This window comes from Acinetobacter sp. TG2027 (assembly GCF_000302435.1).
In the GTDB taxonomy this organism is placed as follows: Bacteria; Pseudomonadota; Gammaproteobacteria; order Pseudomonadales; family Moraxellaceae; genus Acinetobacter; species Acinetobacter pittii.
Genome location: NZ_AMJN01000003.1, coordinates 1 through 57671, shown reverse-complemented (window position 1 = coordinate 57671; position 57671 = coordinate 1). Strand labels below are relative to the sequence as shown.

The following is a 57671-nucleotide window of genomic DNA, read 5'->3' as shown; positions in this document are numbered from 1 at the left end:
AAGAAAACTTTACGGTCAGTTGTTATACTTTCCAAATAGATTCTGAGTTAAGTAACATAACTATTTTTATTTTAAGTCTATTTTTCCATCAAAAGTCTTTATAATAAAAAATATATAGCAATGGTAAGTTTAAATTTTAAGCTTTTAATAAGTTTCAATTCATATATTGTTTCTGATTTTTTATATAGAGCATCGCGCTTTACTACCCTTAATGATTATGGCAAAGCATTTTTTTCAATCTTGGCTTCCCTCCCCCGAGAAAGTTTCAAATATGAAATTTCTAAGGATTTTTGGTAAAAAGACCCTTAATCCTGTGCTTTGGTATGTCAATCGAAAATCAATTACCCGAGCTGTTTTTGTCGGAACTTTTTTTGGTTTACTGCCTATTCCTTTTCACAGCGTATTTATTGTGATGGCTGTATTGCTATTTGAAGTAAATTTACCAATTAGCTTGATGCTCGCGTGGTTAAGTAACCCGCTTACATTAGTTCCTATTCTATATATTGGATTTTGGTTCGGTGCTCATATTTTTCATGTGCATATGATTAACAAAGAAATGTTGCTAGGTGTATTGCATCAGATTTCTCGTTGGATTACTCATTTCGGCCATGGCCACATTGATTTTAGTCTTGCGAAAATCTTGATGACTGGACTTGTTGTAGAAGCTTTTGTATTTGCTGTTATTTTATATATATGCACAGAAATTTTCTGGCGCTGGATGGTTGTTAAAAACTGGAAAAGTAGACATCGTCAAAAGAAGCAAGAAGAGGTTTTATAAAAGCTTCACTCTTCTTGCATAAGTTTAAATCATTATTTTGGCAGTTTTGATTTCATATATTCTTCGGCCACATTAAGCACATATTCTTGGCAAGCCTCTCCTGTACCAGGGTCATAAGCTCCATTATTGGTAATATTATTAGATAAGATTCGAATGCCTAAGAAAGGAACGTTAAATTGACTTGCGATTTGCGCAACAGATGCCGCTTCCATTTCTTCAACAGAAGTACCATAACGCTGGTGGAAAAATTGAATACGATCTAGCTCATTATTCCAGAAATCTGCTGAACCAATCGTTCCTTCAACCACATCACCTTTATCATAACGGACTTTATGTGCCGCCATTAACAACTCTTGGTCACCTTCAAATTTGCGTATTGCAATCGGCTCTGGGTCAGATTCATCTGTTGGTAACACATCAAAAGCCTCAACCCATGTGAGTGAGTTTGAACCACCACCCACTGGCTGTTTAGGTGTTCTAAATGCACCAATATTGGTTGTATATTTTCCTAAAACAATATCGTAAACGTGCAAATCAGGATCATGTCCACCTGAGGTTCCCTGATTAATGATCGCAATTGGTTTATAGCGTTCAATCGCTAGAGCAGTTGCTGCAGCAGAGTTACTCATACCCATACGAGTTTTAGAAATAATCATTGGGTAACCGTTATAGGTACCCTTCCAGAATTTCCACCCGCCAATTTCTTCAATAGTCTTATTCTCTAATTTTGAAGCCATTTTTTCCGATTCTACTGGCAAAGCACCCTGAATAATGATCGGCTGTAACTTCTGTTTTTGTTCCTGAACTGTTGGGGTTTGTGAAGCAGATGAGTTGTCATCGTTACATCCAACAAAAAATAAAGCGCTACATAAACTGATTACGCCCAAACTATACTTAAATTGCATTTTTTAACCTTTCTTTTTAAAAAGTGTAAGGTAGCAATCTACATGCCAATTTCAAGTTCAGCTTTGTTATTAGGATTCAGTAATTTAATTTTTTATTTTAATCAGATGATAAAAAAACCCGACTTAAAGCCGGGTTTTAATAAATTAGAAAATACGCTTATCATCACGTGTGCGTTGAGGGATTTTTTCAATCTGCTGCCAGACTGCTTTAGCAATCTCAATATAACTATCAGCCGCATCATCCATTGCCACAACGCTCGGTTTACCCTGATCAGCATGTTCACGTATTTGAGCATTTAGAGGCAAACGGCCTAACAATGGAATATGGTATTGCTCGGAAAGCTTATCACCACCACCGATACCAAAAATTTGCTCTTCATGACCACAGTTTGAACAAATATGAGTCGACATGTTTTCGACAACACCTAATACTGGAATACCCACTTTATTAAATAATTCAATTCCTTTGGTGGCATCAAGCAAGGCAACATTTTGCGGAGTAGTCACAATGATGGAGCCTGTAACCGGAATACGCTGTGAAAGCGTAAGCTGAATATCACCAGTACCTGGTGGCATATCAATCATGAGTACATCTAAATCAGGCCAAAGTGTTTGATTAAACAATTGCATTAGAGCGCCTGTTGCCTTTGGTCCACGCCATGCAACAGGTGTGTTGTTATCACCAGTTAAATGTCCAATAGAAAGCACAGCCATACCATAAGCATCTAAAGGTACAAAATTTTCACTTTCAATAAGTGGAGTTTTGCCAGCGTTTCCTAGCATTGTGGGAATACTTGGGCCATAGATGTCAGCATCTAATACCCCAACCTTAAGACCCATTTTTTGCAAGGCAAGCGCCAAATTGACCGTAGTTGTCGATTTACCAACGCCGCCCTTTCCAGATGAAACTAAAATAACATTCTTAATGCGAGGGTGAAGTGGAACATCTCTTTGTTGCGGAGCGGCTTTTTGAATCGGTGGATTATTTGGATCTGCTTCTGATTTAGGTGAGGCATCAAGCACAGGAGGTAAATTTGAACTTTCTTGTGTAGGGCGCTTTTGTTGAACCACATGTAAATTAAGTTCTTCAATACCGCACTTTTCTAATGCACCAGCTAGATCATCATGGATTTGCTGCAAATGCTCTTTTTCATCAGGAAATGTATGAATCGTAAGTTGTAATACACGACCTTGAACTTGAAGCTGACTAATGCGCTCCTTTAAAGCATCTTTTGAATGGGGTAGTAAATAGTTTTGGAGTACGGTTTGGATTTCATCTTCTTTCACCTCTTGTGCGGGTGAAAAAACGGACTTTAATGAAGAAAGCCAAGACATATTGTTTACTCCAAAAACAGATCATTACAGCTTAATGGAGATAGTGTAACAGTATTGCTCCGCACTCGCTCACCTTGGGATGAATAATTACTAACTTCAGATCTCATCTTTTAGGTAAGGAGTGCAGATTTTAGTTTAAATCAGCTTATTCAGCAGAATCATGGTTCTTTAATTTATTGAGTTTATCGGTCGCAGTTTTCTTCAACTCATCAAGTTTTGCGGTTGCTTGCGTTTTCAACTCATCCAATTTTGTAGCAGCCTCTTCCTTTAATTCCGCAGCTTTGGCTTTAGCATCGTCAAGTTTATGAGCTGCTTCTGTACGCAAGTGATCAAACTTATCTTGTAGACTATGCTGAGCATCCTCAAGTTTACCTTTTAAATCAGTTGCTTTTTCTTCAAGAGCCTCTTTACCAGAAGCTTGTTTCTCTTTTACATTTTCCTTTAAATCGTCCAAAGCTTTTTCGCCTTGTACTTTCGCATCAGCTGCTTTTGCCTTTAATTGGTCTACCTTATCTTCAACTGCTTCTTTACCAGCAGCTTGCTTCTCTTTTACATTTTCCTTTAAATCGTCCAAAGCTTTTTCACCTTGTACTTTTGCATCAGCCGCTTTTGCCTTTAATTCATCTAATTTATTTTCTGTAGTCATCGTTGTTATCCTCATAGTTAATTAAAAAATTACCTGAATAAGTTATTAGTTATACATCGTTATGGCTTATTTTCTGACCGTAACTGCAATTTGAAACAAAGACAATACAGGAAGATTCAAATATTTTTTGATTTGTTTATCTGTTCTAAAGAGAAACCATGTCTGACCAAAATCCATTTTAATAGAAATCGCTTATGCCAAGCTGGAGATTATTAATCTTTGCTTATCTCCCTGCATCAGTTAAAATCTTCCACCTTATAAATACGAATGAGAGAATGAAATCCGTGCGTAAAATTTTAGTCACTAATGCCCTCCCTTACGCTAATGGTCCGATTCATATGGGTCATTTACTCGGTTACATCCAGGCAGATATCTGGGTTCGTGCCATGCGAGCAATGGGTCATGATGTGACTTATGTATGTGCGGATGATGCTCACGGTACAGCAATTATGCTACGTGCCGAAGCAAATGGTATTAGCCCAGAAGAGCAAATTGCGAATGTTCAAAAAGAACACATCCGTGATTTTGACGGTTTTGGTGTACATTTCGATCATTACGATTCAACGCATAGCGATGCAAACAAAGCACGTTCAACAGATATCTATATTAAAAACCGTGAAGCTGGAAATATTGCAGTTCGTCCTGTAACTCAATTATTTGACCCAGAAAAAGGGATGTTCTTGTCTGACCGTTTCATTAAGGGTACATGCCCAAAATGTAAATCAGAAGATCAATACGGCGACTCATGTGAGGTGTGCGGTACAACTTACAATGCGACTGAGTTACTTAATCCACGTTCAACATTAAGTGGCGCAACACCAGTTGAAAAATCATCAGATCACTATTTCTTCAAGCTTCCAAACTTCTCTGAATATTTACAAAAATGGACGCGTGATGAAGGACGTTTACCTCTTTCAATTGCGAACAAGTTAGATGAATGGTTTGAAGCTGGTTTAGCAGACTGGGATATTTCTCGTGATGCACCATATTTTGGCTTTGAAATTCCAGACGCACCAAATAAATATTTCTACGTATGGGTAGATGCCCCAATTGGTTATATGTCTAGTTTTGAAAACTACATCAAAACTAAACGCCCAGATTTAAACTTTGATGATTTCTGGAAAAAAGACAGCCAAAACGATGTTTATCATTTTATTGGGAAAGACATTGTTTATTTCCATGCTTTATTCTGGCCTGCAATGCTTGAAGGTGCGAACTATCGCACTCCAACTGGTCTTTTTGTAAATGGTTTCTTGACTGTAAATGGACAAAAAATGTCTAAGTCACGTGGTACTTTCATTAAGGCCGAGACGTATTTACAGCATTTAAACCCAGAATATTTACGTTATTACTTTGCATCTAAGCTTTCAGATAAAGTTGAAGACTCTGACTTAAATCTTGATGACTTTGTTCAAAAAGTAAATTCAGACTTAGTCGGTAAAGTCGTTAATATTGCTAGCCGTTGTGCGAAATTCATTAACAGCAGTTTTAACAATACGTTATCTGCTCAATGTGCAGAAACTGATTTAGTACAAAGTTTTATTGATGCTGGCGATTCAATCGCTGCTGCATATGAAGCACGTGAATTCTCTACGGCGATCCGTGAAATTATGGCGCTAGCTGACCGTGCAAACCAATATATTGATGAGAAAAAGCCTTGGGCACTTGCTAAACAAGAAGGTCAAGAGCAACAAGTTCGTGACGTCTGCTCTGTGGGTATCAACTTATTCCGTCAACTCGCAGTTTACTTAGCTCCAGTTCTTCCAACTTTGGCGAAGCAAGTTCAAGATTTCTTAAAACTTGAAAGCTTCGATTTCGAGTCACGCACACAAATTCTTGTAAGCCATGAGATTGCGCAGTTCCAACCGCTTATGCAGCGTGTTGATCCAAAAGCTGTTGCAGCTATGGTTGATGCTTCTAAAGAGTCTTTAGGTGCTCCTGCTCCAGAAGCAACAAAAGCGGCAGTGAAAAAAGACAAAGCAGCTGAGAAAAAAGCAGCGCCTACTCCAGCAGTTGGTGAAGCTGAAATTATCGGTATTGAAGATTTCTTAAAAGTTGACTTACGTGTTGCTCAGGTCATTGAAGCAGGTACAGTTGAAGGTTCAGATAAACTACTACAACTTACTTTAGACGTTGGTGAAGCTGAACCACGCAATGTATTTAGTGGTATTCGTAGCCAATACACACCAGAAGACCTAAAAGGTAAATTGGTTGTTATGGTGGCTAACCTTGCACCACGAAAAATGCGTTTTGGTATTTCAAACGGTATGGTACTTGCTGCCGGAAATGGTGAAGGTATTTTCATTATTTCTCCAGACAGCGGTGCGAAACCTGGCGATAAAGTTTCTTAATCTGCTTTCAAAAAAAGCTCCCTAAATTGGGAGCTTTTTTGTTTTTAAGGACTTTGAATAGGTTTAAACGAGGCTTACTAAATTAGGACCACGGCCACCCTTCGCAAGGGTTATTAAATAAAACGTGTATATTTCCCAACTCTTCATTTGTTAAATAGCCATTCTTATTTTCATCTAAATAATGAAATAGCTCTGTCTGCTTATTTGCACCTTGAAAACGCTTATCACTCGGCCAGTTATAGGGATAAAAGTCTTCAACACGTTGAAACTCTTTTAGACTATACATGCCATCATGATTTAAATCATATTTTTCCTGAAAAAGCTCCCAATCTAAAGAAGCAGGCTCACATGCACTTACCATATTCAAAACACAGTAAGTTGCACATCCAGCAAGTAACTTAATAGTTAGATTGCTCATGATTATTCACTTGTATATCGGAAATTTTATAATCCTTTTCATGAACCGGAGTACCCACAATACTCATGGTCCGCTCATTTGCTGGCTGTTGCTTGCTCATTGTTCTCATCTCACATCCTGTAGTTAAGATGAGAAAAACTACAGAAATGCTCACCATTAGTTTTTTCATAATGTGATCCTCATTTCTTTTTGTTTTATTTATTAAGTTACCACTTTTAAAGTATTTAAGTGCTAAAAAAGATATTTCAATTTGTATATATTTTACGCCAAAATAAAGCCAGACTATAAATAGCTGGCTTTGGATTTTGTAGATATTTTAATTAAAGAGTAATCATTTGAAGAAAATTAATTTTAAACCCAATAAAGTCACAATACTTCCAGCAACTCGATCCACCCCTGTTTTTGCTTTCAGATACATTTTTCGAGGCTTCTCTGAAGAGAGCAGCATTGCCACACATGAGTACCAACCCGCATCAATCATAAAACAAATCACTGGTAATGCGACGTAGTAATAATTTGGGATTTCTTTGGGCAACAAAGCAGTAAATACACTCGCTAGCACGACTGCAATTTTTGGATTACTTAACTGGGTAATTAAGCCATAACGATATGCCTGTTTATAGGTCATTTTTGATTTGCCATCATTTTCCATGGCAATTGGTTCTTTAGCATGTTTAATAATTTTAAAAGCCAGCCAAAGCAAATACAGCCCACCACCAATTTTTAAAATCAAATAAGCAGAAGGCACCGCCAATAAAACTGCTTGCAATCCCATAACTGCTAATAGACCAAAAAGCGCTGCACCTGTCCCCGTCCCTAAAGCGGTAAACAACCCATGTTTACGTGATTTAGAAATTGAATTTTGTGCCACATAAATAAAGCTTGGCCCAGGACTTATTGCTCCAAGCATCAATGCCATCGCAATTGAAAAAAGAGGAATAAGGGACTCAAACATTGTATTGACCTAGCATCATGCAATTGCGCGGTATTCTAACAGCTTTTTATGACACATATAAAAATGGCGAAGATATAAATGATGAAAATTGAATTTTCATGTTTTTACAATTTAAATCTTCACAACGGACAAAAATGTCCGTTAAATATATAACCTTTAGAACTCCTCAAACCGATGACATGAGTAAACGTCAAAAAATTGCAGCCCATAATCGGGATGAATTACTCAATGCAGCCGAAGAATGTTTTCGTATTCATGGCATTAATGTTCCCTTACAAGTTGTGATTGACCACGCTGGTGTAGGCAGAGCGACGTTCTACCGTAACTTTTGTGATCGAAAAGCTTTAATTAGTGCACTTTTAGAACGTGCGATTACACAGCTAGAGCAAAAAGCAGCTCATTTTCAACAATTCGAAGATGGTTTATTTCGTTTAATTGAAGGACATATTGGGCAACTTCCCAAGCTCGCAATTTTGCAAGATTTTTGGAGAGTGATTGATCGACAAGATCCAATTATGTTAAAAATTTATGAACGGCGAAATAATGCACTTAACCCACTGATTGAAAATGCGATAGAACAAAAATTGTGCCGAGCTGATCTGACCGCCGATGACTATGCAATGGTCACAGCAATGTTGGGTTCTTCATTTCAAGGACATGAGCCAGAAGAACAGACTCGCTTAGCAAAACGAGCAATTGAATTACTATTTCATGGTATTCAAATACAAAAAATTCGAGGGATAGAATGAGTAAAACGCCTCGTTACTTAGAAACACCACCCGACTGGACCCCAGAAGAGCAACCGACTTTACCTGGTTCACCAGCAGCTATTGCACACTCTGTACCTAAGCGGTTTATTTACTTTTTTATTGGTTTATTTATCGCCCTTTCGGCAAGCTTAAGTAATGGTTTTATTACGGCAAATTTACCTTTAATCCAAGGTGAGTATGGACTAACTCCTTCCGAAGCGGCTTGGTTGCCTGCTGCTTATGTCATGGCAAATGTCAGTTCAAACCTGATTTTATTTAAAGCCCGGCAACAGTATGGCCTAAGAGTATTTTCGGAAATAGGACTCGTGATTTTTATTGCCGTGCTGGTTTTACATATTTTTGTACATACTTATGAAATGGCCCTATTCGCAAGGGTTGTAGCTGGTTTAGCTGGTGCGCCATTAAGCTCACTAGGTATGTATTACACCATGCAAGCTTTTAAAAAAGCAGACATGGCAAAAGGTATATATATTGCCTTTGGTTTTCAGCAACTTGGCGTGCCGTTAGCTTGGATTATTTCTCCATTTCTCGTAAATACAGATAGTTGGTCTGTTCTATATACGTTTGAGCTCGGCTTAGCACTTTGTTGTTTAGCCATGGTCGTTTCATTGAAATTACCGCGAAGCTTAAGAATTTATGTTTTTGAGAAGCAGGATTTTTTCACCTTTGCTTTACTAGCGCCTGGCTTTGCCTGCTTATGTATTGTACTCACACAAGGTCCAATTTTATGGTGGTTTAACAGTGAATGGCTTGCTTACGTCTTAATTGCAGGTTTTAGTTTAGTTGTTTTGGGGTTGCTCTATGAGCACTATCGCGCCAATCCATTAATTATGACACGCTGGTTAGGTGCCGCTTCGACCCTACGCTTCATTTTTGGTGCTTTTGCTATTCGACTTTTAATGTCAGAACAAAGCTACGCAGCGGTTAATTTCTTAAAAACTATGGGAATGGGTCCAGACCAATTTGTTCCACTCTATGTGGTCATATTAGTGGGGATTTTAAGTGGAACTCTTTTTAGTGCCCTGACTTTTTCACGCGAACGGATTATCTTCCACTTACTTTTTGCAGAGTTTTTAATTTTAGTGGCCTGTGGACTAGATTATCACCTAACTAGTGATGTTCGACCTGTGAATTTCTTTGCAAGTCAGTTTTTAGTCGGCTTTGCAGGTGGTTTATTTATTGGGCCATTGCTCCTGATTGGCTTTGCGCAAACTTTGGCTAAAGGCCCTTCCTATGTAGTGACTTTTATTGTGCTGTTCTCTGCAACTCAAACCTTTGGTGGTCTTGTTGGATCTTCGTTCTTCTCGACCTATCAACAACACCGCACGCAGAACTATCAAGTCGAGATTATTAAAGATTTAGAACAAGCAGACCCTCTAGTTGCTCAAAGGCTCTCTACATATCAACGCAGCGCATCAGTTACGACTACTGATCCAGCATTACAAACAGCTCAATCCATGCGTTCACTTAATCAAGTGGTCACTCGTGAAGCGCAAGTGCGTGCCTACAATGATGTTATTGCTTTAAACGGTATTTTTGCTATCGCCCTACTCTTGTGGGGTGGATTTAATATTGCACGTAGTAAATATCTACAACGCAGAGGAATTAGCCGTCCTTAATGGCTTTCGTATTTGATGAAATAGAAATTGAGATTGATATATGTCAGATGATCAAAACAAACCGGAACCAACACCAGCTCAGGCACCCGCCAACGAGCCAACACCTGCACCTACACCTGCAAGTAAACTGATTCCAACAAAACGCTCCACTTTATTATGGATGTTAGTTGTGCTCATTGTCGGTATTTTAGTGATTTTGTGGGCATGGAGAATCGGACCTTTCGCAACGAGTGTTCAACAAACTGACAATAGTTATGTTAAAGGTAAAACAACGATTTTATCGTCGCAAATTAATGGCTATGTTAAAGATGTATTAGTTAAGGACTTTGACCACGTTAAAAAGGGTCAAGTATTAATGCATATTGATGCAACCACTTACGACCAAAAAGTAACGCAAGCGGCTTCTGGAGTTGAACAAGCTAAAAATACTTTAGCCAATCAGACACAGTCTATTGCTCAAAAACAAGCTGATATTGTGGCTGCACAAGCAAAAGTAGATCAAGTTAAAGCTCAATATGAACTTTCTTTAGCACAGCTTAGACGATATCAACAGTTAGGTAATAGTGGAGCAGCTTCTAAATCTGAGCAAGATAAAGCCGCAGCAGATGCTGAAAATAACCTTGCAGCACTGAAGCAGGCAGAAGCCAATGTTTTAGTTGCCAAAGAAGCACTTAAAACGGCGCAGGTCGCGGAAGCTGGCTTAGAAGCACAAGTTTCAAGTGCTAAGGCACAACTAGATCAGGCACAAACTACCAAAGACTATAGTGTCATTGTTGCTCCAATGGATGGACAACTTGGTGAGGTGAACCCTCGTGTTGGGCAATATGTAGCAGCAGGCTCACAGTTGCTCTACTTAATTCCACAACAAACTTGGGTGATTGCTAACTTTAAAGAAACCCAAATTGCCAATATGCGAATTGGACAAAAAGCATGGTTCACAGTCGATGCCATGAAACACAAAAAATTTACAGGACATGTTGAGCAGATCTCACCTGCTGCGGGTTCTGAGTTCAGTGTGTTAAAGCCTGACAATGCAACAGGAAACTTTACCAAAGTAGTTCAAAGAATTGCCGTACGTATTACCATTGATCCAAATCAAGAAGGAATGGAACACTTACGCCCTGGCATGTCAGTAATTACTTCTGTCGATACAAGTTCGTAAACAGCTTTTTAAAGCTCTATTTAAAAAGCTACAATGTGATCAATCATTATTTTTCTCAATTTCTAATGTTTGATCACATTGCCCAACCTGTTTCCTATCAGCATATTGAACTCCCCTCTTTAGTTCATCTCGACATTAAGCGATTAGATTTAGTTCATCCTCAAATTTCGGGCAATAAGTTTTATAAATTAAAATACAATTTGCTTGTCGCAAAACAACAAGGTTTATCGAGCATTTTGACTTTTGGTGGCGCTTATTCTAACCATATTGCCGCGACTGCCTATGCAGCTCATCTTTTTGGCTTAAAAAGTATTGGAATTATTCGTGGTGAAGAGTTAGCTGACAAACCTCTGAATCCAACCTTAGCAAAAGCTCAAAGTTTAGGAATGCATCTACATTTTGTCTCACGCAATGAATATCGCTTACGAGATGATGCAAACTATCTTCAAAAATTACGTCATCAATTTCCTGAAATTTTCATTATTCCTGAAGGCGGCACCAATGAATTGGCTGTTCAAGGTTGTCAGGAAATTCTCAGCCAAAGTGATTTAAATCAATATGACGTGATTTGCTGTGCAGTAGGAACTGGCGGAACGGTTTCGGGTCTTATTGAAAGAAGTTCAGCCGATCAAAAAGTCTTAGGATTTTCGGCTTTAAAAGGTGACTTTTTACAACAAGAAATTCAGCAGTGGACCCAAAAACAAAATTGGTCGCTGACAGATGCATACTGCTGTGGCGGGTATGCAAAAACTTCACCCGAGTTATTGGCATTTATAGAAAGTTTCGAAGAACAACATGCTGTACCACTTGAACCGATCTATACAGGAAAGATGATGTTTGGTCTGTTTGATCTTATAAAGAATAATTACTTTTCTGAAGGTACTCGCATTCTGGCAATTCATTCTGGTGGTTTACAGGCAGATATAAGAAATAAATCACATCAATAACTTATTAGCTTTTAGTGCACATTACTCCGCATAGCAGTAAATGTCTTTAGCATGACTAAGGCTCGGCATGATAGTATATGCCCCTTTTAAATTTTCACGATTAATCGAGAATCTCTTATGTCTAACAGTCATGTCGATGTCATTGTCTTAGGTGCAGGTGCTTCTGGACTCATGTTGGCTGCCCATGCTGCTAAACGAGGGCGCTCGGTTTTAATTTTAGAAAAAGCCAATAAAATTGGTAAAAAGATTTTAATGTCAGGCGGTGGTAAGTGTAACTTTACCAACCTTTATGTAGAGCCTGACAACTATATTTCTCATAATCCACACTTCGTTATTTCTGCCCTATCACGCTATAGCAACTGGGACTTTATCGGTTTGGTATGTGATTATGGAATTGCTTATGAAGAACGAAAACACGGGCAATTATTCACGCTAAACGGTGCTAAAGAAATTTTAGAGATGCTGGTGAGTGAATGTAATAAAACCAATAATGTTGATATCCAAACTCAATGTGAAGCTGTACAGATTGACCCATTAGAAAAAGGCGGTTTTACTGTACACACAAACCAAGGCCGATTTAGCTGTGAGTCATTAGTGGTTGCTACAGGTGGTTTATCCATTCCAACTTTGGGTGGTTCTGGATTTGGCTATGAACTGGCACAAAAATTTGGACATACGGTTTTCCCAACTCGCGCAGGTTTAGTCCCATTTACTTTTTCAGATCATATTAAAGAAGTCACTACACGCCTAAGTGGTAATGCTTTAGATGTGACTCTAAGTAACTCGAAGAATAGCTTTACTGAAGCATTATTGTTTACGCATCGTGGTTTGAGTGGTCCAAGTTCTTTACAGCTTTCAAACTATTGGAATACTGGTGAAAGTTTTAAAATTGACTTTTTCCCGAGCCAAGATTTAGCAAATTATTTAAAAGACAAAAAGAAAGCCCAACCTAAAGTTTTATTGCGTACTCTTCTGAATGAATTTACGGCAAAAAGTATTGTACAAGAGTTACAACAACTTATATGGGCAGAGCAGAGCGAGACAGCGATTGGTAATATCAGTGATGCACAGCTAGATCATATTGCCGAGCAACTACATGGTTTTACCGTCAAACCATCAGGCACAGAAGGCTATCGTACTGCCGAAGTTACTTTAGGTGGAGTTGATACAAGTGAAGTATCTTCCAAAACCATGGAAAGTAAAAAGCAGAAAGGACTGTTTTTTATTGGGGAAGTACTTGATGTGACTGGCCATTTAGGAGGTTATAACTTCCAATGGGCTTGGTCTTCTGCTTATGCAGCAGCACAATACGTTTAAATGATCAATAAGCTAATTTGAGGCTTTCGAATCATTTGATGATTTTTCAGAATTACGTGTATGAGTTGTTGCCTGTTTTGATGAATTAGATTTATTAAACACAAATTTATAAGCACTTGCTAAAAAACCTACCGTAATTCCCGCAATGACAATCGGTGCTAAAAAACGACCTGGTTTCTTCATCGTATTTTCCTCACTTATTTGTTTTTATAACGTCTAAAAAGAACGACCACTCAATATAGAGTGGTCGAACTTATCACAAAAATCAAAGATTTTTTGTACGGTTTATCTGAAAATTAGTTTTACTTACTAAATTTCGTCATTTTCTCCAGTAGATCCAAACGGTTTATTTACTGGTGGTTCTGCTGGATTTACTTGTGCAGAATCAGCAGGTTTTGCATCAGATGAAACCGTTGATGGTGAGGTTGTAGTCGTTGGTGCAACTGTAGATGTTGACGAACTCGTAGTTGCAGATGAGCTACCAGTAGATGGACTGCTTGTGGTCGTAGTAGAAGGCGGTTGATACAGAGGATTTGGTTCATTCGCTTCTTTTTTAGCTTTATCTAACAAATCACTCAACAGTCTTTCTGCTGGTTGGCGACCACCCAAACCAAATGCAAGAGCGAAAGCAACTGCAACTGCACCTAGAGTCAAACCAAATGCAAGGTTAACGATCGAATCTGCAATACCCATCGCTCTTAAACCAAGCGCAAGTACAAGACCAATAATTAACACACGAACTAAACTACCTAACCAACGCGAGCTATTATATTCGCCGCGTTGAACCACGTTCGCCACAACATTGGCAAGCCAGAAACCAATAACCAAGATTACAGCGCCCAATAGAATGTTTGCACCGAAATGGATAAACATTGCAATTAGACCACTAATTTGATCGAAACCAAGACGATCCGCAGCTTCAGAAACTGCAAATAGCATAGTAAAGAATACAATTAACCAGCCAACTGCATTAGAAACTTTAGTTTGACCTAAAAAGCGTTGTACATCTAACTTTGCAGGAATTTCATCAACACCAGTACCTGCAATTAATTCGGCTACTAAGCGGCCAACAAAACGAGAAACAATATAAGCAACTAGTAGAATTAAACCAGCAGCAATAATGTTTGGAATCGCCTGCAAGATTTCATTAAGCATTGCTGTTGCTGGCTGAGAAATTGTCTCAATGCCTAAAGCTTCAAACGCTACAATCAATGTTGTAATAATGATGATTGCGAAAACAAATGACCCTAAGAATTTGCCTACGTTAGAGCTTTTGAAAAGACCAATTTTTTCAGCTTGAGCCTGAACACCTAAGCTATTTACTAAACCTTCAACAATACCACGTACAATTTTTGCCAAGATATAACCAACAAAAACGATAACACCAGCAATAAAGATATTTGGCAAGAACGCTACGGCGTCATTTACCATATTTTGAACTGGAATCAGTAAGCCTGTTAATCCTAATATTGAAAGAACAATCGGAAGGAAAAGTAACAATACAAGCCAGTAAAGAATTTCACCAATATTCTGGCTAATTCCACCTACACCCACTTCACTGCTTAACTTATCGTCAAGTTGAGTTCGGGATAAAACATTGGTCACCCCTGCTCGCACCAGTCGAGCAACGATCCAACCAATAAAACCCACCACAACAGCAGCAATAATATTTGGAATATAGACGAGTACCTGATTCACCATATTGCTGAACGGGCCACTCACTCCACTAATATTAAGTACATTGAGAGCTGCGACAACAGCTAAGATTAGAATAAACCAGAATACGACTTTTGAAATAAGGCCTTCTATGTTTGGAGCACGCCCAGTTGCTGAAGATAATTTTGCATTGGTATTTACTTTTTGCAGAAGTTTTTTTACACCTGCCGCAACTAATAAAGCGATTATCCAGCCAACCAGTAAGATGACGATTGCAGCTAAAATAGGATGAAACTGATCCCAGTAATACATCGCATCAAACTGAGCGCCGCGAGGCCCATTAAAAAATTCATTCATATTGTTATGTCCTCAATTGTTATGTTCTTTTCAGTGCCATCAATTATGAAAAACACCATTCGTTGTTAAAAATGACGATAAATGCGGTCTATCTCACCTTATGTTTTGAGTATTTTCTAATCAACACACTTCTGCATAAATACAACAAATTGATGCAAAAGGTTGCAAAAAAAGCCTTTAGGTCACATCCCAAAGGCTTTCTATCAAGATATACTGGTTGGCTTATTACCCTTTATAGATATTCAAATCTGAAATACTCTTAATGACATGCGGTGTGACCTCATGTTGAAAAGCGGCTTCTTCTTTAGGTGTTTTGCTGTGATCAGCAACCATGTAGACGATGAGTGCAATAAGAAAAAGCCCAACAATAATTAAAATGTAAACTGGCAATCTTCTTTTTTTCGCAGTTTCTTCAGGACTCGTCACATGAGGTGGTTTTGAAAAATCATGCATCTTCTTTCCCCTCTTCTTTTATCATTAACTTTATAATCATCATAGCAATTTGGTTTGTTGCATTGTGTGAAAAAGCATTATGCTAAGGTGTCTGTGTTTGCAAAACTCTACTATTAAAATAATAAAAACAGTATAAAATTTAGGCAAAAATATTTAGCCATTAAAAAATAATGACAAGTTATGCTCGAGCTTCTTTAAGGTTCTATTTGTAATACAATATGTTTTAGCGCTTACTTTTTATAAAATAGGCTATAATAAGCCCCCTTGTTTTAAAGCTGCTCTATTTTATGATGTATCGTCAGCAAAACGTAACACTTGATCTCGACACTGACGTCACACATCAATGTTATATACATCAGACGAGAGACGAACATCTCATTGGTATTATTGAATTTAATAAACCAAGTTATGAACTCAAATGGGGTGATTTAGAGTATTTTCGTCGCCGTACTGAAGAATTTTCCGTCATGCCATTTCCTGACTGCATTAATGCCATGATTGTTGATATTCGTAATATCAATATTTTTCTAGACAATGATGTTCCAATTTTACCTTGGCGCTTACTAGAAGAAGACTGTCCTGTTCGCTTAGTCGTTCCACAAGATCGTTTGGAACATTATGCAGGTCTTTTTGAGCCAACTTGGCTTTCAACCGATGTAGATAGCGCAATTTCAGAAATTCGCGAATTTATGGATATGTTTGTCCACTAATAAACATATCCATAAAATTAATTATAAAGTTGTTTTCACCGCAATTTATTACCAGTAATTTTCTACCGCAATATTTCCCTCACCTCGACGATTCATCGTCAAACCACGGCGCTTTAAAGCCTCTTTAGTGTCATCTACCATTTGCGGATTTCCGCAAAGCATGACGTGGCTTGTGGCAGGATTCAGCTCTATACCAGCAGATTTTTCTAATTCACTATTTTCAATCAGAATCGGCAAACGATCATGCAATGGCGCAGATGGATCTCTAGTAATAATCGGAATAAATTTAAATCCGTTATGTCCTTCACCAAAAGTTTCAGCAATCTCTTGAATACGATCAACGTAAGCTAACTCAGCTGCGGTACGGACACTGTAGACCAAATTAATTTTTTGATATTTAGACCATGTATCGAAGTCTTGTAGCATCGATAAAAATGGAGCTAAACCTGTACCCGTTGCCAATAACCATAAATCATGCGGTAAAGGTTGTTGATAGCGAGCTAAAGTCAAATAACCATAAGGTGTTTTTTCTAAATAAAGCTCATCTCCTACCTTTAAATGTTGAAGATTTGACGTAAATGCACCGTCTGGTACTACAATCGAAAAAAACTCAAGCGTTTCATCAAATGGTGATGAGACTACCGAATAAGCACGAACAACGAGTTCCTCTCCAACTTTTAGCCCAATACGTGCGAATTGCCCAGCAGTAAATTTAAAATGTGCAGGGCGAGTCATGGTGAAACTGAAAAGAGTTGGAGTCCAGCGGTGTACAGATAAAACTTTTTCTACGCTAAATTTTTCAATTGACATGATTTCAACGTGGCATGAAATAGTGCGCTCATGTTAGCATGACAGCCGAAATAATGAATACTTTTAAACGTTAAGGCTTTTTAAACATGCGCATGACATTACGCCAGTTGGCTGTTTTTGTAGCAGTCGCTCAAGAAGGAACTGTCACCAAAGCGAGTGATGCGGTCAGACTGACGCAAAGTGCAGCAAGTATGGCTTTAGCCGATTTAGAGGATGGCCTTGGTGCTCCTCTATTTGATCGTTTAGGTAAACGATTACAGCTTAATGATTTAGGTCGTTTTCTATTGCCTCAAGCATTAGAAATATTAGGTCGCTGTGAAGCTTTTGAGCAAGCTGCAAAAGGTGAATTGCAAAGCATTGATTTACGTATTGGGGCCACTTTAACGATTAGTGATTACCTCATGCCAGATTTAATGGCAAACTTTTTACAGCATCATCCTAAAGCGCATTTACAATTACAAGTGGGCAATACACGCCAAATGATTGAAGCAGTCAATCAATTCCAACTTGATTTAGCTTTAATTGAGGGATCATGTCACTTACCTCAACTCCAATGTATTCATTGGCGTGATGATGAGCTTGCAGTTTGCTGTGCCCCAAATCACCCGTTAGCACGTTTAAATAGACCTCTAACAGCGCATGATTTTCTTCAAGTCGAATGGATTTTACGTGAAGAAGGTTCAGGAACGCGTGAAGTATTTGATAATGCGATATTGCAAGATCTGCCAGACGCGAATATTCGCTTAACCCTAGGTCACAATGAAGCAATTTTAAAAATCGTTGCTGGTGGTTTAGGTATGTCATGTATTTCTAAACTTGCCATTGAACCTTTAATTGAAAAGGGACAATTAGTAATTTTAGATACACCATTCTGGCAGCTTACCCGTCCGCTTTATATGCTAGTACACCGTCAAAAGTATCAGGGTCCAGGTCTCAAAGCATTCTTACAATTCTGTGAAGATCAGGTTTAAAACCTGATCTTTTCGTTGATTAGCGTCGAAAATTTGATAGTAATTCGCTTGTGATCGCTTTATTGTGATCTGCAATTTTATTTTTCTTGGTTTTCGCAGGATTCGGGTCAACACGCTCAATTTTGATCGCTTTAAATTTGCCCTGATTATCTGCGGCAAGAAATCTCACTTTTTCATTTCTTTTCGGTTCGCCCTCTGATGCAGGGAAATCAGAAATATGAAAGAAAATATCTCCTTCAGTGGTCTCAATAAAACCAAACCCTTTATCAGGGTTATATTGTTTTACCCATCCAGTATAAAACTCTTGCTTCATGATCTTTCCCCTACTTTTCCAATCCAGTCGTTGCAGTAAATAAAAAAGAGACTCACGGTTCCGTTTTTAAAATTATACGGTTGAATGAAGTCTCTTTTTAATGCTATTTCAAAAAATTAATCTTTTTGTACACTACCAAAAATTTTATCGCCAGCATCGCCCAAGCCAGGAACAATATAACCTTGTTCATTTAAACCATTATCAATAGATGCCGTATAAATTTGCACATCTGGATGAGCTGCTTCAACTTTAGCAACGCCTTCAGGTGCAGCAACCAACACCATAACACGGATATCTTTACAACCACTTGCCTTTAACACATCAATAGCAGCAACTAACGAATTACCCGTTGCTAACATTGGGTCAATAATCATCGCAAGACGATTAGCGACATCCGGAACTAATTTTTTATAATACGTGCGAACTTCTAATGTTTCTTCATTACGCTCAAGACCTAAAACACTCACTTTTGCGCTTGGAATCAGGTTAAGTACGCCATCCAACATACCAATTCCGGCACGTAAAATCGGTACAATCGTTATTTTTTTACCAGCAATACGCTGAGTAGTAACAGTTCCAGCCCATCCATCAATTTCACAATCCACAACTGGTAAATCTTTTGTTGCTTCATAAGTCAACAACATAGTCACTTCCTGAGCAAGCTCACGGAAATTCTTAGTACTGATGTCAGCACGGCGTAACAAGCCTAATTTATGACGAATAAGTGGGTGACGAATTTCTTGAATGGCCACAGATGTTACCTAAAAATATAAAAACGTATTTATTATAATCTTTTTTTAACGCTCAATAAAAAAAAGCCTCCAGATTTGGAGGCTTTTTTGTACACCAGAATTACTGTTGTGAAAGCATGAAATGTAATGGAGATAAAATTTCTGCTTTTAATGCCAAATTAATCATTGGATCTGGATAAACACCCAAAATAATAACTAATGCAGCAGCAGCCAATACCATTAAACCACCCACTTTTTGTCCCCAATGAGCATCTGCATCAATACGAGGAGTTTCTGGTGGTGTCATGTACATTACAACCATCACACGTAAGTAATAGTACAAACCGATACCACTACCCACAATAATCATTGCAGCTAAGAACCAGTGTTGAGTTGTTACAGCAGCCATTACCACCAAGAACTTACCAATGAAGCCTGCTGTTAATGGAATACCAGCCAAAGACAACATCATGACTGTTAAAGTTGCTGTAAGTACTGGACGACGCCAGAATAAACCACGGTAGTCTGCAAGGCTTTGTGCTTCATCTACGTTGTTATATGGGCTAGACATTAACGCTACTGCACCAAAGGCACCAATAGTTGTTAATACATAAGACACCACATATACAGTCACGCTACCCAAGCTCGCATAAGTCATGCTAATTAAAGCAATTAACAAATAACCAAAGTGAGCAATAGATGAATAACCAAGAATACGTTTTAAGTTAACTTGACGAACAGCGAGTAAGTTACCAACTAAAATCGACAATACAGCAATGATCGTCAAAATAGTTACTAACGAGTTCACCATCATTGCGCCTGAAGCAAGCATATAGCGCACGAACAAACCAATTGTTGCAACTTTAGCAGCAGTCGCTAAGAAAGTTGCCATTGGCGCTGGTGCACCTGCATATACATCCGGTGTCCATTTATGGAACGGCGCAAGCGATAATTTAAATGCAACAGCAAAGATAATAAGTGCTAAACCTAATAACACCATTGGCTGTTTGATTGCTTCAAATAATGCTTGTACAGAATCATAGAATGAAAGCGAACCTGTATATGCATAGATATATGCCATACCCATTAACAACATTGCAGAAGCTGTCGCTGAAAGTACAAGGTATTTAATACCCGCTTCAAGTGAGTTACTACGTTGATAAGTATAAGCAAGTAAGCCATATACAGGAATCGACATTAACTCAAGGCTAATGAAGAACGATGCATAGTGAGAGCTTGCAACCATCAACATTGCACCTGCTACTGAAGCAAGTAACAAAAGATATAACTCTTCGCGGTTGTCTTTATAAGTTTCAATGTAAGCATGAGACAAAGTACAACATGCCAATGCCGCAATCAAAATCATAAATTGATAGAACATGGTAAATGGATCAACCATAAACATGCCCATCACATTTGCCGGTACAAACTTACCGCCAAATACTGCAAATAAAATATAAAGTGCAGCAAGGTTTAAACCAACAACAGAAGTCGTTGCGATTAAATTATGATTACGCTTAATAGAAATTAACAACATGACGACGATTGTTGTCAAAGCAACAATCATCACCGGAGCTAAAGGCATAAGCGTAGAGAATGATACTGTGAAGTTCATGATTATTGGATCTCCACATGGTCAAGTTGAGTAGCTGTTTGCTGAACAGTTTCAACGACTTCTTGTACTGGCACATAACTATTGACCAACCACTGCATGCTTGAATGAGATACATCCAAGAATGTTTGTGGGTAGATACCAAGCCAAACGAGACCAATCGCACAAATCATCAAAATACCAACTTCACGAGCAGATAAGTCTTTCAATGGACTAGTGTAATGTTGCTTTTGTTCAGGATTTGGTTCACCAAATAAAGCACGGTGAATCAAGATCAAGCCATATAAACCTGCAAATACAAGGCTGATAGAAGCAAGAATCGTAAAGACAGGATATTTATTAAATGAACCCATCAAAATCAGGAATTCACCAATAAAGTTACCTAAACCTGGTACACCTACAAGAGCAGCAACGAAGAACATCAAGAAAAATGGCAAGTACTGAAGCTGGCCACGAAGACCACCCATTAAACGTAAATCACGTGTATGTAAACGTTCGTAGATTTGACCAGACATAATGAACAATGCAGCTGATGACAAACCATGTGCCAACATCATGATCATTAGACCTTGGAAGGTCAAAATATTACCTGCATAGATTGCAAGTAAGATAAAGCCCATGTGTGAAATCGACGTATACGCAAGTAAACGTTTCATGTCAGTTTGCTGGTAAGCACACCATGCGCCGTAGAAAATACCAATCAAACCGAAAATAATCGCAATGTCTGCAAACTGTGCAGAAGCTGTCGGGAAGAATGGAATAACAAAACGAAGCAAGCCATACGCAGCTGTTTTAATCAAGATACCTGCTAAGTCTACAGAACCTGCTGTAGGAGCTTGAGCATGCGCATCTGGCAACCAACCGTGTAATGGGAATACTGGTAACTTCACCGCAAAACCGATGAAGAAACAGATCATGAAACCGTACGCTAAGCCTGCAGGTAAGTGGTTAGCTACAGCTAATAAATAGTTGTAATCAAAACCGATCATTCCGGTCATCATGTAGCCATAAACTACAAGACCTAGGATACCGATTAGCATCACTAGACCGGCAATCTGCGTGTAAAGGAAGAACTTAGTAGCAGCGTAAACACGTGAACGACCGTTTGAGCCTTTATGACCCCATAACGCAATCAAGAAGTAGATTGGTACAAGCATCATCTCCCAGAAGAAGAAGAACAAGAACAAGTCAATCGCTAAGAATACACCGATAACGCCACCTAAACTCCATAATAGGTTCAAGTGGAAGAAACCAACGTTCTTTTGAATCTCACCCCATGAACAACCAACAGCAAGTACACCAAGTAACGCTGTTAATAACACCATGAGTAAAGATAAGCCATCCACAGCTAAGTGAATGCCAATACCGAGTGATTGAATCCACGGTAAATAGAACTCAGCAGACCAAGTTGGGATTTTAGAACCCAACTCGTAGCTATAAGTTCCACTTTGCCAAAGCGCAAGACCTAAGCCCAAAGTAATGAGCATACCAATTAAGGCAATCCAGCGTGGCAAAGTTTTGTCGAGCTTATCGACTAACCAACAAATAAAACCGGCAATGAACGGAACAAGGATCAGCGCGGGTAAAATTAAATTGTTTTCCATTTTATTTCCCCACTACCTGAATAACGATCAAGATCATCAATAACACCACTACACCGAGTGACATGCTTGATGCGTATTCACGCAATGAACCTGTTTGACGTGAGCTTGTAAAACTATTTCCGCCTTTCACGAGTGCAGGAAGAACTAACCACAAACCGTCAATCGGATCACGGCCAAAGATTTTGGCGAAGAATAAATAAGGTTTAACAAAAACGATGTCATACAATGCATCAAAACCAAAAGCGGTACGGCAAATATGTGCCAAACCTGAACCCAAACTTGTTTGAGCGAATGATTTCACTGCACCATAAGCAAATGTAAATAATGCTATACCAACAACTAGACCAACTAGTGCAATACCTACTGCTAAGTGCTCTGCCCCATGCATGCCTTCTACAAATTGTTCAGCGACATGGAATTCAGGGATTTTTGCAGTATTCAGAATACCTGCTACCGGTGCTTTTAATACCGCACCAACAAAAGTAGACAATACAGCTAAAATACCCAATGGAGCCCAGTAAGTTGCACCTTTAATCTCATGGTAAGGCGTGTTTTCTTGACCAAAGAATACAACCCAGATTAAACGGAATGTATAGATTGAAGTCAGGAATGCACCTGCTACACCCACCCAATATAAGGTGTGATATAAAGCAACTGATTGACCTTGTACCCAAACTTCACCAAGAATCGCATCTTTAGAGAAGAAGCCAATAGTCAAGAATGGAATAGCTGCTAATGCACCGCCACCAATCGCGAAACAAGCAAACAGGAATTTGTTACGTTTGAACAAACCACCCATTTTGAAAATGTTTTGCTCGTGGTGATAAGCCAGAATCACCGCACCAGAAGACAAGAATAATAATGCCTTAAAGAATGCGTGAGCCAACATGTGGAACAAGCCAGCTTGATAAGCTTCCGCACCTACAGCCATAAACATATAGCCAAGCTGACTCATTGTTGAGTAAGCCAAGATACGTTTGATGTCTGTTTGAACGAGTGCAGCAAAACCTGCAACTAACAAAGTTACCGCGCCAGTTACTGAAATGAATTGCATCACTTCAGGAGCAAGTTCAAATACGCTGAATAGACGGCAGCATAAGTACACACCAGCCGTTACCATTGTTGCAGCGTGGATTAATGCAGAAACAGGTGTTGGACCTGCCATTGCATCTGCCAACCATGTTTGCAATGGAATTTGAGCAGACTTACCAGCAGCACCCAAGAACAACATTAATGCAGTCCAGATTGTAAGTGACGAACTCTTCGTCATTACTTCTGCTGCGTGTTCAACGATGTACTGAGTATTCAGCGTACCAAATTGTTGGTAAAGCAAGAATAAAGCAATAAGCAAGAATACGTCACCAACGCGGGTCACTGTAAACGCTTTGATCGCAGCCCAACCATTTGCAGGGTTTGCATAATAGAAACCGATTAGCAAGTAAGAGCAAAGACCTACGCCTTCCCAACCCAAGAATAACAACGCCAAGTTGTCACCCAATACAAGCACAAGCATGCTTGCAACAAACAGGTTGAAATAAGAGAAGAAACGCGCATAGCCCTCTTCACCACGCATGTACCATGATGCAAAGATGTGGATTAAGAAACCAACACCCGTGATCATGCCCATCATGAGTAAAGATAAGCCATCTAAATGTAAGCTAATGCCCGGCGCAAAACCGCCAACATTGAACCATGTCCACAAGTTTTGAACAAAAACTTGCTGACCACTCGTGGTAAATGCCATTCCAGCAATGAGTGCAAATAATGCAGATAAACCTACAGAACCTACGCCAATAACTGCTGCAACATTTTCAGAGAGTTTGTCTCGTCCTGCCGCCAATAAAATAAAACCGATTAGCGGAAATAATACTGTTAGATATAAATAACTCATCCGCGCATCTCACTAGCAGCATCTACATCCAAATGATGGAAGCGATGATAGAACTGAAGGACAATCGCAAGACCGATACATGCCTCTGCTGCTGCAAGGGTCAAAATCAAGATGAACATCACTTGCCCATCTGGTTGTGCCCATACGCTACCCGCAAGAACAAATGCCAATGCTGCAGCATTCATCATGATTTCAAGGCTCATTAACATAAATAATAGGTTGCGTCGCACCATTACACCGTAAAAACCGAGTGCAAAAAGGATGGTTGCAACAATCAAACCATGTTCTAAAGGAATCTGGCCCATTATTCTTTTTCCTCTTCTGCACCTGGTTCACGTTTACCTAAGTGATATGCTGCAACAAGGGCTGCTAGCAATAACATCGCGGCAACTTCAACCAATAATAAATAGTGAGTAAAGAGTGCTTGACCAACTACTTTTGGTCCAATCACTTGTGCCCCAAGCGGTGCTGAAATAGTGGTGTATTCACCACCAAGCATCCAAACTAAAAGCAAGCCGAGCAAGAAACTCATGAGTGCTGGATATGCCCAAGCATCTGAAGAAAGCCATTTACGTTCTTGTTCAACGGTGTGTTGACCTAAGTTAAGCATCATCACTACGAAGACAAACAGAACCATAATTGCTCCGGCATAAACAATGATTTCAAGAGCACCTGCAAAAGGCGCCCCCACGATCATGAAAATACCAGCAACAGCAAGCAATGAAACAATTAGACTAAGTAGAGCGTGTACAGGGTTCGTGTTAGTCACTACACGAACCGTAGAAACGATGGCCACGAGTGCCATCAAATAAAACGGCCACATCATGGTAATAGACTCCGTACATCGATTGGTGCACTTTCTTTTTGTGCTTGACCTTTCTCTTTACCGTTAATTGCCATACCCGTTACACGGTAGAAGTTGTAGTCTGGGTATTTGCCTGGACCTGAAATGAGTAAGTTTTCTTTCTCATAAACAAGGTCTTGACGTACATATTCGCCTAACTCGAAGTCTGGTGTGAGCTGAATCGCAGTTGTTGGACAAGCTTCTTCACACATACCGCAGAAAATACAACGTGAGAAGTTGATACGGAAAAACTCCGGGTACCAACGACCATCTTCTGTTTCTGCTTTTTGTAGTGAGATACAGCCAACCGGACATGCAACCGCACATAGGTTACATGCTACGCAACGCTCTTCCCCATCAGGGTCACGCGTTAATACGATACGACCACGAAAGCGTGGCGGCACAATCTGTTCAGCCGGAACTTCTGGATATAAAATCGTGTCACGTTTACGCGTTGCATGGCTAAACACCATGAGTAACGTACGTACAATTGATCCGAATCCAGCTAGAAATTTATACATTTTGTACTCCCTGCTGTCCTAGGCCTGATTCATCAGAATCACAGCACCAGTCACTAACAAGTTGACCAACGCCAATGGCAAACAAATTTTCCAACCAAAGTTCATGACTTGGTCATAACGCGGACGCATTAAAGAACCACGTGCCAATACAAACATCATTACAAAGAATGCTGTTTTAATCACAAACCAGAATACTGGTGGAACAAATGGAATTTCTAAATTGAATGGCGTTAACCAGCCACCAAAGAATAAAGTCACGATCAATGCAGAGATCAGTACTACGTTGACATATTCAGCAACGAAGAACATACCCCATTTCATACCGCCATATTCAACATGGTAACCTTCTGCCAATTCTTGTTCTGCTTCTGGTTGGTCAAATGGATGACGGTGAGTTACCGCAACACCAGCAACTACGAAAATCAAGAAACCTAAGAATTGCGGAATGACAAACCAAACATCACGTTGTGCTTCAACAATTTCACGAAGGTTAAATGAGCCTGCAATTGCAACCACACCCATCAATGAAATACCCAAGAACACTTCATAAGAAATAGTTTGAGCAGCTGAACGTAAACCACCAAGCAATGAATATTTGTTATTTGAAGCCCAGCCACCAAACAATACTGCATAGACTGCAATACCAGCCATTGCCATGAAGAACAACAAGCCGATACTCATGTCAGCAACACCCAGTGAAGGACTCACTGGGATTACCATGAATGAAAGAACCGCTGTTGCCATTGCAACAGCTGGTGCTAAACGGAATGTAAGTTTGTCAGCAAATTTTGGTGTCCAGTCTTCTTTGAACATGATCTTGAGCATGTCGGCAACGATCTGGAACATACCACCAGGACCAACACGGTTTGGACCATAGCGGTCTTGCCACCAAGCAAGTAAACGACGCTCAATAAAAGACATCAACGCAGCAACTAAAACCACAACAAGCAAAATCACAACTGCTTGAACGACAGCGTAAGCAATTGGCCAGTTCTCAGCCCAAAGTGGCGTTTGACGTATAATTTCTTGATTCATGAATTACACTCCTAAAGCCACTGAAACAGGCTCAGCTAGTGACACCATTGGTGCTAAACCAACTGGGTAACCAATATAACCTGTAGGTAAATATTCAATTACTTGTACAGGCAAGCTTACAGTCGTTTCGCCTGCTTTTACTGTAATGCGTTGACCTTCTTGAAGGTTCAAACGAGTTGCATCTTGTTCGCCCACTGCAAACACAGCTTCAGGAATACGAGTTTCCATTGCAGGTGTTTTAATCGTGAATTCACCAGAACCAAAAATATGATGCATTGGTACTAAGCGGAAACTTTCAGGGTTTGCAACAACCGGCACTGGAGCAACATAGCTACGTGCAGGACGTTTTGCCAACCGATCGAATAAACGAACACCTGAATCACCACCTTTTAAGTGGCCACCGACTTCATCTTGGTATTTATTCCAAGATTGTGGAGAGTTCCAACCTGGAGCCCATGCAAATGGTACTAATGATGATGCTTTTTGCGGACCAACATAACCTTCCATTGAGAATGTTAATGCTGAATCTGGATCGGTAGGCTGTTTAGGCTCATGAACCGATAACGGCGCACGCATTGCTGTACGACCTGAATAACGACGTGGTTCACGCGCGATTTTCAAGCCATGTACACGGTAACCCGCATCTGGTGCTACATCTTGGATAGCTTCGAGTACTGGTACATTTTTCACGATGCTTTCAATTACATCGTCAAGCAATGTCCAATCTACAGCCTTACCTTTAATGCCAGTTTCAATGGCATGTAACCAGCGCCATGATTCTTTAATTGCATATTCAGGTTTGTAATAGCTTGGATCGTAAACTTGATAGAAACGCTGTGCACGACCTTCTTGGCTTACAACAGTACCATCACCCTCTGCAAAGCTTGCTGCTGAAAGAACGATATCAGCCTGTTTCACAGTTTCAGTTTCACTGTGATCAAGCACGATTACTGTTTCAGCTTTATCTAATGCAGCTTGTACTTGTGCAGCTGGTAAGCGACGGAACAAGTCATTTTCAACAATAACAAGTGTGTCGTAGTCTTGAGCAAATGCTTGTTCAAGGCTTAAACCACCAAACAATACCAAGCCCATAGAGTTCACTTCAGGAACTACAAGACTTAAACCAGCTTTAGAACCTAGGTTCTGAGTCAACTGTGCTGCAGCTTCCATAATAGAAGCATCTTGCAAGCTTGTACCCGCAATAATTAATGGTTTGTTTGCTGCTTTTAGAGTGTCGGCAATGGTTTGAGCAAATGCTTTTGCATCTTCATCTAAACCACTTACAACCTCACCATTCACTGCCGCAGCAACTGCAAAGCCTAAACGTGCGATGTCATTTGGAGAAGCAACCACTTCACCAGTTGCAACGTCAGCAAGACGAGTTTGAGTTGCAGCTAAAATGTAAACCGGAGATTTTGCTTCTTGGCCAATACGTTGTACAGGCTCAGCTAACCAATCTGGTGTACGTGTTTTTGCAGCCATTTCACGCGCTTTGTTTTTCGCAGCTTGGCGAACAGACAATGCCATACGAGGTGCAGTTTGAGTTAGGTCTTCACCTAAGATCAGAACAGCATCATAGCTTTCAATTTCACGCATATTCGGGTTGTAAATACCCTCGGTTTGCATGATAGATGCAGCAAGTTCAACAAGCTTTTGCTCTTTTTGTGCAATACCAGTTGAATAATTTACCTGACCTACAAGCTCACGTAATGCATAGTTCGATTCCAAGCTTGCGCGAGGAGAACCAATACCCAAAACTTTTTTGCCTTGAAGCTTAGCAATCGCTTGATCTAGAGCTTGGTCGACAGAAACAGTTGCAACAGTTTCACCATTACGGAACTGAGGCTGACGTGGACGGTCTGCACGGTTTACATAACCTGTGCCAAAACGACCTTTGTCACAAAGGAAGTATTGGTTAACCGAACCATTAAAACGGTTTTCTACACGACGGATTTCACCATAACGTTCACCCGGAGAAATGTTACAACCAGAAGAACAGCCTTGACACACGCTTGGTGCATACTGCATGTCCCACTTACGGTTATAACGCTCTGAATGAGTTTTATCAGTAAATACACCTGTTGGACATACTTCAGTCAAGTTTCCAGAGAATTCAGACTCTAAAGTACCTGATTCCGGACGACCAAAGTAAACACGAGATGCATTGGCATATACGCCAAAGTCTGTACCGCCCGCATAGTCTTTGTAGTAACGAACACAACGGTAACAAGCAATACAGCGGTTCATTTCATGCGCAATGAATGAGCCGAGTTCTTGGTTGTAATGCGTACGTTTTGTAAAACGATAGCGACGACGGTCATGACCTGTCATTACAGTCATATCTTGTAAATGACAGTGACCGCCCTCTTCACAAACTGGACAGTCGTGTGGGTGATTCGTCATCAAAAATTCAACAATAGATGCACGGAAATCCGTTGCTTCTTTGTCTTCAATTGAGATATAGGTATTGTCAGATGCTGGTGTCATGCAAGACATGACTAAACGACCACGCGTATCTTCTGGATTCGCATATTGCGTAACAGCACATTGACGGCAAGAACCAACCGAACCTAAGGATGGATGCCAACAAAAATATGGGATGTCGATGCCCAGACTCAAACATGCTTGTAGCAAGTTTTCCGAGCCGTTGACTTCATACGATTTTCCATCGACATGAATTGTAGCCATAGTCGAATTCCTTAAGCTTGTTCTACGTTGCTGGTTTGCACGACAGGACGATTCGTCACTTTCGCTTCAAACTCACCACGGAAATGTTTGAGTGCGCCCATAAGCGGCTCCATCGCACCTGGTGCGTGGGCACAGAAAGTTTTACCAATCCATAATTTACGAGTTAGTTCTTGTAAATGGTCGATATCTTCTTTCTTACCTTCGCCTGCTTCAAGTGCTTTAAGCGCTTTAACAGCCCATGGCAAACCATCACGACATGGTGTACAGAAACCACATGATTCACGCGCAAAGAACTCTTCTAAGTTACGAGTGAGCGATACCATACATTGGGTTTCATCTACCACCATTAACAAACATGTTCCCAAACGAGAACCTGCTTTCATAATCGTGTCTGCATCCATTGGTAAATCAATGGTATCTGCTGGTAAAAAGTCAGTTGAAGCACCACCTGGCAACCATGCTTTGAGCTTTAAGCCCTCACGCATACCACCTGCATGATCTTCAATCACTTCACGCGCAGTTGTACCAAATGGCAATTCCCAAAGACCCGGGAATTTAACTTTACCCGATGCACCATAAATTTTAGTGCCTGGATCTTTTGATTTACCCGCTGATAAACCGATATACCACTCTGGTCCACGAAGCATGATTGCTGGCAAGTTGTTATAAGTTTCAACGTTGTTCACAATCGTCGGACGGCCCCATGCTCCTGCAACTTGCGGGAACGGTGGCTTAGTACGTGGGTTAGCACGACGGCCTTCAAGCGAGTTAATCAATGCAGTTTCTTCACCACAGATATAACGCCCTGCACCCGTATGTACATGCAGATCAAAATTCCAGCCAGAACCTAAGATGTTTTCGCCTAAATAACCTTTAGCACGAATCTGTTCTAACGCTTCATTTAGATATTGAGCAGCCTCGATGTACTCACCGCGGATAAAGATATAACCTTGAGTTGCTTCTAAGGTATAACCCGCAATTAACATCCCTTCGATCAATTGATGTGGAAGTTTTTCCATCAACAAACGGTCTTTAAAGGTACCCGGTTCCATTTCGTCGGCATTACAGATCAAGTAACGTGGACCACCATCATTTGGTGCCATCAATGACCATTTAATACCCGCTGGGAAACCCGCACCACCACGACCTTTTACAGTTGCAGCTTTAATGACGTCTAACACTTCAGCAGGTTTCATGCCTAAAGCTTTTTTAAAGCCAGCATAGCCTTCAAGAGCTTCGTAATCATCAGCACTACGTACCGCTTCTTGTTTGCTTAAACGCCAAGTGAGCGGATGAGTTTCCGGATTACCGTCGCCATAAATTGGTTTTGGTTCAGTATTCATACATACTTCTCCAATAACTGTTTAATTGATGTCACTTCTACTAAACCGTGAGTATCTTCATCAATCATTAAAGTTGGGCCTTTGTCGCAGTTGCCTAGGCAGCAAATTGGAAGCAATGTAAAACGACCATCTGGTGTCGTTTGACCATACTGAATTCCTAATTCACGCTGGAATGCTTCAGCAAGAGTTTCTGCACCCATTAAGAAGCAAGCAATTGAGTCGCAAAGTAAAATTACGTGACGACCTACCGGATGGCGATAGATACGGTTGTAAAATGTTGCAACGCCTTCCAAATCAGCAACACTCATCGACAACAACTGTGCGATGGCATTCATTTGAGCGTCATCTACCCAACCATTACGGCGCTGTACACACTTCAATGCATCCAAAGAGGCTGCACGAGGGTATGGATAGTGACCAATGTGATGTTCGATTTCGTGAATTTCTTCCGCAGTCAAAATCCCTTCGACATTCACACGTGGTTTTTTATCAGTCAAAATCATCATTATGTGTTACCTCTTAGCGATCCACGTCAGCCATAACCACGTCAATGGTCGCCAGATAAATGATTAAGTCAGATACTAAACTTCCGTTAATCACTGAAGGCATTTGCTGTAAGTGAGTAAACGTCGGTGTACGAATACGAGTACGATAACTCATCGTCGCTTTATCTGAAGTCAAGTAATAAGTACTTGCACCTTTAACCACTTCAGTCATAAATGATGACTCGCCCGCTGGCATGACAGGACCCCATGAAACGCTCAAGAAGTGCGTAATCAAGGTTTCAATATCTTGTAATGTCTTATCTTTCGGTGGTGGAACAGCCAATGGATGATCCGCTTTGTATGGACCAGAAGGCATGTTATCCAAGCACTGTTGAATAATTTTTAGCGACTCGGTAATTTCACGGAAGTGAACAAGCACACGTGCGTATGCATCGCCTTCATACTCAACTGGCACATCAAAATCGAAGTTTTCATAGCCACTGTATGGACGATATTTACGAACGTCAAAATCGATACCTGTTGCACGTAAACCAGTACCAGTTACACCCCATGCGAGTGCAGATTTGGCATCGTATTGTGCAACATTACGCGTACGACCAATAAACACAGAGTTTTTTAATGCAGCTGTGTAGTATTCGTTTAAGCGTTTAGGCATCCACTCTAGCAATTCTTTAACAAGCTTTTGCCAGTTGTTTGGAAGATCGTGTGCTGTACCGCCAATACGGAACCATGCCGGATGCATACGGTAACCCGTGATTGCTTCAACAATGTCGTAAACTTTTTGACGGTCTGCGAACATATAGAATACTGGTGTCATACCACCGGCATCCTGAATTGCCGTACCACAGAATAATAAGTGGTTATTGATACGGAACAATTCGTTCAACATGACACGAATCACTTGCGCACGTTCAGGAACTTTAATACCTGCCATTTGCTCGACAGCCATCACATACGGCATGTTTTGAGCACAACCACCTAAGTAGTCAACACGGTCAGTATAAGGAATGAAAGAATGCCATGTTTGACGTTCAGCCATCTTTTCCACACCACGGTGGTGATAACCGATATCAGGTACACAGTCCTTCACTTCTTCACCATCTAACTGCAATACAACACGGAACGCACCATGTGCAGATGGATGGTTAGGACCCAAGTTCAAAAACATGAAGTCTTCATCAGCGTTACCACGCTTAAGACCCCAGTCTTCAGGTACAAAACGTAAGTGCTCTTGTTCAAAGTCTTGTTTCGCTTTGTCTTGCATGTACGGCGTATATTCTGTCGCACGTGCTGAATATTCTTTACGAAGCGGATGACCTTCCCAATAGGTTGGCAACAAAATACGACGGAGCATTGGATGCCCTTCGAAATTGATACCGAACATATCGTAAGCTTCACGTTCATACCAGTTGGCATTTGGCCAGATATTTGTCGCTGTCGGAATGTTTAGATCATTTTCGTTCAAGGCAACCTTGATACGAATGTCACTATTACGCTCAAGCGATAATAAATGATAGAACACAGTGAAGTCAGATGCTGGTAAACCATCACGATGAACACGTAAACGCTCATCCATCGCAGATAAGTCAAACAGCATTACATACGGACGTTCCACTTTACGCAGGAACATAAGGACTTCTTGCACGCGTGCGCGCTCGACCCAGACTGTTGGAAACTCTTCAAAAGTCGCCTGCACGTAAAAGTTCTCACCAAATTTGGTTTTGAGCTCTTCTACGATTGCAAATGCTGGGCGTGAATCAACTGCTGTTGACTCTGGCATAGCAATGTCAGTTTCAGCCATTGGCTTGGCTTCCTATTTAATACAAATTCTGTCAATTTTCTCGATGAACATATCAGTTAGATATGTCAAAACACCGTCAAAAAATTATTTAATCTCATCCATAGAGCGTAAGTTTTTAACGGCAATACGCTCTGCATTCTTACGGTCACGTTCTGGCATCATCTTTGGCTTATATACTGGCTGAAGATCATCACCGATCACGGCAGAAAGCGGGCGTCGCTCTAATTGAATCTGGTCTTGTAAAAGCATTAAAGCTTGAATTAATGCTTCAGGACGAGGCGGACAACCTGGGACGTACACGTCAACAGGAATAATTTTGTCTACACCTTGTACTACTGAATAGATGTCGTACATACCTCCAGAGTTTGCACAAGCACCCATCGAAATAACCCATTTAGGCTCTAACATCTGTTCATACAGACGCTGAATAACTGGTGCCATTTTTACGAAACAGGTACCTGCAACAATCATCAAGTCAGCCTGACGAGGTGAAGCACGGATAACCTCTGCACCGAAACGTGACAAGTCATGCACACCTGTTAAGGTCGTTGCATATTCGACGTAACAACATGAGGTACCAAAGTTAAATGGCCACAAAGAGTTTTTACGTCCCCAGTTTACTGCTGTATGCAAGACATCCTCTAAACGAGTCATGAATACGTTTTTATTCACTTCCTCTTCAAGCGGATCCGTCACAATTTGACGTTCTTGCAATGGGTATTGATCAGCATCCGGATTCGCGCGGGTCAGAGTATATTTCATCCCGACTTACTCCTTTTCAGATGACAATGCAGGTGTAGTTTTTGACTTAACACGACCTGATGATTGAGCTGGGATCTGGCCTGTAGGGTCAGTTACGAGCTCTTCAATAGAATTAAAGCGTGTAATTTCAGCAATGTTCATTGTTGGTGAACCGATTTTAACCGCCTCACCTGCTGATTTACGGCGATCTGCTGGTGACCAACTTAAAGCACCTACAGAGAAGGCATAAACAAGCGCAATCAATAAATCAACGACAAAGATCACTACAGTGGTATATCCCAACCACCCAACTTCACGCACAGAAGTAGACCATGCATAGAGGTAAAGCGCCTCTAAGTCGAAGACAACAAAGAAAATTGCAACTAAATAGAACTTTGCAGACAGGCGAATGCGAGCGCCACCAGCACTCACGACACCTGATTCAAACTGCTCTTGCTTAGCACGTCCCCACGATTTTCCCCCGAGGAGTAAGGGAACTGTGAGCATAAAGACGCAAAGAAATGTAACGCCGATCACGAAGGCGATAATCGCCCAGTCGTATGGAGTAATGGCACTCATGCGGGGATAACTCCTGGCAGGCCTATTATTTAACAAAGAATGTATGTATTGGCCTTCAAATACACCAAACACAAAATTAATCCCGCCAATTGTACCTGATTTCTAATTTCCCATGCTAGTTGAAGCGTCTTAGTCTTTCGGATGATTTTCTAGACAAAACTATTCATCTATGTGTTGTAAGGGGGGTTTCACCGCACATAATCGGTTTATTTAATTGTTTCTTTATTTATGATGATTTTTTTCATTTTTTAATTTTAGAATATTTACACAGTTGAAGCGCTTATTAACTTTTTATAACTTACTTTTTTATAATATTAGTTTGTTTTTTATTGTATTCAGCTTCTCCTCTGAATTATGATGAATGTTTAATCATGCATAATATTTTATTACTCTTGGATAAGAGTATTTATCATTAAGGGCAGCTGATGCCATACTCACTTCGTGAATTTTCATTTCTCTCCTTTTTAAAATTTTTTCTCCTATTTAGCTTCATTATTGCGACATGTTGTTTCATTGGCATCGCATCTCGCCCTTTAAGTTTTCTTGCATTCTTTTGGCCTGCCAATTCGGTTTTGCTCGGGTTGCTTATTCGTTTCCCAATCACACGCCGACCAAGCACATTTTTAGGTGCCTATATAGGATATGTGATTGCTGACTTATTTCAGGGCACTCCATTTGCTCTCACACTTGTTTTAACAACATCAAACTTTCTTTATGTTGTTACTACGTTTGCGCTCTATATGTTTTTTAATCAACATATTAAGGCGGCCTATCGCGGTTATTCCTACCTTTTTTTATTTGGATTGTGCGGAATAGGTAGCGTAGTAGGTGCATTGTTTGCAGCAACTTTCGTGCCTATGTTTAATACCAAATTTATGATTGGTGGCTTGTTGGATGAGTTTGGATACTGGTTCACTTCAGAACTGCAAAATGCCTTGCTTCTTTTACCTATCATATTGAACATTCCTCAATATAGTCAGGTTAAGCATTACTTTTCAAGAAATCGTGGCCTAAAACCAACCGACCTTTTACCTTTTGGCGCTGTGCTTATTTCGATTGCTGCTAGCTATTATGACTCTGGCCCGGGTTCGCTGCTCTACCCGATTGCTGCACTGATCTGGTGTGCTATTCGCTACAAGCCTATTGTTGTTGCACTCATTACTAGCTTTACCAGTGCTTATATTATTTATCATGTCTCTGGACATTACCTTTTGCTCTATCCAAACGAATATTTCAGCAATACGATCTCAATCCGAATTGGGTTAATTATGATGACGATTGCCCCACTTACGGTTTCTAGTATTAGTGTTTTGCATTCAGAGTTAATTCAAAAGCTTCAACATGCCATTGCACATGATGAACTAACCTCAAGTCTGACTCGACGCCAGTTTTTACAGTCGGTCAGATTACTTCAAGAAAAAGTACAAAAAGAAAATAAGACCTCAGCTTTTTTCATGCTTGATGTCGACCACTTTAAGCAAGTTAACGACAACTACGGTCATCAAATCGGTGATCGGGCGCTACAAACTTGTGTCACCACGATTCAAAATATTTTACATCCTCATGATTTATTAGGTCGCTTTGGAGGTGAAGAGTTTGCCATTTTTATTGCAGATACTACCAAGGAAAGTGCATTTGAACTGGCTGAACAAATTCGAATTAAAATTAGTCAGCAACCGATTTATATTTATGGGAAATTACCAATTTTTATACAGGTGAGTATTGGGATAAGCTTATATTCACCATCATCCCATCGAGCGATTGAAAGTTTATTTAAAGAAGCAGATGACGCTTTATATCAAGCAAAACGCCAAGGACGTAATCGAGTGTTTATCTCTTTATAATATTTTCACTTCATTATCTAGTGTAATGAATTTTATACAATAACCTGTGTTTTGCCATGTATGCTAATAACAGATAATAAGGAGAAAAATGCATGACTCTAGAATATACGCATAAACCAAACTACTACTTGTTTGCACAATTACTGGTGCGACATATAGAAAGCTATATTCACAAACATCCAGATGCCAACAATGCAATTTTTGACTTGAGGGATGTCTATGAAATATTTAGACAGGATTTTGCGTCAACGACAACAAACCTAGAAGGTATTTTGCATATTGCAGATGAATATAAAATAGAAACGCTTAACGGAGATCAACCTCTTATTCAAAAATACCAGATTGATGCAAAAAATAATTCGTTACTGATTGATTTTAATTCCGATGCGTTAACCAGCTTAAGAAGCGGAAAACCTATTTTGGAACCAGATGCAACTCAACTATAAATAGATCAATAAAAAAGCACCTTATGAAGGTGCTTTTTTATTGGCTTTTAAAGGAGGCTGTTTAAAGCGTTTTGCTGGCCATGTCATGATAAAACGGGCTCCACCCAAGGCTGGGCTTTCATCCACTTTAATTTCACCGCCAAACCAATAGGCAATACGGCTTACGATAGACAATCCTAAACCATAACCGCCCGACGCACGCGTACGGCTATCGTCTAGACGGGCAAAAGCTTCAAATACTCTTTTACGGTCTTGTTCAGGAATACCTGCGCCATCATCTTCAACACAAACAAAGGCCATGCCATCGCTGTGGATACCACCGGTAATCCGAACTTTATTATCGCAATAACGAACCGCATTACCCACCAAGTTTTGAACAACACGATGTAAGTAACGGCGCTCAGCATCTACTTTTACATAAAGTGGAGGAGCAACAAGTTCAATTTCTTTTTGCGTTTTTAAGGCTTCGGTTTCGACCGCAACCTGATCTAACACATCAAATAAAGTAATTTCATCAAAATCTAGTGAAGGCGTACCCTGCTCTAGTTTTGCATAAGTCATGATTTCATCAATTAAGGTATTGAGTGCTTCAATATCTTTATCAATCATATCGACCTGATGCATACGATGATTGTAGTCATCTTCTTCCGCCAACATTTCTGTACCAAAACGAATACGGGCAACAGGCGTTCTAAGCTCATGAGATACGGCTCTCATTAACTCACGCTGAGCCTCGATTAAGCGCTGAATATGATCAGACATGTTGTTATAACTTGATGCCAAGTTTGCCATTTCGTCACTTCCTTCAATAGGAACACGCAATGACAAATCACCAGACTTCATGCGGTTTAATGCATAACGTACTTGGCGAATTTTACGCTCTAGCGGCAAGATCAACCCATAGACGCCTAGACTCAGCAAAAATAAGCTAAATAAAGTAATCCCTGCTGAAAGCTGCAAAGGCATCCAGTTAAACATCGGAACTGGTCCAAGCACGAGAACCCGTGTAGGCTGATTCGGAATTGGAGAGACGATTGAAATAGTTGTTCCGCGTACTGTCGCACTGTCTTTGTACAACATGACGCTTTGGTCTTGGCGTAAACGACCAATTTGTTCGGAGTCCAGATTAATATCTTGAATATTGTAGATATTAATTGGGTAAGAGAAATGTTTTTGAATCTTGGCAAGATATTCTTGTTCTTGCCCCGGATAAAACATTAAATAATCCAGTACAAAAATAGGGAGAGCCTTCATTTGGCGCTCAGTAATTTTGTCGACTTTTATAGATAAAAAGTGCTGAGGATCATCACGTAAGCCAATAATGATATACGCAATACTATTACTGGCATCGTAACGCACAACAGATTTTTGAGCTTCGATTCGTTTTTTCTCAGTACGAGATAACTCAACCTTGCTTGCATCAGTATAGTAAATTGGAAGTTCCAATAAATCTGACGCATCTGAAACCCAGTCTATTTTCTGTTGCTTCCCAGGCTGTCGAGCGACTCCCTCACTAATGACATAAGAAATACCATCGGTTAAAGATTCTCGATATTCTTGTGCCCGTTGATAATTGATAATTTGTACAAGCAAATAACCAAAGACAGCAACCAGAACAACAAGAATTACCAGTCCCGCATATATTCGCAGGAATATACTGTGTTTAAACACTCGACCAACCTTATAGGAAGTTTATTCAGACCTTATAACCCGTTGGTTTCTTTAACAAACAAGTAACCTTTACTACGTACTGTTTTAATACGCTTTGGATTTTCAGGATCATCACCAATTTTTGGACGAATACGTGAAATACGGACGTCGATTGAACGATCCTGACCATCGTATTCGATACCACGTAAACGTTCGAAGATATCTTCACGCGATAAGATACGACCAGCATTTGATGCAAGCAACCATAATAGGTCATATTCTGCGCTAGTGAAGTCAACAAGTTCACCATTTAGCGTGACAGAACGACCGCCATTATCAATTACAAGGTCATCGAACTCGATACGTTGAGCAACTTCATCTTCTACAGTTTTATCTGTGCGACGTAATAGTGCACGGATACGCGCTAAAAGAACACGTGGTTGAACTGGTTTAGCAACATAGTCATCTGCGCCCATTTCCAAACCAAGCACCTGGTCCATGTCTTCTGTACGTGCAGTCAACATCAAAATCGGTTGATGGTAATGTGGACGAACTTCACGGCAAACTGTTAAGCCATCGGCACCCGGCAACATGACATCCAAGACCACTAGATCTGGTTGTTCACTAATAATACGACGAATTGCACGGTTACCATCAGTTTCTACACCAACTTCCAAGCCATTGCGAATTAAATATTCTTGAGTTAATCGCGCTAAGCGCTCGTCATCTTCAACGATCAGAATCTTTGGTAACTTTTCTTCTTGGCTCATATCATTGCCCCTATAAATCTCGTTTCATGCATCTTAAAAATCTTGCAGATACATTCGTTTATCATTTGCAATATACACACGTTTACATTGTAAACAAGTAGGCGTTCACCAAACTGATACATGACCATCGTATTTTGTTGCATTTTATTAACCTTTGAATTTTCACATGTTTTTAAGATTTATTTATTGTTATTAAATTTCATATTCTATTCATATTTCCAATGTATGAATATTAAACAAATTATTTCTCTGTTTAGTTTAAATTTATTTAAGTGTTTGTTTTTTGAGTTATCCACAAAGTTATCTATAAGTGTTTTTTAACAGCTTTGCTATGCTATCTCCCATCAAATCATACAGATAAAAAATTACTAAAAAGTCAAGATTGATCTGCTATGAAAAATCCCGTATCTTGTGTTGAAAATAAACTTTAACTACTAAGTCTTGTGTTTATCCCTCAAATATCGTGGCATGTTTTTTGCTCGGTTCAAACGGTCTATGAACATAACAAAAGTGACAATGGAGCTATGCTGGCATGAGCGTAATTACTTCGACTCCCGGTCAAATTCAGGTGATTAAGCGCACTGGAGATGTTGCTGCATTTGATGCAGAGAAAATTTCAGTTGCGATTGGTAAAGCTTTTCTTGCTGTGGAAGGTCAACAGAGTTCGGATTCTAGCCGTATTCACGACCGTATTACCCAGTTGACGGAAATGGTCTTAAATACTTTTACTCGCCGTTTACCATCGGGCGGTACGATCCATATTGAAGAAATTCAAGATCAAGTAGAACTTGCTTTAATGCGTACTGGGGAACAAAAAGTTGCCCGCGCTTATGTGATTTACCGTGAACAACGTGCTAGCGCTCGTCAGCAAACGAACTCAAACCACCACCCTACTTTACAAGTTACCGACACAAATGGTCAGCTTCAGCCACTTGATTTAAGTGCATTGCAAGCAACTGTTTCTAAGGCAGCTGAAGGTTTGGAAGGTATTGACGTTCAAGCCATTGTCGATGAAACCGTTAAAAACTTATATAACGGCGTAAAAGAAAGTGATATTGCCACTACAATGATGATGGCAACACGTACCCGTATTGAGCAAGAACCAAACTACACTTACGTGACTGCACGTTTGCTTTGTAACGAATTAGTGAGCACAGGTTTAACGTTCCTAGGCTTATCAACAGACACACCTGAAAACAATGCACTTGAAGCATTCTTGAAAAAAGGTGTTGAGCTTGATTTGCTTTCACCTGACTTGCTTGACTTCGACTTAGAAAAATTATCAGCAGCAATTCAGCCAGAGCGTTCTAATCAGTTTACCTATTTAGGTTTACAGACTTTATTTGACCGTTACTTCATTCACTCAAACGGCGTTCGCTTCGAATTACCACAATTATTCTTCATGCGTGTGTCGATGGGTCTTGCACTTAATGAGCAAGATAAAGAAGAGCGTGCAATTGAGTTCTATAACTTATTATCTAGCTTCGACTACATGGCTTCTACGCCTACCCTGTTTAACTCAGGTACATTACGTCCACAGCTTTCAAGTTGTTACTTAACAACAATTGGCGATGACCTTTATGACATTTATGGCGCAATGCGTGACAACGCGATGCTTTCTAAATGGGCTGGCGGTTTAGGTAATGACTGGACACCTGTTCGTGCCTTGAACTCTTATATTAAAGGTACTAACGGTAAATCTCAGGGTGTTGTTCCATTCTTGAAAGTTGCGAACGATACAGCTGTTGCGGTAAACCAAGGTGGTAAGCGTAAAGGTGCTGTGTGTGCATACCTAGAAACTTGGCACTTAGACATCGAAGAGTTCTTAGAGCTTCGTAAAAACACAGGTGATGACCGTCGCCGTACACACGACATGAACACTGCGAACTGGGTTCCAGATTTGTTTATGCAACGTGTATTTGAAGATGGTGAATGGACATTATTTACCCCTTCTGAAACTCCAGACTTGCACGACTTAACTGGTGCTGAATTTGCTGAGCGTTATGCTTACTATGAGTCTGTAGCGAAAGAAACCAACATGCTACACAAGAAAGTACGTGCTAAAGACTTATGGCGCAAAATGCTTTCTATGTTGTTTGAAACTGGTCACCCATGGATCACATTCAAAGATGTATGTAACTTACGTTCACCACAACAACACGTTGGTGTAGTTCACTCATCTAACCTATGTACTGAAATTACCTTGAACACAAATCAAGACGAAATTGCAGTATGTAACTTGGGTTCGATCAACCTTGTACAACACGTTCAAGGTGGTGTGTTAGACCGTGAAAAGTTAGCTCGTACAATTAAAACAGCAGTACGTATGCTCGATAACGTGATCGACATTAACTACTACGCTGTACCACAAGCGAAAAACTCAAACTTGAAACACCGCCCTGTGGGTATGGGTATCATGGGCTTCCAAGATGCTCTATATGAAATGGGTATTGCTTACGGTTCAGATGCTGCTGTTGATTTTGCTGATGAATCAATGGAAGTAATTAGCTACTACGCGATTGAAACTTCAAGCAACTTGGCTGTTGAACGTGGTGCTTACTCAACATTCAAAGGTTCATTGTGGGATCAAGGCATCCTTCCAATCGACTCTTTAGAAATTGTTGCGAAATCTCGTCCAGAGCGCATGTTCGAAGTTGACCGTACTCAACGTTTAGACTGGGACACTTTACGTGCCAAAGTTCAAAAAGACGGTATGCGTAACTCAAACGTGATGGCGATTGCTCCAACTGCAACCATCTCTAATATTTGTGGTGTTTCTCAGTCTATTGAGCCAACATTCCAAAACTTATATGTGAAATCTAACTTGTCTGGTGAGTTCACTGTTATTAACCCATACCTTGTTCGTGCATTAAAAGAACGCGGTCTTTGGGACACAGTAATGGTTAACGACCTTAAACACTTTGAAGGTTCAGTACAAAAAATCGCTCGTATTCCTGAAGAATTAAAAGCAATCTTTGCTACTGCGTTTGAAGTAGATACACGTTGGATCGTTGATGCTGCATCACGCCGTCAAAAATGGATTGATCAAGCTCAGTCGCTTAACCTTTACATCTCTGGTGCAAATGGTAAGAAACTTGACATCACTTACAAGATGGCATGGTTACGTGGTCTTAAGACGACTTATTACCTCCGAGCTTTAGGTGCAACTTCTGCTGAAAAATCTACAATCAACACAGGTGCTTTAAACGCAGTTAAACCTGCGACTGTTGAAGCAGCGGCAGTTGCTGCCCCTGTTGTAGAAGCGAAGAAACCAGAAGCAGCGGTTGAAGAAGAAGGCTTCACTCAAGCAGCTCCTGTACCAATGGCTTGTTCAATCGACAACCCTGATTGTGAAGCTTGCCAATAACATTCAATAAGGTTGCTCTTTTTCACTAAAGAGCAATCTTAAAAGAGGTAAAGATTATGCTTTCTCATCTCAGCCATAACTATATGCTTGGTGTTGGAGTTTTAATCTTTGCCTTTATTTTCTTTTATATGCCGATGGTTTACGCATTTATCACAATACGTAAGCAGCAGCGTAAACAAAATAAGTTGTAGTGAGTAGAGACCAAAGGCCCAAAATTTGGCCATGCATCAATAAAACTTAATTTTGTTTACACATTAAAAGCGTATAGTAGGGACATCTTCGTTTAAGAGATGTCAAATATAGATATATACAACGAAGAGAGAACAAAAATGTCTATCCTTAGTTGGGACGATTTTGAAGATGATTCGCAAAAACCGACTACACCTGAACACAAGTCTGCGCCCGTCCAATCGGAAAAAGCGTCAGATTCGCAGAATGTATCTACTGCGCAGCCATCATCGCCGAGCGTGGCAGCTCCACAATCCGCTGGAACCCATTCCGTGCGACCAACAGTTGCCTCCGATACAGTGGCTAGAGCCGCTCAAGCCTTAGAACATTTAGACGTTGCCCCTGGCCTTGAAGAGCTAGAAATGGGTGCTCAACGTGTTCAAGTTGACGACAAAGCAATGATTAACTGTCGTGCGGACTTGAACCAACTTGTTCCATTTAAATATGAATGGGCCTGGCAGAAATATCTTGACGGGTGTGCAAACCACTGGATGCCTCAAGAAGTTAACATGAACCATGACATCGCACTTTGGAAGTCTGAAAATGGCTTGACCGAAGATGAGCGTACTATTGTTATGCGTTCTTTAGGTTTCTTCTCGACTGCGGACTCTTTGGTTGCAAATAACTTGGTATTGGCGATTTATCGTCACATTACTAATCCTGAATGCCGTCAGTACATCTTGCGCCAAGCGTTTGAAGAAGCAATTCACACTCACGCTTACCAATACTGTATCGAATCTTTAGGTATGGACGAAGGCGAAGTCTTCAACATGTACCGTGAAGTTCCATCTGTTGCACGTAAAGCAGCTTGGGGCTTGAAATATACTCAATCTTTAACTGATCCTAATTTCCACACAGGCACACCTGAAAACGACCAGCGTTTACTTCGTAACTTGATCGCATTCTACTGTGTACTTGAAGGGATCTTCTTCTACTGTGGCTTTACTCAAATTTTGAGTATGGGTCGTCGTAACAAGATGAACGGTGTTGCTGAGCAGTTCCAATACATCTTGCGTGATGAATCTATGCACTTGAACTTTGGTATCGACATGATTAACCAAATCAAGATTGAGAACCCTCACCTTTGGACTGCTGAGTTCCAACAAGAAGTGGTTCAAATGATTGTTGAAGGTACGATGCTTGAAATCGAATATGCACGTGACACAATGCCACGCGGTGTATTGGGTATGAACGCAAGCATGATGGAAGAATATTTGAAATTCATCTGTAACCGTCGTTTATCTCAGTTAGGTTTACCAGAGCAATTTGCTGGTGTAACGAATCCATTTGCGTGGATGTCTGAGATGATGGACTTACGTAAAGAAAAGAACTTCTTCGAAACTCGCGTAACTGACTACCAAACTGGTGGTGCGTTAAGCTGGTAAGTCTAACTTATCAAATCAAAAGAGCCACTCTACTCGAGTGGCTTTTTTATTGAATATATAGAGAATTAGCAAATCAAAGATTTATTCCATATGAAAGATATTAAAATCAAAATATAAAAATTAACAGGTACATACCCAAAACATATTATAGATAAGGTGAGTTGGCGCTCTTGCAGGATAAGTATCTTTTTCGAAAACCTTATAGATTCTATTCTTATATTTGATGATCAATAATTCTTCTTTTCGATCAATAACTAAACCAACTTTATAAATAAAATAAAAAGAATCATTCTTATTTATGCGTCTAAATACAAATTGTACTAAATCTTCTTTTTGTATTTTTGAATGATCAACCACTATAAAACCTTCACATATAGAACACTTCCATTTGATTAAATCAATACTCATATCCATATTTCGAGCTACCAAAATTATATAAATAAACCTTAAGTTAATAAATATAACTTTTAATAAGTTAAGATATAGCTAAAGGCCTATACAACAATATCAATAGAAATATTAAAATATCAATATGAATTTAATTTTAAAATTTAAATATTAATTTAATAAGTATTAAATAAAAGTTTAAAACATGATTTAACACTTATTAACAGCAAAATTTTTCATATCTTAATTGTCAGATTTTTTAATTATTCTTTGTATCACTGTCCTTGAGACAGCAAGGTCCTTAGCTAACGAATACACACTAAAACCTTTCTTAAATTTATTAATAACATCCTGTTTTTGATCGTTGGATAATTTTTCAGGTCTACCCCCTTTTCTGGATAAACTAGATTTTTTTTGTCCAACACAATTAATTAAAAAAAGTTTTTCAAAATTAATGCAAATTTCTATAAAGTGGATAAAATTATTTTTAATATCATCTTCAAATTCACAATTAAAATAATCCAATATAATTAATTTAATTTTCTTTCTTTCAATTAACTTAATAGATGATAATATCTCCGTAAAACTACTACCCAAGCAATCAATACCTTTAACTATTAAAAAATCATCTTCTTCTAAAGAATAGTTAATTAAATTAAGAAAAATAGTTCGTAAAGTAATAGGTTTATCTACTGATACTAATTCAAAAATGACTCTCTTAGGATGAATTTTATAATCAAAGCTATTTAATAAAGAAATAAAAGATTCTTTCTCTTCTTCAATATTTTCAATACTACAATTTACTCGTATATAGGCATAAATACGCATATCTCCTCCTATTCCTTAGAGTGATGTGAAGATTATCTATAAAGTAAATTCAAATCAAAATATACTTTTTAGCTCTTCACTTATTGTTTGTTATATAGTTAGTTTATTAATTTTAGACTTTTTATAGTAATGTAAATATTTTTATATTTCCATAATTTTAAAAATTCCCACACGGCAAAATTTAAACACATATAATATAATAAAGTATTATATAATTATTAAAAAATTAGTTGAAAAATACTTTATTTTTTATAATAAAAAATTTTAATATTAAATAAATTATAAATATAAGAAAATATTAATTTCTTTTAAAACATGTTTATGAAATATAAATAAAAGATTTAAAATTATAATTTAGATAATTTAAAAACGACCACATTAAATAGTTTTAAAACTATGTATTTTATTTTTATCAAAATTAAAAACACAATTAAAAACAAAACACAAAAAAATAAAATTCATTTAAAATCAATTAGATAACAAAAAAACTAGTAATTAGCAGATTGACCCAATAATATTTTGTTACGTCATACACCATTAAATTAATTTAATTAAAAAATAAAACTAGATTTTAATATTAGATTTATATTAAATTCACAAATAATTAAGTAAGGAGATTATTAAAGATGAAAAAAACAAACATCATAGAACTAACAAAATTATTAACTAATATAATAAAGATGATAAAAAAACCTAATAACCCATATAGATTTAAGTATGTATTTAATTAACATGTTTTAAACACTGTATAGTACACTTTTGTGATTTAGTTCATGTTTTTTTTAAAAAAATAAGATGCTAAGATTTGTTTTGTTTTTGTTTAATTTTGGTGTTTTTAATATGCGTACATATGCCTATGTTAGAATAGAGCCTAATTTGCAGTTTGAATTTTCTAGATATATCACCTTTTTTAGTGAGTATGGCTATAAGATTCAAAAGAATAGATTAGTAGTAGAAGAAGTATCGGTTGATAAATCTATTATTTATAGAGATAAATTTCTTAATCTAATAAGTTATTCATTAGAAGAAGGCGATATTTTAGTGATAAAAAGCATGGACTGCTTGGGTAACAGTTTTGAGGAAATTTTAAGTATAGTTGATAAAATTGATCAAAAAAAAATCCGACTAATATGCTTGGATTACTCAAAAAATGAGATTAATGGTGACTTAAAAATTTTCTTTCTACATTTTTTAAAGCTATCAGCTGAATTTGAGAAATTATTTAAGTGTAATAATAAAAAAACCAAAGATCACAACCCGGTAAGAAAAGTTGGTAGACCGGAAATATTAAATAATGAACAAAAAACTAGAGTGATCGAATTGTTTAAAAAAGGCTATAGTGTGTATTCACTTGCTAAAGAATTTTCGGTTACAAGAACAGTAATTCAAAGGATTTTGAACAATGCCACTAAAACTAATATATTGTAGTTACTAGGAATTTTTAAGTTTAATTCTATTAAATAAATATGGAATATATAAAAATGGAATTAGAGATGAGTTACATTTTTTAATAAGGTTGATCTTCTACACCAAATTAATTATTAAAAATTTTAAGACAGACTCAACAACGTATTGATATATACAAACACATTCAAGCTATATTGTTATTCTTAAAATTTATATTATAAATAACTCGTTATAATTCAATATTAAGTTAATTTTGTCTTACAATTTTAAGGATTTTTTTATTTTCATTAATTTTTAATTAATTAAGAGTAGCCAATTAAACAAATCAAAAATATACTTTATTTTCAATTAATTATAAGAAATTTTGTGTAAAAAAATAATTAATGTATATTTACTATTGATTATCTTATATATACAAAGTAAAGTTGCTTTATCGGAAATAATTTAATCAAATTATCAAAAAAAACTTGATAGTATTAATTTATTTCAAACACCAACTTAACACTTTAACTTTTTTAAATTTATGATTTTCATTTTGTATAAATTAACTTAATGCTTTTTAAAGCATTATTATGAAAATTATTTTTTTAGTTATGATAAACATTTAATATGAATGATATTTTTTGGAATTCTCTACCCGGCTCAGCAACCGGTGAGTTTTTTACTCCCGAAGGAATTGGGCCTTTTCCAGCAATTATTATTTTTGATACAGGATTAAAAGAAAGTACTAAAACTTATGCTACTTTCTATGCAAAAAAAATGAAAGAAAGAGGTTTTTCTGTCTTTATAGTAAAATTAAACTTAAGTAAAAAAAATGAAATAGGTTCAGTAATAGAATTTATTTTAAAAAGAAATGAAGTAAACAGTGATAAGATATATTTAATAGAAATTGAAAAAAACAATTTAATAAATCTGAATATAGAATTATATAAAAATTACTTTCAAGCTATTGCTTCAATTAATTATTTTAATTACTTTTAGGAGAGTAAGCTACTAAAGCTTAGTCTCCCTTTATATATTTAATTATTAAAAACCATGGCTAATAGATGATTTAGAAACATAAATTGAATTTTTTGGGTTTGCATCTTCTACCCAGCATGACTTAGAAACATTAATCTCTTCACCACTTACTAAAGTAATTTTTGTCTGTTTCTGATCACTAGTAACATTACTGGCAGCATAATAATGATGTTTATCACAAATTACTGTCTTCTTATGATTACTTGCATATTGAGAGGCTTTATCTTCTGTAACCTCTCCAGTACCAAAGCTCGGTCGGTTTGATTTTTCTGATATTAAATACAATTTATGACTAGCAATGGTATTAATAGAAGGTGGTGAATAAACTGATTGATGACCATATGGCTGATTCACACAACCCGTCAAGATTAGTGTTAATGAAAATACGATTTGGAATAGAAGTAAACTCTTCATTAATTTTAATCCTCATGTTAAATATATAATCATCCATTTTTATAAAATCCATCTTAAATTAAAATTTATAGAATTAGGATTATTAATAATAGATATATTACTACAATAGGTTTAGGCTAAATTCAACTATGTATTCTTAAATTACAATAAAAGAAGTCAATATAATTTTAAATTCTTTATTAATTAAGAAGAGTCCACATCCTGTAAGGTTGTGGACTTAGTGAATATGACCTAAACCTGAAATACGAGGATGGTTTTAATAAACATCCTCAAGATTATATTCACATGAGAACTAGGCTTTATCAATTACAAATTAATTAAGTTCATAATAATTTTTTATGGAAAAAAATTATCTTTATTTTACATACATTAAGATAACCCACAATTTAAAAAGTGTTTTAAAATTATGTTTTAAATACTTAAATTTCAAAAATTATAAAAAATTTGAGAGATAGAATATCTCTCACAATTTATTTTTCATAATTTATAGTTTTTATAACTATATTCATCCTCATCCCAACTTTTATTTCATTTATAAATGATCTATTTAACTAATAATCAACTCAATAGATCAACTTATGGATTCAATGTAAGTTCATCTCTTAATATTTGCGTAAAATTATTTCTCATAAACCAGATAAACCTAATATTACTTTTAGTTCTACGCAAACAATATAGTAAGCTTATAAATTTGCTGCTTGGTCAAGAATATTTAAGGTTGGTAGCCCCCTTGCACACATTCCAGCAATCTTTCTAGCTTTATCTGCCGCATCATGATGAGATCCGTCAATTGCTTGTAAATTTATGATATTTGATGTCCAAGATAATTGAATCAATTTTTCATGAAGTACTTTTTGAGAAACCCAAGGCACAATACTGTCATTTAAATCCCCTACTACAAATACTCTATTCGCTGGGTGCTTAGGTGTAAGTGCTGTTATTGCATCTACAGTTTCAAATAGCCTCGGATCAGGCGTCTTTCCCAATGCTTCAGCCAATATTTTTGGTGACGAAGGGGCTGAACTTGGGATAGCACATAATATATCAGTCCTTTTTGACAATAAGGCTGATACAATATGACCACCACCACTATGCCCAACTAACACATAATTAAGGATTTGATGTCTTTGCTTAATTTTATTTAATGCTTCAGACATTAATAAAGATTCCAATGGCTTTCTAGCACCATTATGTACACCAGATGACCCATAAATCCCTGGACGAGCTACAAAAATATATGGGAAATTATACAACTGAGTGGACCAAACGACTGCTTCATTAACTTTGTCCTGTGGTTTTTTGCTAGTATAGAATGTAAGTTCGTTGTCTCCTACAACTGCTACATCACCAGAAAAATACGCAATTGCTCTATTATTGGTTTGGTTTTCGAGTAATCCGGCAGAATAATACCGTATACATTCCTTATATGAGTAACCATTTAAATTTACTTCAACCCAAACTGTTCTTCCGATTCCCGAATTATCCAATTGTGTACATTGTTCTTGAGTAGAAGTAACAACACTATACGCATCATTTCTGATAAAATTACCATTAGTTAAGTCAATACTAACTGTTGCAGCGAAAGTATGATTAGCAGCTAACAACATCAATAAAGAAATTATTTTTTTCATAATTAACCTTTTAATTCAGATAAACTTTAGATAATTAAATTAACAACCAAGATTAGTTAATACAACAACAAAAAAATAGAAATATTAAAAACCATATAATTCATTTATTTTTATCAAAAAATTAAGCTATATTGCATTAAAAATAAAAATATAAATTATGTTTTAAACCACACTTAAATTAAAACATATGAATTAAATTTCGAATAATTTTAAACACAACTCAAGCCTTAAAATCACTTCTAGTACCACAAAAAAACAAATACAATAACAAACAGAATTAAATATCACTCTATTATTTTTTAAAAAAAGGGATTAAAAACAATTTAATTGTTTTCTAGCCAAGATTAACTTAATTAGGTCATAATATGCTACATCAATTGAAATATTTAGATTTAAGTAATTTAAAGAATCAGATCAGTGAATGGATATCACTATATGATCAGACTGACTCTGATAAAAAAATAGTCTTTATCTCATATGGTTGCCTAGATCAACGTTGTAAAGTTTTTTCAATTGCTAGTTCTGACATACAAAAATTGCAAAAAAAAATAAATAACTTTTTAGAAAAAATTTTTCTTAAAGATAAACGTTATCTAGCCTATATAAAACTTGATATTGCAACTCAAATAGAAAAAAAAAGTTGGACCGATGTTACCAATGATATATCTAATCAAAAGCATAATAATCATTTTAGGAAAGGTATTAGTTTTGATAAAGATTTCAATATATGTTTTTTAGAGCAAGAAATTTATGGGAATGCAATCATACGAGGAATTTCATATGATCAAAAAAATTTTATTGACCAGAATAATTTAAATAATGCAATAAAGAAAAAATATCCTTCTATTCAAAAAGAATTAGAAATTAATAAAATTAAAGATGTATGGCTTTTTGAAACTGAAAGTGTATTTTACGAAAATAGTAAATTCATTAAACTTCAAAGTGGAGGTTGTGAAAATGGGGTTAGGTTCATTGATAAAAATGATAAATCTCATATTAAAGAAATAATTAATAAAAATGCTAGTTTTCTAACCAGTCAAATTTTAGAAGATGGGAAATTTATCTACGGCTATTTCCCTGCATTTAATAATGAAATTAAAAGCTACAATACAATACGGCATTGCACTTCAATTTATTCACTTTTAGAAACTTTTGAGATTGAAGAAAACAATCAATATTGGTCTAAAATTCACTTAGCTATTGATTATAGCATCAAAAATTTTTATAAATTAATAGATGAAGATACAGCTCATATGATTGATGGAAATGACAACAATTATGAGATCAAGCTTGGTGCGAATGCAGCTACTATTTTAATGTTAACAAAATATCAGGAAATTACTAAAAATAAAAAATATCTAGAATATGCAGAAAAAATAGCAAATGGAATTCTTCAAATGATTGATAAAACAGGAAAAACCACTCATATTTTGGAGTACCCATCCTTGTCTATTAAAGAAAAATTTAGAATTGTTTATTATGATGGCGAAGCTGCACTGGCACTCTTAAGGCTTTATCAGTTAAATAATAATAAAGTTCTTTTAGATACTGTTAAGTTAATGTTTGATAACTTCATATCTAATTCATATGAAAAATATCATGATCATTGGTTAAGTTATTGTACGAATGAATTAACAGTAGTATGTCCAGAAGTTAAATACTATCAGTTTGGTATAAATAACTATTTAAATCATATGGACTTCATTAAAAATCGTAAAACAGTATATGCTACTTTCCTTGAGATGATGATGTCTGCTTATAAAATGGTAAACCGCCTAAGTGAGCAAGGTCATGAAAATCTATTTAAATCTTCTAAATTCAAAGAATTAAAATCTCTTATTCAGTTACGTGCTGAATTTCAACGCACAGGTTTCTTCTATCCAGAAGTAGCCATGTATATGAAAAATCCTAGGTCTATATTAAATTCTTTTTATGTAAGGCATGACCGTTTTCGTACCCGTATTGATGATCAAGAACATAATTTGTCAGGTTATATTGCGTACTATTTGTATTTCAAAGATTAACTTGGAATTTTAATTATAGATTTTAAAATATCAAAAATTTTTTAATAGATTAATTAAAGGTATCTTTATGAATGAAGAAATATTTACTTTATCAAATGAAACAATAAGTGTTGAATTTTTTAAAATTGAAGAAAATCTTAAAAAGCTCAATATAAATATGTTTTTCCTAAAAAAAAATCCAAATCGGCTTATTACATTAAATAATGATTTGAAACTTGAAGGACATAATAATTTTTATAATAGTGTTTTAAGCCTTTGTACAATTGGTGCTTTCTCATATTCATCCTCAAATCTTGGTTATGGTGTTTCTATTGGCCGCTATTGTAGCTTAGCTAGTAATATTAAAATTATGGGTGCTCATCACTTCACCGATTGGGTTTCTACTTCTCCTCACTTTTATACTGAAGATTATCATGATACTGACCCAGTATTAGTCACCCATAATTATAGAAGTCGGCGTAATGTTACTATCGGAAATGATGTTTGGATAGGAGCTGATGTAGTTTTAAAAAATAATATTAAAATTGGTGATGGAGCAATAATTGCTTCTAATAGTGTTATTACAAAGAATGTAGAACCATATACTATTGTCGGTGGTAATCCTGCTAAATTAATTCGTAAAAGATTCGAAGATAAAATTATTAATGAATTAACGAATTTAAAATGGTGGAAATTTCATAAAAATGATTTAAAAGGTCTAAATTTTACAGATCCATCTGATTTCATAAAAAATTTAGAAAAAAGAATTTATATAGAAAGATTAAATGAATACCACCCACCAATTTTTACAAAAAATGATTTACTGAAAGCATCTTAAGCAAACAAATCTTTTATGTTGTATAACTTATAAAATGGTTATTTATTATGAAATCTCAATATTTTTTTCTATTTCCAAAAATTGACCAAAAGAAAAATGGATTGGTTTTTGCTCTTTTAAAGCGCGCAAAAATACTAAATGAACAATTAGGTATTAGCCCCACAATTATTACTACTGAATATGATCGCTCACTTGCAGAAAATTATTGGAGCCTTATATCTACAAACTTAGCTCCTCCTTCTATTGGATATCTCAATTTATATGGTGATTTTCAAGGAACTCATCTAAAACTAGCTAATAAAAAAATTCATAGCCCTATGGTAGAAATGTTTAACAGTAACATTTTAAAAACTATAATTCCTTTCACCTACAATCAACGTTTTCATGATAAAAATAATAAAAACTATTTGTACGAAATACGGCAAAATGACTCTCCTACTTTAAGTTATGTGAATACTTTCAAAAAAGGTGTAAAAACAGGACGAATTATTTATGACTCTTATGGTTATCTTAGTTGTATTCAAGTCATCAACCCAGAAAATCAAATGATAATAACTGAAACTTATTATCATACAGAAGGTTATCCAGTTATTATAAAAAATTACCAACTCAACGAAAAGAATAAAAACATTGTTTCAAATATTTTTTTATTTAATAAACAAGGTGTTATTAATGAGGTTTTTGATACTGAATCTCAGCTCATTCAGTATTGGTTCTTAAAAATCTCTCAACTTTATAAAAATGATCTGATGTATATTCTTATCGACCGTGCAATTCATTTCTATGAACCACTTAGAGAGATAAAACAAGAAAACATGCGATTTATTGGGACAATTCATGCTACCCATCTAAATGGTCATGATATTCAAAATTCTACAATTAATCGTCATTATCGTAGCTATTTTAAATATAGTAATGAATTAGATGCACTAGTAATCTTAACTGAACGCCAAAAACAACATATTCAACAGCGCTTTGGAATGGAAGAGAAATTATTTGTTATTCCACATATATATGAAAAATCTATTGACCATGTCAATTTTTCAAACAGAGACCCAATGTTTTGCTTAACTATTGCTAGATATGATAAAGCGAAAAATTTAGATAGCTTAATTAGAATTTTTAAAAAAGTTGTAGAAGTAATCACCAATGCTTATTTAAACATTTATGGTTTTGGAAGTGAGCATAACTTCTTACAAAGTCAAATTGATGAACATCAGTTAAATAACCATATTAAATTGATGGGCTATAATGAGAATACTGATGCTTTATATAATAAGGCAAGCTTATTCCTTTTTTCTAGCCGATCTGAAGGTTTCGGTATGGCAGTTTTAGAAGCCCTATGCCATGGCTGCCCTGTCGTGAGTTATGACATCGATTACGGACCATCAGACATGATTAATCATGATGAAAATGGCTATTTAGTTACTTTTCAAGATGAAGAATTATTTGCACAGAAAGTAGTTTCTTTATTAAAAGATGAACACAAACGGCTTAAACTTAGTGAAAATGCATATGCATGTAGTCGACTCACAGATCAAAAACAATTTGCCCTAAAATGGCAAGAGCTTTTCCAGGCTATTCAGTAATGTTTTTTATGCATAAAAAAACTTTGGTTTTATTATTCTCTACATTTTGTGTATCTACTTATATTCATGCAAAAACTGATTGTTATTCAAGTAGCCCTCCTGTTGTTAAACAACTTGATCAAGTCTATTATGGCATGAATAATCTGCGTATTTTTTATACTACATCTGGTGATAATGCTTTAAAACTTCAATTGGATAAAAATCTAAATCATATTCCTGACTATGTAGAAAATATTGCTATTCAAGCAAATACCATACGGAAAGCTTGGTCCGTTTTAGGCTACCAAGATCCTTTGAATAGTCCACGCTATAAAAATAACGTCCAATATATTGATATACAAATACAGAAGCTTGATGGGCTCGGACTAGCTTATGATGAGCCCCATCGACATTCCAATAATCCATTAAAAAAAAATGCTTGTGCTCTAATTATTCTTATTAGCAATAATATTCCAAATCTAACTACTGACTCTTCATTAATAGCACATGAATTATTTCATCTTTATACCTATGGTTATACGATGTTTAAGCAACCTTGGCTGACAGAAAGCTTGGCAGCTTGGTCAGAAGGGATTATCAGAAAAGATAAGTTTGGTACATATGGACAAAGAAATTTGCCGAAAAATGAAGAAGATTTTGACAAATACATCTTGCAAAGAACTTATAGGACATCTCAATTATGGAACCGTCTTACTACACTTGTAGATACATCTGATGGAAAACTATTTTTACCCTCTTCTCTCATAAAACAGAGATACACTGATGGACAACCTGTTTTTCAAGATCAATATTTAAAAGGAACCGTCTTTATGAAAAAGTTTCTCGAAAATCTTGGAAGACAAGATCAACAAATTTCTATTTTAAATAATTGGAATTTATATCATTGGAAAGAAATTGATCAAAATTCAGCTCATTTCAACCAAAAAGTTTTAAATACTTTATTGATAACTCTAGAAAAAACCAACGAAAGCAATATAGAGAAAAATAAATTTCAAAGTCTCTTAAAAAAAGTTATTAAAAATAAAAAAATCTAGTTAATTTTACTTTCAAAAATATTAAATAAGCCATTTACTGCGACTAATGCTTTTAAAAACTATTTTTAAATAAAAAAAGAGAAGGCACTTATGCCTTCTCTTCTATTTACAGTTTTCTATCAACAACAATCAATTAAAACAACAACTGATTATTATTCAATAACTCATCCAGTGTTGTATCTGTATTTTTCAATACAATGAGATCAGTTGAGTTATATGTATTTCCAGTACCATCTCGATCAATACTAATCAAAGTATTACCCGCACCGTCAGAAGTAACAGACACATAATTAGAGATATTGCTTGCATTAGCACCATTTAACAATGAACTAATATCAACTTTATCACCTTGTGCCAAATTAAAGTCAGTCCATTCATCCTTACCATTGCCACCTGTTGCATCAGCAGCGTTCAGTAAGTTATAGACAACTGTATCTGCACCAGCTCCAGTAGTAATAATGTCGTGGCTAGCGGTACTGATGGTCTCACTACCAATATTCACGGTCAAAGTTGCAGGTGTACTTTCATCACCTGTTGCAGCAACCAGTTTATAGTTCAATGTAGCGACATCACCAGAAGTAGCAGAACTATTTGCTGTGAACGTATATGTTCCATTTGCCGAAACAACGAATGTACCATCCTCAACCGTGATTGTTTGACCATTCGCTTGTACATATGTACCAGGCGAAGTTTCTACAAATACTTTTGTACTTGCTCCACCCGTTACATCTACACCATTACCAGAATCATCTGTTAACAAGTTACCCGTAGCAGTTACCGTCGCGCCATTACCAACGAATTGGTCATAATGTGTGAAAGTAGCATTTACAGTAGTGTTGACAGTAGTTGTATTCGTTCCAGCAATCAGAGGAATATTAGATTCTGTGCTACCAAACACGACACGCCATTGACTAGCAGTGTCTGATGCAGAAACCTGATAAGAGCCACTGATCAACACAGTACCGCCAGCATCACCTAAGATTGGTGATGAATGTACAACAGAAGCTGATGCTCCAGGTTGAGTTGTCCAAACACCATTCACAAGTTTTTGCACTTGATAACTGAAAGTATCACCATTAGCAGAGCTATCGAGGATACCACCTTGTGTAGTTACAGAGAAATTAAGCGATGCGGCAGTATTTGCAGCGACATTAATCACATCGCTCGTATCACTACCAGCAACTGAAGTAGCAGCACCAAATAACGGTTTCGTACTACTTGCAGCCATACTACCCGTATCAACAGTTGTATTAGTTGATGGAACTAACGTAATCGCAGCTGCTGCTGTATTATCAGTTGCCGTCAACTCTACTACACCATCTTGAGTTGGATCTTCTGGCCATGTGATATCAAGATCATTTGTATCAATGCGAACATTTAAAGTCGCTGTATCTTGATGCCCGTCACTATCCTGAATGGTGTAAGTGAAACTATCTACTTTACCTAGACTATTTGGAATGGTGAAATCACGGATGTATTCATAATTACCATTCTTATCAATAAACAACTCACCATATTCACCTTGAATACGAGTAAATGCTTCACTGTCTTGTGGTAGAGCAGTTGTCACACCATCTTCATTAGCAACACTGATAACCGTTGCTGTTTCACCAGCATGAATCACATCAGCAACGTCCGTTGGATTTTCAGGATTATTTGCTGTAATCACATTACCTTTCGCAACGACATCACCATAATCACTCAACACCTCGTTGGTAACAGAAATTGAAGCAATACCAATTCCTGTAACTTGTACGCCCTCACCTGGAGTTAATACAAGTGCATATTGTCCTTCAGGTAGATTACTGATGGATGCTCCTCCACCCATAACTCCACCAATGAATCCAACCATAATACCAGCGTTGTCTATTTTGCTGTACAGTTCATACCCACCAGTATTCTCGTTATAACGAAGAATATTAAGGTCATAAGAACCAATACCACCACCTATTAGAACTCCACCAAAAGATACATCAAACGATGCAATTCCACCTTCAGGTACAGTCACTGTAATTGGTGTTTGACCTTTCAAGTCAATAATTGGCCCAATCAATGATAATGATGGGAAGGTTACTAACGCACCACCCGGAATATCAGGATGAGTTACTACAGGATTAACCTCACTTAATACCGTAGCAATATCATCAATAGCATCAATGAAAACTGGAACTATAGATGTGACTGGTAATGAAGTATTACCTGCTGCATCTGTCGCTGTTGCTGTTACAACATCGCCAGTTACTAATGTGCCAGGATTAGCTACAGACCAAGTACCATCACCTTCTGTAGTAGTAGTAATGGTACTACCATCTGGGAAGGTTACAGTTACTGTTGAACCTGGTTCTGCCGTACCTGTGATCGGATCAACATCATCCAATTCATCAATAGCAATTACTGGAGGTACAGTATCTACAACTTCCGTTGCCGGTACTGATTCATTACCTGCTGCATCTGTCGCTGT

At 37.4% G+C, this 57671-nt stretch carries 52 protein-coding genes and 1 pseudogene; 20 read left to right on the top strand and 33 right to left on the bottom strand.

Translation table 11 applies throughout. The features are described 5' to 3' along the window. Positions 1 to 211 precede the first annotated feature (211 nt). Positions 212 to 778 (top strand): DUF2062 domain-containing protein, encoded by a 567-nt coding sequence (locus B806_RS0101450; RefSeq protein WP_017401861.1) that lies wholly within the window; start codon positions 212 to 214, stop codon positions 776 to 778. A gap of 32 nt (positions 779 to 810) precedes the next feature. Here the strand turns inward: B806_RS0101450 and B806_RS0101445 are convergent, their stop codons facing one another. The 3 genes from B806_RS0101445 to B806_RS0101435 form a co-directional block, all read right to left on the bottom strand. Beyond that, positions 811 to 1683, bottom strand: a complete 873-nt coding sequence (locus B806_RS0101445) for a 5'-methylthioadenosine/S-adenosylhomocysteine nucleosidase (protein WP_017402522.1) — start codon at positions 1681 to 1683, stop codon at positions 811 to 813. A gap of 144 nt (positions 1684 to 1827) precedes the next feature. Then, positions 1828 to 3018 carry an iron-sulfur cluster carrier protein ApbC gene (gene apbC / locus B806_RS0101440; protein WP_017387214.1) on the bottom strand — a complete coding sequence of 397 codons (1191 nt, stop codon included), beginning with the start codon at positions 3016 to 3018 and terminating at the stop codon, positions 1828 to 1830. A 145-nt stretch (positions 3019 to 3163) separates the two neighbouring features. Further along, on the bottom strand, positions 3164 to 3664 hold the full coding sequence (locus B806_RS0101435; protein ID WP_017386611.1) for a hypothetical protein: 501 nt from the start codon (positions 3662 to 3664) through the stop codon (positions 3164 to 3166). Positions 3665 to 3948: 284 nt separating this feature from the next. Here B806_RS0101435 and metG point away from each other — a divergent pair, with 284 nt between their 5' ends. Beyond that, the gene (gene metG / locus B806_RS0101430) at positions 3949 to 6015 is read left to right on the top strand and encodes a methionine--tRNA ligase (protein WP_025466660.1); all 2067 of its coding nucleotides are present in this window, start codon (positions 3949 to 3951) and stop codon (positions 6013 to 6015) included. Positions 6016 to 6097: 82 nt separating this feature from the next. Here metG and B806_RS0101425 read toward each other — a convergent pair whose 3' ends face one another. The 3 genes from B806_RS0101425 to B806_RS0101415 all read right to left on the bottom strand — a co-directional run bounded on the left by B806_RS0101425 (position 6098) and on the right by B806_RS0101415 (position 7388). After that, positions 6098 to 6433, bottom strand: a complete 336-nt coding sequence (locus B806_RS0101425; protein ID WP_017402520.1) for a hypothetical protein — start codon at positions 6431 to 6433, stop codon at positions 6098 to 6100. Then, positions 6414 to 6602 (bottom strand): NF038215 family lipoprotein, encoded by a 189-nt coding sequence (locus B806_RS19920; protein ID WP_005071047.1) that lies wholly within the window; start codon positions 6600 to 6602, stop codon positions 6414 to 6416. Before B806_RS19920 ends, B806_RS0101425 begins: the two co-directional genes overlap by 20 nt. 162 nt (positions 6603 to 6764) lie before the next feature. Beyond that, the gene (locus B806_RS0101415) at positions 6765 to 7388 is read right to left on the bottom strand and encodes a LysE family translocator (protein ID WP_002120398.1); all 624 of its coding nucleotides are present in this window, start codon (positions 7386 to 7388) and stop codon (positions 6765 to 6767) included. A 179-nt stretch (positions 7389 to 7567) separates the two neighbouring features. On the opposite strand from B806_RS0101415, the gene B806_RS0101410 reads away from it, so the two are divergent. The 5 genes from B806_RS0101410 to B806_RS0101390 all read left to right on the top strand — a co-directional run bounded on the left by B806_RS0101410 (position 7568) and on the right by B806_RS0101390 (position 13203). Further along, positions 7568 to 8137: a TetR/AcrR family transcriptional regulator gene (locus B806_RS0101410; protein ID WP_002120318.1), complete on the top strand. Its 570-nt coding sequence runs from the start codon at positions 7568 to 7570 to the stop codon at positions 8135 to 8137. Then, positions 8134 to 9777, top strand: coding sequence for an MFS transporter (locus B806_RS0101405; RefSeq protein WP_014205911.1), 1644 nt, complete (start codon positions 8134 to 8136; stop codon positions 9775 to 9777). Before B806_RS0101410 ends, B806_RS0101405 begins: the two co-directional genes overlap by 4 nt. A gap of 40 nt (positions 9778 to 9817) precedes the next feature. Continuing rightward, on the top strand, positions 9818 to 10939 hold the full coding sequence (locus tag B806_RS0101400) for an HlyD family secretion protein (protein WP_017402518.1): 1122 nt from the start codon (positions 9818 to 9820) through the stop codon (positions 10937 to 10939). Positions 10940 to 11004: 65 nt separating this feature from the next. Beyond that, positions 11005 to 11886: a pyridoxal-phosphate dependent enzyme gene (locus B806_RS0101395; protein WP_017402517.1), complete on the top strand. Its 882-nt coding sequence runs from the start codon at positions 11005 to 11007 to the stop codon at positions 11884 to 11886. 117 nt (positions 11887 to 12003) lie between these two features. Further along, positions 12004 to 13203, top strand: a complete 1200-nt coding sequence (locus B806_RS0101390; protein WP_017402516.1) for an NAD(P)/FAD-dependent oxidoreductase — start codon at positions 12004 to 12006, stop codon at positions 13201 to 13203. Between the two features lie 12 nt (positions 13204 to 13215). Here the strand turns inward: B806_RS0101390 and B806_RS0101385 are convergent, their stop codons facing one another. The 3 genes from B806_RS0101385 to B806_RS0101375 form a co-directional block, all read right to left on the bottom strand. Next, entirely contained in the window at positions 13216 to 13386 is a 171-nt protein-coding gene (locus tag B806_RS0101385) for a hypothetical protein (RefSeq protein ID WP_002120038.1), read from the bottom strand. Positions 13387 to 13512: 126 nt separating this feature from the next. Further along, positions 13513 to 15216 carry a mechanosensitive ion channel gene (locus B806_RS0101380; protein ID WP_017402515.1) on the bottom strand — a complete coding sequence of 568 codons (1704 nt, stop codon included), beginning with the start codon at positions 15214 to 15216 and terminating at the stop codon, positions 13513 to 13515. A gap of 225 nt (positions 15217 to 15441) precedes the next feature. Next, positions 15442 to 15669 carry a hypothetical protein gene (locus B806_RS0101375; protein WP_017402514.1) on the bottom strand — a complete coding sequence of 76 codons (228 nt, stop codon included), beginning with the start codon at positions 15667 to 15669 and terminating at the stop codon, positions 15442 to 15444. 290 nt (positions 15670 to 15959) lie between these two features. On the opposite strand from B806_RS0101375, the gene B806_RS0101370 reads away from it, so the two are divergent. After that, positions 15960 to 16379, top strand: a complete 420-nt coding sequence (locus B806_RS0101370; protein WP_014205905.1) for a hypothetical protein — start codon at positions 15960 to 15962, stop codon at positions 16377 to 16379. 48 nt (positions 16380 to 16427) lie between these two features. Here B806_RS0101370 and B806_RS0101365 read toward each other — a convergent pair whose 3' ends face one another. Beyond that, positions 16428 to 17189 (bottom strand): ferredoxin--NADP reductase, encoded by a 762-nt coding sequence (locus B806_RS0101365; protein ID WP_017402513.1) that lies wholly within the window; start codon positions 17187 to 17189, stop codon positions 16428 to 16430. An 86-nt stretch (positions 17190 to 17275) separates the two neighbouring features. On the opposite strand from B806_RS0101365, the gene gigC reads away from it, so the two are divergent. Then, a complete protein-coding gene (gigC, locus tag B806_RS0101360; RefSeq protein WP_002120024.1) occupies positions 17276 to 18160 on the top strand; it encodes a LysR family transcriptional regulator GigC in 885 nt (294 codons plus the stop codon). 19 nt (positions 18161 to 18179) lie between these two features. On the opposite strand, the gene B806_RS0101355 is transcribed toward gigC, so the two are convergent. The 15 genes from B806_RS0101355 to ndhC form a co-directional block, all read right to left on the bottom strand. Then, positions 18180 to 18473, bottom strand: coding sequence for a cold shock domain-containing protein (locus tag B806_RS0101355; RefSeq protein ID WP_005803269.1), 294 nt, complete (start codon positions 18471 to 18473; stop codon positions 18180 to 18182). A gap of 116 nt (positions 18474 to 18589) precedes the next feature. After that, a complete protein-coding gene (upp, locus tag B806_RS0101350; RefSeq protein WP_002120045.1) occupies positions 18590 to 19225 on the bottom strand; it encodes a uracil phosphoribosyltransferase in 636 nt (211 codons plus the stop codon). A 100-nt stretch (positions 19226 to 19325) separates the two neighbouring features. Continuing rightward, entirely contained in the window at positions 19326 to 20819 is a 1494-nt protein-coding gene (nuoN, locus tag B806_RS0101345; RefSeq protein ID WP_017386603.1) for an NADH-quinone oxidoreductase subunit NuoN, read from the bottom strand. A 2-nt stretch (positions 20820 to 20821) separates the two neighbouring features. Then, positions 20822 to 22420 (bottom strand): NADH-quinone oxidoreductase subunit M, encoded by a 1599-nt coding sequence (gene nuoM, locus B806_RS0101340; protein WP_002120006.1) that lies wholly within the window; start codon positions 22418 to 22420, stop codon positions 20822 to 20824. A gap of 1 nt (position 22421) precedes the next feature. Next, entirely contained in the window at positions 22422 to 24311 is a 1890-nt protein-coding gene (gene nuoL, locus B806_RS0101335) for an NADH-quinone oxidoreductase subunit L (protein WP_002120008.1), read from the bottom strand. Beyond that, positions 24308 to 24616: an NADH-quinone oxidoreductase subunit NuoK gene (gene nuoK / locus B806_RS0101330; protein ID WP_000529822.1), complete on the bottom strand. Its 309-nt coding sequence runs from the start codon at positions 24614 to 24616 to the stop codon at positions 24308 to 24310. The genes nuoL and nuoK overlap by 4 nt, the downstream gene beginning before the upstream one ends. Then, a complete protein-coding gene (gene nuoJ / locus B806_RS0101325; protein ID WP_014205902.1) occupies positions 24616 to 25134 on the bottom strand; it encodes an NADH-quinone oxidoreductase subunit J in 519 nt (172 codons plus the stop codon). The genes nuoK and nuoJ overlap by 1 nt, the downstream gene beginning before the upstream one ends. Then, positions 25134 to 25676 carry an NADH-quinone oxidoreductase subunit NuoI gene (nuoI, locus tag B806_RS0101320; protein WP_002120012.1) on the bottom strand — a complete coding sequence of 181 codons (543 nt, stop codon included), beginning with the start codon at positions 25674 to 25676 and terminating at the stop codon, positions 25134 to 25136. Before nuoI ends, nuoJ begins: the two co-directional genes overlap by 1 nt. Before the next feature lie 18 nt (positions 25677 to 25694). After that, positions 25695 to 26711, bottom strand: coding sequence for an NADH-quinone oxidoreductase subunit NuoH (nuoH, locus tag B806_RS0101315; RefSeq protein ID WP_002120063.1), 1017 nt, complete (start codon positions 26709 to 26711; stop codon positions 25695 to 25697). 3 nt (positions 26712 to 26714) lie between these two features. Next, entirely contained in the window at positions 26715 to 29399 is a 2685-nt protein-coding gene (gene nuoG, locus B806_RS0101310) for an NADH-quinone oxidoreductase subunit NuoG (RefSeq protein ID WP_017386602.1), read from the bottom strand. Between the two features lie 11 nt (positions 29400 to 29410). Continuing rightward, positions 29411 to 30742, bottom strand: a complete 1332-nt coding sequence (nuoF, locus tag B806_RS0101305; RefSeq protein WP_002120030.1) for an NADH-quinone oxidoreductase subunit NuoF — start codon at positions 30740 to 30742, stop codon at positions 29411 to 29413. Further along, positions 30739 to 31248, bottom strand: a complete 510-nt coding sequence (gene nuoE / locus B806_RS0101300; RefSeq protein ID WP_002120040.1) for an NADH-quinone oxidoreductase subunit NuoE — start codon at positions 31246 to 31248, stop codon at positions 30739 to 30741. Before nuoE ends, nuoF begins: the two co-directional genes overlap by 4 nt. Positions 31249 to 31261: 13 nt before the next feature. Further along, complete coding sequence (gene nuoC / locus B806_RS0101295; RefSeq protein ID WP_002120052.1) at positions 31262 to 33049, bottom strand: NADH-quinone oxidoreductase subunit C/D; 1788 nt, start codon at positions 33047 to 33049, stop codon at positions 31262 to 31264. Between the two features lie 84 nt (positions 33050 to 33133). Then, positions 33134 to 33811 carry an NADH-quinone oxidoreductase subunit B gene (locus tag B806_RS0101290; protein WP_002120034.1) on the bottom strand — a complete coding sequence of 226 codons (678 nt, stop codon included), beginning with the start codon at positions 33809 to 33811 and terminating at the stop codon, positions 33134 to 33136. Between the two features lie 6 nt (positions 33812 to 33817). Further along, a complete protein-coding gene (gene ndhC, locus B806_RS0101285) occupies positions 33818 to 34369 on the bottom strand; it encodes an NADH-quinone oxidoreductase subunit A (RefSeq protein ID WP_002120061.1) in 552 nt (183 codons plus the stop codon). 425 nt (positions 34370 to 34794) lie between these two features. On the opposite strand from ndhC, the gene B806_RS0101280 reads away from it, so the two are divergent. After that, on the top strand, positions 34795 to 36213 hold the full coding sequence (locus B806_RS0101280) for a sensor domain-containing diguanylate cyclase (protein ID WP_017386601.1): 1419 nt from the start codon (positions 34795 to 34797) through the stop codon (positions 36211 to 36213). 92 nt (positions 36214 to 36305) lie between these two features. After that, positions 36306 to 36659, top strand: coding sequence for a hypothetical protein (locus B806_RS0101275; RefSeq protein ID WP_002120022.1), 354 nt, complete (start codon positions 36306 to 36308; stop codon positions 36657 to 36659). Between the two features lie 21 nt (positions 36660 to 36680). On the opposite strand, the gene bfmS is transcribed toward B806_RS0101275, so the two are convergent. Genes bfmS through B806_RS19985 form a run of 3 tightly spaced genes read right to left on the bottom strand, consistent with a single transcriptional unit; the run spans position 36681 to position 39258 of the window. After that, positions 36681 to 38330 carry a sensor histidine kinase BfmS gene (gene bfmS, locus B806_RS0101270; RefSeq protein WP_017386599.1) on the bottom strand — a complete coding sequence of 550 codons (1650 nt, stop codon included), beginning with the start codon at positions 38328 to 38330 and terminating at the stop codon, positions 36681 to 36683. Between the two features lie 32 nt (positions 38331 to 38362). After that, complete coding sequence (gene bfmR / locus B806_RS0101265; protein WP_000076440.1) at positions 38363 to 39079, bottom strand: response regulator transcription factor BfmR; 717 nt, start codon at positions 39077 to 39079, stop codon at positions 38363 to 38365. Beyond that, complete coding sequence (locus tag B806_RS19985) at positions 39076 to 39258, bottom strand: hypothetical protein (RefSeq protein ID WP_031944589.1); 183 nt, start codon at positions 39256 to 39258, stop codon at positions 39076 to 39078. Before B806_RS19985 ends, bfmR begins: the two co-directional genes overlap by 4 nt. Before the next feature lie 353 nt (positions 39259 to 39611). Here B806_RS19985 and B806_RS0101255 point away from each other — a divergent pair, with 353 nt between their 5' ends. The 3 genes from B806_RS0101255 to B806_RS0101245 all read left to right on the top strand — a co-directional run bounded on the left by B806_RS0101255 (position 39612) and on the right by B806_RS0101245 (position 44059). Continuing rightward, complete coding sequence (locus B806_RS0101255) at positions 39612 to 42446, top strand: ribonucleoside-diphosphate reductase subunit alpha (RefSeq protein ID WP_005071099.1); 2835 nt, start codon at positions 39612 to 39614, stop codon at positions 42444 to 42446. A 56-nt stretch (positions 42447 to 42502) separates the two neighbouring features. Continuing rightward, the gene (locus tag B806_RS0101250; RefSeq protein ID WP_002120013.1) at positions 42503 to 42637 is read left to right on the top strand and encodes a hypothetical protein; all 135 of its coding nucleotides are present in this window, start codon (positions 42503 to 42505) and stop codon (positions 42635 to 42637) included. Between the two features lie 138 nt (positions 42638 to 42775). Then, positions 42776 to 44059: a ribonucleotide-diphosphate reductase subunit beta gene (locus tag B806_RS0101245; RefSeq protein WP_005803276.1), complete on the top strand. Its 1284-nt coding sequence runs from the start codon at positions 42776 to 42778 to the stop codon at positions 44057 to 44059. 120 nt (positions 44060 to 44179) lie between these two features. On the opposite strand, the gene B806_RS0101240 is transcribed toward B806_RS0101245, so the two are convergent. Together B806_RS0101240 and B806_RS0101235 are read right to left on the bottom strand one after the other, a co-directional pair. Then, positions 44180 to 44473: a hypothetical protein gene (locus B806_RS0101240; protein WP_017402512.1), complete on the bottom strand. Its 294-nt coding sequence runs from the start codon at positions 44471 to 44473 to the stop codon at positions 44180 to 44182. A 216-nt stretch (positions 44474 to 44689) separates the two neighbouring features. Further along, complete coding sequence (locus tag B806_RS0101235; protein ID WP_017402511.1) at positions 44690 to 45274, bottom strand: recombinase family protein; 585 nt, start codon at positions 45272 to 45274, stop codon at positions 44690 to 44692. A gap of 840 nt (positions 45275 to 46114) precedes the next feature. Here B806_RS0101235 and B806_RS0101225 point away from each other — a divergent pair. Continuing rightward, positions 46115 to 46702 carry a recombinase family protein gene (locus B806_RS0101225; protein ID WP_017386597.1) on the top strand — a complete coding sequence of 196 codons (588 nt, stop codon included), beginning with the start codon at positions 46115 to 46117 and terminating at the stop codon, positions 46700 to 46702. A gap of 588 nt (positions 46703 to 47290) precedes the next feature. Further along, the gene (locus tag B806_RS0101220) at positions 47291 to 47662 is read left to right on the top strand and encodes a hypothetical protein (RefSeq protein WP_017386596.1); all 372 of its coding nucleotides are present in this window, start codon (positions 47291 to 47293) and stop codon (positions 47660 to 47662) included. Positions 47663 to 47707: 45 nt separating this feature from the next. On the opposite strand, the gene B806_RS0101215 is transcribed toward B806_RS0101220, so the two are convergent. Both B806_RS0101215 and B806_RS19085 read right to left on the bottom strand, forming a co-directional pair. Beyond that, positions 47708 to 48115, bottom strand: coding sequence for a hypothetical protein (locus B806_RS0101215; RefSeq protein WP_017386595.1), 408 nt, complete (start codon positions 48113 to 48115; stop codon positions 47708 to 47710). A gap of 661 nt (positions 48116 to 48776) precedes the next feature. Continuing rightward, positions 48777 to 49368 (bottom strand): annotated as a pseudogene (locus B806_RS19085) (hypothetical protein). Between the two features lie 743 nt (positions 49369 to 50111). On the opposite strand from B806_RS19085, the gene B806_RS0101205 reads away from it, so the two are divergent. The 4 genes from B806_RS0101205 to B806_RS0101190 all read left to right on the top strand — a co-directional run bounded on the left by B806_RS0101205 (position 50112) and on the right by B806_RS0101190 (position 55210). Next, complete coding sequence (locus B806_RS0101205; protein WP_017402510.1) at positions 50112 to 51770, top strand: poly alpha-glucosyltransferase; 1659 nt, start codon at positions 50112 to 50114, stop codon at positions 51768 to 51770. A gap of 67 nt (positions 51771 to 51837) precedes the next feature. Further along, entirely contained in the window at positions 51838 to 52587 is a 750-nt protein-coding gene (locus B806_RS0101200; protein WP_017387355.1) for a CatB-related O-acetyltransferase, read from the top strand. 47 nt (positions 52588 to 52634) lie between these two features. Next, entirely contained in the window at positions 52635 to 54176 is a 1542-nt protein-coding gene (locus B806_RS0101195; protein ID WP_017387356.1) for a glycosyltransferase, read from the top strand. Continuing rightward, on the top strand, positions 54146 to 55210 hold the full coding sequence (locus tag B806_RS0101190) for a peptidase MA family protein (RefSeq protein ID WP_227505001.1): 1065 nt from the start codon (positions 54146 to 54148) through the stop codon (positions 55208 to 55210). Before B806_RS0101195 ends, B806_RS0101190 begins: the two co-directional genes overlap by 31 nt. 133 nt (positions 55211 to 55343) lie before the next feature. Here B806_RS0101190 and B806_RS0101185 read toward each other — a convergent pair. Then, positions 55344 to 57671: ABSDF2314 family large adhesin (locus tag B806_RS0101185; protein ID WP_017402509.1), on the bottom strand; the 2328-nt coding region annotated here is incomplete at its 5' end.

Coding starts and splice junctions, on each gene's coding strand:
- B806_RS0101450 (WP_017401861.1), top strand. CDS start 212: ATGATTATGGCAAAGCATTTTTTTCAATCTTGGCTTCCCTCCCCCGAG.
- B806_RS0101445 (WP_017402522.1), bottom strand. CDS start 1,683: ATGCAATTTAAGTATAGTTTGGGCGTAATCAGTTTATGTAGCGCTTTA.
- apbC (WP_017387214.1), bottom strand. CDS start 3,018: ATGTCTTGGCTTTCTTCATTAAAGTCCGTTTTTTCACCCGCACAAGAG.
- B806_RS0101435 (WP_017386611.1), bottom strand. CDS start 3,664: ATGACTACAGAAAATAAATTAGATGAATTAAAGGCAAAAGCGGCTGAT.
- B806_RS0101425 (WP_017402520.1), bottom strand. CDS start 6,433: ATGAGCAATCTAACTATTAAGTTACTTGCTGGATGTGCAACTTACTGT.
- B806_RS19920 (WP_005071047.1), bottom strand. CDS start 6,602: ATGAAAAAACTAATGGTGAGCATTTCTGTAGTTTTTCTCATCTTAACT.
- B806_RS0101415 (WP_002120398.1), bottom strand. CDS start 7,388: ATGTTTGAGTCCCTTATTCCTCTTTTTTCAATTGCGATGGCATTGATG.
- B806_RS0101410 (WP_002120318.1), top strand. CDS start 7,568: ATGAGTAAACGTCAAAAAATTGCAGCCCATAATCGGGATGAATTACTC.
- B806_RS0101405 (WP_014205911.1), top strand. CDS start 8,134: ATGAGTAAAACGCCTCGTTACTTAGAAACACCACCCGACTGGACCCCA.
- B806_RS0101400 (WP_017402518.1), top strand. CDS start 9,818: ATGTCAGATGATCAAAACAAACCGGAACCAACACCAGCTCAGGCACCC.
- B806_RS0101395 (WP_017402517.1), top strand. CDS start 11,005: ATGTTTGATCACATTGCCCAACCTGTTTCCTATCAGCATATTGAACTC.
- B806_RS0101390 (WP_017402516.1), top strand. CDS start 12,004: ATGTCTAACAGTCATGTCGATGTCATTGTCTTAGGTGCAGGTGCTTCT.
- B806_RS0101385 (WP_002120038.1), bottom strand. CDS start 13,386: ATGAAGAAACCAGGTCGTTTTTTAGCACCGATTGTCATTGCGGGAATT.
- B806_RS0101380 (WP_017402515.1), bottom strand. CDS start 15,216: ATGAATGAATTTTTTAATGGGCCTCGCGGCGCTCAGTTTGATGCGATG.
- B806_RS0101375 (WP_017402514.1), bottom strand. CDS start 15,669: ATGCATGATTTTTCAAAACCACCTCATGTGACGAGTCCTGAAGAAACT.
- B806_RS0101370 (WP_014205905.1), top strand. CDS start 15,960: ATGTATCGTCAGCAAAACGTAACACTTGATCTCGACACTGACGTCACA.
- B806_RS0101365 (WP_017402513.1), bottom strand. CDS start 17,189: ATGTCAATTGAAAAATTTAGCGTAGAAAAAGTTTTATCTGTACACCGC.
- gigC (WP_002120024.1), top strand. CDS start 17,276: ATGCGCATGACATTACGCCAGTTGGCTGTTTTTGTAGCAGTCGCTCAA.
- B806_RS0101355 (WP_005803269.1), bottom strand. CDS start 18,473: ATGAAGCAAGAGTTTTATACTGGATGGGTAAAACAATATAACCCTGAT.
- nuoN (WP_017386603.1), bottom strand. CDS start 20,819: ATGAACTTCACAGTATCATTCTCTACGCTTATGCCTTTAGCTCCGGTG.
- nuoM (WP_002120006.1), bottom strand. CDS start 22,420: ATGGAAAACAATTTAATTTTACCCGCGCTGATCCTTGTTCCGTTCATT.
- nuoL (WP_002120008.1), bottom strand. CDS start 24,311: ATGAGTTATTTATATCTAACAGTATTATTTCCGCTAATCGGTTTTATT.
- nuoK (WP_000529822.1), bottom strand. CDS start 24,616: ATGGGCCAGATTCCTTTAGAACATGGTTTGATTGTTGCAACCATCCTT.
- nuoJ (WP_014205902.1), bottom strand. CDS start 25,134: ATGTGGCCGTTTTATTTGATGGCACTCGTGGCCATCGTTTCTACGGTT.
- nuoI (WP_002120012.1), bottom strand. CDS start 25,676: ATGTATAAATTTCTAGCTGGATTCGGATCAATTGTACGTACGTTACTC.
- nuoH (WP_002120063.1), bottom strand. CDS start 26,711: ATGAATCAAGAAATTATACGTCAAACGCCACTTTGGGCTGAGAACTGG.
- nuoG (WP_017386602.1), bottom strand. CDS start 29,399: ATGGCTACAATTCATGTCGATGGAAAATCGTATGAAGTCAACGGCTCG.
- nuoF (WP_002120030.1), bottom strand. CDS start 30,742: ATGAATACTGAACCAAAACCAATTTATGGCGACGGTAATCCGGAAACT.
- nuoE (WP_002120040.1), bottom strand. CDS start 31,248: ATGATGATTTTGACTGATAAAAAACCACGTGTGAATGTCGAAGGGATT.
- nuoC (WP_002120052.1), bottom strand. CDS start 33,049: ATGGCTGAAACTGACATTGCTATGCCAGAGTCAACAGCAGTTGATTCA.
- B806_RS0101290 (WP_002120034.1), bottom strand. CDS start 33,811: ATGAAATATACTCTGACCCGCGCGAATCCGGATGCTGATCAATACCCA.
- ndhC (WP_002120061.1), bottom strand. CDS start 34,369: ATGAGTGCCATTACTCCATACGACTGGGCGATTATCGCCTTCGTGATC.
- B806_RS0101280 (WP_017386601.1), top strand. CDS start 34,795: ATGCCATACTCACTTCGTGAATTTTCATTTCTCTCCTTTTTAAAATTT.
- B806_RS0101275 (WP_002120022.1), top strand. CDS start 36,306: ATGACTCTAGAATATACGCATAAACCAAACTACTACTTGTTTGCACAA.
- bfmR (WP_000076440.1), bottom strand. CDS start 39,079: ATGAGCCAAGAAGAAAAGTTACCAAAGATTCTGATCGTTGAAGATGAC.
- B806_RS0101255 (WP_005071099.1), top strand. CDS start 39,612: ATGAGCGTAATTACTTCGACTCCCGGTCAAATTCAGGTGATTAAGCGC.
- B806_RS0101250 (WP_002120013.1), top strand. CDS start 42,503: ATGCTTTCTCATCTCAGCCATAACTATATGCTTGGTGTTGGAGTTTTA.
- B806_RS0101245 (WP_005803276.1), top strand. CDS start 42,776: ATGTCTATCCTTAGTTGGGACGATTTTGAAGATGATTCGCAAAAACCG.
- B806_RS0101240 (WP_017402512.1), bottom strand. CDS start 44,473: ATGGATATGAGTATTGATTTAATCAAATGGAAGTGTTCTATATGTGAA.
- B806_RS0101235 (WP_017402511.1), bottom strand. CDS start 45,274: ATGCGTATTTATGCCTATATACGAGTAAATTGTAGTATTGAAAATATT.
- B806_RS0101225 (WP_017386597.1), top strand. CDS start 46,115: ATGCGTACATATGCCTATGTTAGAATAGAGCCTAATTTGCAGTTTGAA.
- B806_RS0101220 (WP_017386596.1), top strand. CDS start 47,291: ATGAATGATATTTTTTGGAATTCTCTACCCGGCTCAGCAACCGGTGAG.
- B806_RS0101215 (WP_017386595.1), bottom strand. CDS start 48,115: ATGAAGAGTTTACTTCTATTCCAAATCGTATTTTCATTAACACTAATC.
- B806_RS0101205 (WP_017402510.1), top strand. CDS start 50,112: ATGCTACATCAATTGAAATATTTAGATTTAAGTAATTTAAAGAATCAG.
- B806_RS0101200 (WP_017387355.1), top strand. CDS start 51,838: ATGAATGAAGAAATATTTACTTTATCAAATGAAACAATAAGTGTTGAA.
- B806_RS0101195 (WP_017387356.1), top strand. CDS start 52,635: ATGAAATCTCAATATTTTTTTCTATTTCCAAAAATTGACCAAAAGAAA.
- B806_RS0101190 (WP_227505001.1), top strand. CDS start 54,146: ATGGCAAGAGCTTTTCCAGGCTATTCAGTAATGTTTTTTATGCATAAA.